A 55,968-nucleotide genomic window follows, 5' to 3' on the forward strand; every position below is an offset into this window, starting at 1 on the left:
GCCTGGCGGGGGCGGCCCCCAGCAGGGTAGCTTGGCTCAGGGCACTTTTGCCACGCCACATCACATCTTCCAGTCTCCGACTTTCCCGTTCCGGGTTGCTGACCAGCTTGAGGAAGGTTGTATCCAGTGCTTCTGCCAACCGGTCCAAACTACCCAGACTGATATTGGCGTGCCCCGATTCCAGATTAACGATCATGCGGCGGCTGATGCCAGACGCAGCAGCCAGAGCCTCCTGACTAAGGCCTGCTTCCTTGCGTAAATGGCGCAAATTTGTACCGACATGCGCCAGAACATCAGAACGAGGGACTTGATTGTGCATTATAGTGCTCATATACGCTAAAACCTATGACCCATACCACATCATCTCACACTCGGCCTCGTAGCGGTCTCTCGCGGCAAGAGCTGATTCTCATCGGCATTACCGTGCTGTGGGGTGGAACATTCCTCATTATTCATAACAGTATGCAGCATACTGGGCCGCTGTTTTTTGTGGGCGTGCGGTTTATTACGGCAGGGCTTATGTCTGCCGTGCTTTTTCGCAAGGCTCTGGCAGGGCTGACTAGGCATGAGCTGAAGGCCGGATTGTGTATCGGGGTATCCGTGTTCATGGGGTACAGCCTCCAAACATTGGGCCTGAAGACCATTCCCAGCACGCAGTCCGCCTTTATTACGGCACTCTATGTGCCCATTGTCCCGCTGTTACAATGGGGCGTGCTCAAACGTCGGCCGCACGCCATGAGTTGGGTTGGTATTGCTCTGGCCTTTATTGGGCTGATCTTATTAACCGACCCCAAGGCAGTTGCAACAATTGGGTTTAGTGTCGGGGAAATTGCAACCTTGCTGGGTGCGTTGTCCATTGCGGCAGAAGTTATTTTGATCAGCCGTTTCGCCATCAGTGTAGATAGCCGCCGCATTACCGTGGTGCAGTTGATGGTGGCAGGCGTTCTGGCTCTGCTTGCCATGCCGGTTGCGGGCGAACATGTACCGGCCTTTTCATGGGACTGGGCAGGGCCAGCCATAGGGCTTGGTGCCATGAGCGCTATTATCCAGTTTGCTATGAACTGGGCGCAAAAAACCATTTCTGCCACACGGGCTACCGTTATTTATGCGGGTGAGCCAGTGTGGGCGGGTGTGTTCGGGCGTATGGCGGGGGAATATTTGCCATTGCAGGCCTTGGTAGGAGCAGGCCTGATTTTGGTAGGGGTGCTAGCCAGTGAACTGCGCTTGCCTGCCCGGCGAAAGCCGGAAGGTGCGGCAAGCGCCAAAAGCTAAGTCTTTCTTTAAGTGTGTTTGCCAGACCTTACGGCTGGCGGAGTGCAGGCCTGCTTATCCGCGCAGCACGTTGCGGGTATAGCGGCGCGCCATGTCCGCAGCACTTTCCTCGCTCGGCAGTAGGCCAATGAGCTGTAGTTCATCATAGTATTGGGCAATCTGTTCGCGTAGAGGGTGGCCTGTTACCGGGTGGATAGGCGGTTCACTGCTCAGCATGTCCTGCACACTTGTTGAGTTCATGCCCGCTGTAGCCTCCGCTATCAGGGTGGCGGCCTCGGTGCGGTGAGCATTGGCCCACCGGGCAGCATCCCGCAACGCCAGTGTCATGGCTGTGGCGGCATCAGGGTCTGCGGCCAGTGTGCTGCTGGATACCCCTAAAATCATGTTGGTGCGGTCTGCATAATGGCCGGTGTTGCTGCTGACCAGTTCGGTAAACAATCCGTTTGATGTGCCAAGCAGTTGCCAGGCAAAGGGGTCGTGCGTGGCTATTGCGTCAATGGTTTTGGCAGCGGCTGCTGTTATCATATCTTCGGCGGGCATGGGGCGCCATGTAATGCCCTCCATGGCGTTAATGCCCTTGCGCCGCATCATGATGGCAAAAAACAGTTTGTCGGCAATGTTCTGGTCCGGAATGGCAATGGTGCGGCCAAGCAACTGGTCCAGCCGGGTAATGCCTGCACCCCGCCGTACCAGTAGCCGGAACACACCCGGCTGAATGCCCAAAATCAGGTTGGCTGCCAGACCGTCATGCAGTTTTGGCAGCCATGACAACGCAGGCGCTACGGCAAAATCTGCCACGCCACCAGCAAGGGCTGCCAGTGCGCCGGACCCGTTGAGCGGGGCAGAGGTAATGTCAACGTCCAGACTATATTGTGTGAAAAAATCTTTCTGGTAGGCCACCGCCAGCACGGGCGCGCTGGAGGCATCAGGCCATGCCAGTTTGATCTGCCTGTATTGGCCATCCGGCTGCCTGCGTGGCGGGCGCGGGTGCCGCAGGACCTGATACGCGCCAAGTCCGCCCGCTACGGCCAGACCAGCGAGACTGCTGAGAAGAACCGTGCGGCGTGATGTGGGGCTGGTAGAGGGTCCGTGCGTGCTCATGGGTCTGTTCTACACGCTGTTGCGCCGGGTGTCGCCCGCCGGGAAAAGACATGCCGCAAAAAAATGAAAAAAAAGGAAAAAAGGGGGTTTACGAGTGCCGGGGAGTGCGGCTATACGATGCCTCGCTGGTCCCGAATAGCTCAGTTGGTAGAGCAAGCGACTGTTAATCGCTGGGTCGTAGGTTCGAGTCCTACTTCGGGAGCCAGCCTTATATTTCCTCAAAATTTTCAAATTATCTTGCTTCTGGTTACAGGCTTCTGTGCCCAGTTTTTTGGTGTGCCGTTTACGCTTTGGGTAAATGCAGGCCGCGCTGTGGCAGGCCTGCATGTCGAATACCGCTTCGTTAGCGCAATGCTGCAATGCCGGTCAGTTCAACCTTCCATGCAGGATTAGCCAGCTTGGCTTCCACCGTAGCGCGGGCCGGTTTGTTAGCGCGGTCAAGCCACGCATCCCAGGCCCGGTTCATGCCGGCCATGTCGCTCATGTCAGCCAGAAAAATCTGAACAGACAGCATGCGGCTTTTGTCGGTGCCAGCTTTAGCCAGCAGGGCATCAACCTGCCGCAGAATATCGGCCATCTGCCCTTCTGCATCCAATGAGGAATCGTCAGCAATCTGGCCGGCAAGATGGATCAGGCCGTTGTAAATCACAGCGCCGGTCAGGCGTTCTTCCGGGTCAAGGCGGGTAATATCACTCATTTTACAGGGTCCTTTTTGAAACAGGGGCTGAGGTGTCAGGCCAGCGGCATATTATCAATCAGCCGAATATCGCCAAGGCTTGCGGCCACAAACAGGCGGGCGGTCGGGTCAGAGGCTTGGGTGGGCTGGAGCGTGCTGCCAGACCGCAGGTCCAGATAATGCACCACAAAACCGGCTTGTTTCAGGGCATTTGAGCACACGCCAAGCGTGGCTTCTACCGTGCCGCCTTGTTTCATGGCGGTAATGCAGGCTTTCAGTGCTGTGGGGAGTGCTACAGCCTGTTGCCGCTGCTCTGGGCTTAAACGCTTGTTGCGGGAAGAAAGGGCAAGGCCATCGGCTTCGCGCACGGTGGGTACGGGCAGGACGCTGACTGGTAGGTCAAGGTCCTGTATCATGCGGCGAATAAGACAGAGCTGCTGGAAATCTTTTTCTCCAAAAGCTGCGATATTTGCGCGTGTTTGCAAAAGCAGCTTGGTCACAACAGTTGCGACACCATCAAAATGGCCGGGCCGGTCAGCACCGCACAGCATACTGTCCAGACCGGACACCATAACGCGTGTGGCAAAGCCGGGGGCATACATCTGGCTGGCGTCTGGCGCATACAGCACATCGACGTTGCCTGTTTTTTCCAGAAGTGCTGCATCTGCCTCCAGCCCCCGTGGGTAAAGGCGGAAATCATCGGCATTGTTGAATTGTATGGGGTTTACAAACACCGTCACAATACGGCGCGTCACTTTGCCATCCAGCGCTTTTACCAGTGTCAGATGGCCGGTATGTAACGAGCCCATGGTGGGCACAACACCTATTGTGTCTCCGTTGCGGTGCCAACCTGTGACACAGTCGGTCAAATCCTGCCGGGTTGTAATGAGTTTCATAAGACTGTCCGATTGTAGAAAATAAGGAAGCAGGGCCACTGCTGTCGATGTGGCATGAGCAGGCACTCTGTTTAAGAGGTTTTGGCCTACACGGCCAGTTGGCACCCTTGTTGCCCGGAAACCGTCCCTCACGCAGTATGAGCGTTAAACTAGGGAAAACTTGCCCTTCCATCATGGTCAGGTGTTTTGACAGTGGGCAGGTAGCCTGCTTTACAGGCCGGGTTTGTAGCCCGCAGGATAAAGAAAGGTGAGACAATGAACACCCTTTCTGAAGCGCCCGTTGTTAAAGGCTGGTGCCCCGGTCTTTATGCCCCCATGCAGGCGGCAGACGGCTGGCTTGTGCGTGTGCGGCCGGAGTTTGGGCGGCTGACGGCGGCTCAGGCCCTGTGTCTTGCGCAGGAGGCCGAGCAGCACGGCAAAGGGCACATTACCCTGACAAACCGGGCGAACCTACAGTTACGAGGGTTTTCGCATGAGCAGGCATTGGCTTTTCCCGCACGGATGCAGGCTGCGGGACTAGGTTTGCCAGACCCGGCGCAGGAAAAACGGCTGGCTTTGCAAATAACGCCCCTTGCCGGATTAGACCCCATATGTGCTGATGACACACTGCTATGCGCCCGCCTGCTCAAAGCTGGGCTGCTTGAGCGGGACAGTCTGTCCGGGTTGCCGGATAAATTTGGGTTTGCTGTAGAGGGGGGCGGTATATGCCCTGTTGGAGCCTTGAAGGCAGACATTCTCCTGCAAACGGACAGGGGCGCATGGCGTGTCGCGTGCGGGGCGGCGCGTAGCTTGCCACTCACTGGTCCTCAGGCTGTGCAGCTTGCATTGCAGTTGGCGGAAGCGTTTGTGATGCAGAATGAAGCCCAGCGCCCAATGCGGAACCCGCACTGTGGTGCAAGGTTGTTTGCTGCGTGTGGTCAGGGCTTTGCTGAGTCGGCAGATCATCCTTCGGCTGTAACCCCGCCTGTGCTGGTGGGGCAGATCCTGCCGACGCTCTATGGGATGGGTGTGCCTTTGGGAAGCCTTACGGTGGCCATGTTGAGGGCCTGCGCCCACAGTGCCGCCAGTGGTGATGGCTGGCTTTATCTGACCCCATGGCACAGCATCGTGCTCGCAGGTCAAAAAACGCAGCCGCTTCTGCATAGGTTTGTGACAGACTTGGCGGACCCGCGCTTGCGGGTATTTGCCTGTGAGGGTGTGAAGGGCTGTGCACAGGCGAGTGTTGATGTGCCAGCGCTGGCCTTGCAACTGGCGGCGGATATTCCTGTAACGACTGCGGTTCATGTTGCAGGGTGCAGCAAAGGCTGTGCCCATCCTGCTGCTGCGGATGTGAGCATTGTGGCCGGGTTACAGAGCTATGCCCTTGTCAGAAACGGCACGGCGGGCGATGAACCCACCTGTCATGAGTCCAGTTTTGACGCCGTGCGCGCCCGTGTGCGGGCTTGGGCAGCAGAGAAGACGCCAAAGGAAGGGTAGAGTATGAAAGCCGCGATGGAAGAATATGAGTATATTCGTGATGGCGCGGCCATTTACCGGCAGTCTTTTGCGACCATTCGTGCAGAAGCTGACCTGAGCGGCTTTACCCCGGAGCAGGCCAAGGTTGTTGTCCGCATCATTCACGCCTGCGGTATGGTGGATGTTGCCCGGCATGTCCGTATGTCACCCGGTTTTGTGCAGGCTGCAACGCAGGCTTTGAAAAACGGAAAACCAATTTTATGCGATGCCCAGATGGTAGCGCATGGCGTGACACGCACACGCCTTCCTGCGGAGAACGAGGTTGTGTGCACTTTGCGTGACCCGCGCACACCAGCGCAGGCTCAGCAGATTGGCAACACACGTTCAGCCGCAGCGCTGGACTTCTGGGGGGATAAGTTGGATGGCGCTGTGGTGGCCATAGGCAATGCCCCAACCGCCTTGTTTTATTTATTGGAACTTTTGAATGCGGGAGCCCCAAAGCCTGCCGCCATTATTGGTTTACCCGTTGGGTTTGTGGGGGCCGCAGAGTCAAAAACTGCTCTGTCCCACCGCACGGATGTGCCGTGGTTGATAGTGGAGGGGCGCTTGGGCGGCAGCGCCATGGCCGCCGCTGCGGTGAACGCGCTTGCCTGTGAGGCCGAGTAACATGGCACAGGGCACGTTACATATTGTGGGTGTAGGGCCGGGTGACCCGGAATTGTTGACAGTGCGCGCTGTTAAAATACTTCAGGCGGCCAAAGTGGTGGCGCATTTTTGCAGGCATGACAAAAAAGGCCACGCCCGCACCATTGCAGACCCCTATATAACACCCGGCACGCAGGATGTGCGGCTTGCCTACCCGTTCACCATTGAGGTGTCGGTTGAGGACCCTGCCTATCAACGTGATATACAGGGTTTTTACGATGCCTGTGCTGAGCAGTTGGCCGAGAGTCTCGCGCAGGGGCAGGATGTTGTGTTGCTGTGTGAGGGCGAGCCTTTTCTGTATGGGTCCGCCATGTATCTGTTCGACCGGCTCAAGGGGCGTTTCGATACAGATGTTGTGCCCGGTATTGCGGCCATGAATGGCTGCTGGTCACAGGCACAAGTCCCCATGACACATGGGGATGATGTGTTATGCGTGCTGCCAGCAACATTGCCGGAAGCGGAACTGGCACACTGGCTTGGCCAGACGGATGCCGCAGTTGTCATGAAGATTGGCCGTAACATGCCTAAGGTGCGCCGCGCGCTGGAGCAGTCTGGCCGCCTGCCAGATGCTCACTATGTTGAACGTGGAACACAGGCAGGCAGCTTTACTCAGCCATTTGAGAAATGTGGTGACACAGCACCTTATTTTTCTCTTGTTCTGGTACCAGGCCGGAAGGGCGTGCGATGACAGGGCGTGTCAGCATTATTGGGCTGGGGCCGGGCAATAAGGCGCAGCGGACACCGCAGGCCACGCAGGTTCTGGCACGGGTGACGGACCTTGTGGGCTACGGCCCCTATGTGCAACGGGTTGAAGCGCCAGCGCATGTGGTGCGCCATAGTTCCGACAACCGGGAAGAACTGGACCGCGCGCGCCATGCGTTGGAGATGGCGCAGGCCGGGCGGCATGTGGGGGTTGTGTCCGGAGGGGATGCCGGTGTGTTTGGCATGGCGAGTGCCATTTTTGAAGCGATACAGAACGGCCCCGCAGCGTGGCGCAGTCTGGATATTGAGGTCATACCCGGTGTCAGCGCGGTTCTGGCAGCGGCAGCCAGACTGGGTGCCCCATTGGGTGGAGATTTTTGTGTCATCTCTCTTTCCGATAACCTGAAGCCCTGGTCTGTTGTTTTGCAACGCTTGCAACTGGCCGCGCAGGCGGGTTTTGTTATTGCCCTGTATAATCCGCGCTCAAAGGCACGCCCGTGGCAGTTGGGTGAGGCTTTGGCGCATCTGCGGCACTACGCCCCGGCAACAGCACCTGTTGCCTTTGCGCGGGCCATTGGTCGGCCCGATGAAAGTGTTAAAATCAGCACTGTGGCAGAAGCAAATGCGGAGTGGGCGGACATGAGCACGCTTGTGCTTATAGGCTGTGCTGCCAGCCACACCATAGAACGGCCAGATGGTCAGGACCCGTGGATTTACACGGCCCGAACAGTTGCAGCCCCCTGATGCTGCAACCACGTCATGGCCTCCCGTGCTGTTGCTACCGTCTGGCTGGTGGTTACAGCGGGACGATTGATCATGATAACGGGAAGATTACAGGCGCGCGCGGCCTCAATTTTTGCAAAGGTGGAGCTACCACCAGAATTTTTTGTAACAAGATGCGTTATGTCGTAGTGCTGGAACGTAGCAAGTTCAGCGGCCAGATCAAAAGGGCCTTTCGCTGTTATAAGGGTGGTTTTGGGGGGCAGCGCGGCGGGGGCTGGGGCTTCAATGGAGCGCAGAATGTAATGGTGCTGCGGTGCAGCCTGAAACGGCCGCGTTTCCTTGCGGCCTGTTGTCAAAAAAACTGTCAGAGGGCTTTTGCCCAGCCCGGCAGGGTCCGCCAGAGTGTGTGCCGCAGCCTGTATGGAGGGCACATACTGCCAGTTATCACGCGCAGTAGCTTGCCATTCCGGGCGCTCAAGCCGCAGCAGCGGAATGCCCAGTTCTCTAGCGGTCAGGCTGGCAGTGTGGCTCATGGTGGCAGCAAAAGGGTGGGTGGCATCTATAATGGCCTGAACCCTGTTTGCACGCAGCCAGCACAGCAACCCTTCACGGCCGCCAAAACCCCCAACACGGCAGGGCAGAGTAGGCAGAGCCGGATTTTTGGTAACACCCGCCAAAGACAGGGTTGGTGCAAAAGCACTGTTGCCTGCCAGCATTTGGCACAATGCGGTGGCTTCCGTCGTGCCACCCAAAATCAGAATACGCAAAGGGGCGGGCGTAGCAGGCATTGGTACGGCTTTCAGGCTGAGGCACTTGTCCCCAGCCATATCGCTGGAGTGCAGACCAAGGCAAGGCATGCAGCCGTTATGCCGCCCCGCACAGTGAGAGGAAATGTGGCATGACAGATGGCACGGCACAGACACGGTGGCTCACTCTGGTGGGGGTAGGGGAAGATGGGCCTGATGGTCTGTCTCCGGCAGCACGCAGCCTGATTGAAAATGCGCCTTATGTTGTGGGAGGAGAGCGCCATTTGGCGCTGTGCCAGACCCTTATAAAGGGCGAGGCGCATATATGGGACAAACCGTTTTCCAGCGCCCTGAAGGCGGTTTTGGCACGGCGGGGCCAGCCGACGCTGCTTTTAGCATCGGGTGACCCGTTTTTGTACGGTGTTGGGGCATCGCTTGCTGCGCACATCACACCGGAGGAGTTCTGGTGTGTGCCGTCAGTGTCCTCGGTTGCTTTGGCGTGTGCCCGCATGGGGTGGGCACAACAGGCGTGCCGGGTGCTGTCGCTTTGCGGGCGGCCCAAGGAACTGCTGCTTCCTTACTTGCAGCCGGGTGCCCGGTTGTTGATTCTCTGTGCCGATGAGCAAACGCCTGCCATGTTGCTGGCGTGGTTGACGGAGCGCGGGCTGGGGCAAGCCCAGTGGCACTGCCTGCAAGCTCTGGGCGGCCCGCAAGAACGTGTCGTGAGCGGTCTTGTGCAGGGTGGTGTGCCTGTAGCTGTAAACCGTTTGTGCATTCTGGCACTTCAAATTCCTGCAGGGGCGGTGGCCAATACCATACCCCGTGTTGCAGGGCTGCCAGACATCTGCTTTGAGCATGATGGCCAGTTAACCAAGCGTGAAATACGGGCTGTCACGCTCTCTTCCCTCGCACCCAGAGCAGGGGAGTTGCTGTGGGATGTGGGAGGGGGTGCTGGCTCGGTTGGCATTGAATGGATGCTGGCGGACCCTGCCTGCCGGACCATTACAGTTGAGCGGACGCCTGAGCGCGCTGCCCGTATTGCCCGCAACGCGCAGACGTTGGGGGTGCCGGACCTTCAGGTCATTACCGGGCAGGCTCCCACAGTATTTGACGGTTTGCCAGCGCCGGACGCCATTTTTGTAGGTGGTGGTGCAAGCAATCCTGCGTTGCTAGAGGCAGCATGGGCAGCGCTTAAACCGGGGGGGCGTATTGTGGTCAACGGAGTTGTGCTGGAAACAGAGGTCCGGCTGTTTGAGGCCATGCAAAGATGGGGAGGCAACCTGACGCGCTTAAATGTGGCGCGGCTGGATACAGTGGGGACACTGCACGGTTTTCGTCCAGCCATGAGTGTTACGCAGTGGGTAGCATGGAAGCCATGCCAGTCATGATAACGGTGGCAGGGTTGGGGTGGAACCATTCCGCCACGCCGGAGCAGGCGATGCGGGTTTTGCGCATAGCCATGCAAACATATTCCATACAAAAAATTTCCAGATTGGCTGTGCCAGACTTTAAAAAAGCGGAGTGGCTGGCTGAACTGGCCCATGCTTTTCAGGCCGAGTTGGTTGCAGTGCCCAAGCCAGTGCTTATACAGATGCAGCCTTTGTGCCTGACACACTCTGATATTGTGGCAGAGGCAACAAGGGGTGCGTCTTCCATAGCGGAGGCCTGCGCCCTTGCTGTGGCCGGGCATGGGCGGGTTTTATATGGGGCACGGCAGGTTCAAGGTGGTGTTACCTGCGCTTTGGCCAAGGGAGAGGGATTATGACAGTTCATTTTATTGGAGCAGGCCCCGGCGCTGCTGACCTCCTGACCCTACGCGGGCGTGACATACTGGCCAACTGCCCGGTTTGCCTGTACGCAGGCTCCATTATCCCGCCGGATATGCTGGCATTTTGTCCGCCAAATGCACGGTTGGTTGATACGGCCCCCCTTACATTGGACCAGATTGAAGCTGAGTATGTGAAAGCGCACGAGCAAGGGCAGGATGTTGCGCGTCTTCATTCAGGGGACCTGTCCCTTTACAGTGCAGTTGCAGAGCAGACGCGCCGGTTGGACAGGCTGGGTATTGCGTGGCGTATGGTGCCGGGTGTGCCAGCCTTTGCCGCGGCTGCGGCCACGCTAGGGCAGGAACTGACAGTGCCAGGTATTGCCCAAAGCCTGGTGTTAACACGAGTGACTGGCCGTGCATCCGCAATGCCAGAGCGAGAGAACCTGCCTGCTTTTGCCGCTACTGGCGCAACGCTGATTATTCATCTGGCTATTCATGCGTTGGATAAAATTGTTGCGCAGGTCATGCCTTTTTATGGGCAGGACTGCCCGGTGGCCATTGTGGCCCGTGCAACATGGGCGGACGAGGTGGTGCTGCGCGGCACGCTTGGCACCATTGAGGCCGAGTTTGCCAAAAACCCTATTGAACGCACGGCCCTTGTGCTTGTGGGGCCCGCATTGGGGGAAAAGGATTTTCGGGAAAGTGCTTTATATAGCACAGACTATCATCGCCGCTTCAGGGGGCTGGATACGGCCCCGCAGCAGTAACCGCGTCAGTTTGGCCAACGCACTGGCCTTTACGGTCGAAGACCATCACATCGACCCGGCAAGGTGTGGGGCTGAGTGTGTGAAGCGCGGTGCGCAGTGCTGAGTGGGCAATAAGGTTTCCCAACGGCACACCATTTGCGCTGGCACAAAGAAAAGCCTCTGCCACGGTCTGGCTGCTGGCAATGGCACTGCATGTCGGGGTGTCTGCGCCCCCCTCACACGCCAGATCTGCCAAAGCCTGCATGTCTGCCTGCCCGCGCTTGGAGTGCAGGTCCAGTCTGCCTTGGCCAAGTTTGGTCATTTTTGCAATGCCGCCAGCAATGGTCAGGCGGGCTACGGGGTGGCTACGCACGTATTTAAGCAGGCCGCCAACAAAATCCCCCATTTCAATCAAGGCAGTGTCTGGCAGACCGTAATACTGCTGCGCGGCTTTTTCGGAAACATTGCCGGTTGAGCCAGCAATATGCGGCAGGCCTTCAGCACGGGCGACATCAATGCCACGGTGAATACTGTCAATCCATGCGGCGCAGGAGAAGGGCACAACAATGCCTGTGGTGCCTAAAATGGAAAGCCCGCCAACAATGCCCAAACGGCTGTTGAGGGTGCGCTCTGCCAGTTTGGCTCCATTATGGACGGAAATTGTCACTTCCGCGTCGGGCAGACTGGCATGCGCTTCAGTCAGGGCCTGACGGATCATGGCGCGGGGGACAGGGTTAATGGCGGCTTCACCGGGGGGCACGGGTAGGCCGGGGCGTGTGACAGTGCCCACCCCTGTTCCGGCCCTAAAAACAACACCGCTGCCCGCAGGCAGCACGCGGACCGTGGCCCGAATAACAGCGCCATGCGTCACGTCCGGGTCATCTCCCGCATCTTTAATCACCTCGGCGTAGGCGGTGTCACCCTCCTTGCCGTGGTGGCAGAGGGCAAAGAGCACAACCCTGCCGTTTGGTAGTGTTATGGGTACGGTGGCTGGGGCAGGGTGCCCCTGTAGCATCAGCCATGCGGCCTTGGTTGCGGCAGTGGCGCAACTGCCGGTTGTCCAGCCCCGGCGCAGTGGTGATGTGTTCTGGGTCATGCTGCGGACAGTAGAGCAGGTGAGGCGCTTTGAGCAAAGCCAATGGACAGAGACGTCATGGGTAAAAGATTAAATTTTGCAAGAGGTGAGATTACCTCCCCCCTGTGGTAGAAGGCGGGTATGTCCTACGCAGATTTTGTTCACCTTCGGGTTCATTCCGCTTACTCCTTGAGCCAGGGTGCCATTCGTGTGCCAGAACTGGCCAAAATGGCGCAGGATATGCGTATGCCTGCCGTGGCCATTGCGGATTCCGGCAATCTGTTCGGGGCGCTGGAATTCTCCCAATATTGTGCCAAGGCCGGGGTGCAGCCCATTATTGGCTGTCAGTTGGGCTTGCCCTCACGCAATGACAAACCGGGTTCCCCGGCGGAGCCGGTTGTGCTGCTGGCCCAGAACGAGACTGGGCTGACCAACCTGCAATTTTTGTCGTCCAACGGGTTTCAGGAATCTGACCCGTCTGACCCTGTGGTAAGCCTGACAACATTGCGCGAAAGGTCTGAGGGGTTGCTGCTGCTGACCGGCGGCACCCGTGGGCCACTGTTTCAAATGTTGGCGGAAGGCCAGAAGGATGAGGCTGAACGCTGGCTGGCCCAGATGCATGAGGCTTTTGGTGACAGGCTGATTGTTGAATTGCACCGCCATAACCTTGCCGTGGAAAAAGCGGTAGAGCCGGGCGTGATAGCGTTGGCAGACCGGTTTGGCCTGCCACTGGTGGCGACCAATGAATGCTTCTTCCCCAAGCGGGAAATGTATGAAGCCCATGATGCACTGATCTGCATTGCCCAAGGCCGCACTATGGCGGAGCGGGACCGGTGGCGCGTGACGCCGGAACACTGGTTCAAGCCACCCGCAGTTATGCGTGCTCTGTTTGCTGACCTGCCAGATGCCTGTGACAACACGCTGGAAATTGCCAAGCGCTGCGCCATCAAGGTGGAGACACGCAAACCCCTGCTGCCCGTCTGCCCCAAGGTGCGAGAAGGCGCAACGGAGGATGAAACCCTGCGCGCCATGGCATGGGAAGGGCTGGAAAAACGCTTGTCCGGCGTGACCATGGATGAGGAAACGCGCAAGACCTACAATGAGCGTCTGGCCTTTGAGCTGGATATTATCTCCAAAATGGGGTTCCCTGGTTATTTCATGATCGTGGCGGACTTCATCCAATGGGGGAAGCAGCATAATATTCCGGTGGGTCCGGGCCGTGGGTCTGGTGCAGGGTCATTGGCTGCCTGGGCGCTGACCATTACCGATATTGACCCCATCCCCTTCAACCTGCTGTTCGAACGGTTTCTGAACCCCGAACGTGTGTCCATGCCTGACTTTGATATCGACTTCTGTCAGGACAGGCGGGACGAGGTGATTGCCTATGTGCGGCGCGAATACGGGCCAGACCGTGTGGCGCAGATTATTACCTTCGGTAAGTTGCAGGCCCGCGCGGCTGTACGAGACGTTGGGCGTGTGCTGGGGCTGCCTTACGGCATGGTCAACCGTGTTGCGGAGCTTATTCCCAACAACCCCGCTAAACCAACCACCCTGAAAGACGCCATTGCAGGCGAACCCAAACTTCAGGAAATGCGTGATAATGACGAGGCTTTGCGCAGGCTTCTGGAAATTGGTCAGCAGATTGAAGGTCTGTTCCGCCATGCCAGTACGCACGCCGCAGGGGTGGTGATTGGGGACCGGCCTTTAGTTGAACTGGTGCCGCTGTACCGAGACCCGAAAAGTGACACGCTGGTTACCCAGTATAACATGAAGTTTGTTGAGCAGGCCGGTCTGGTCAAGTTTGACTTTCTGGGTCTGACAACGCTGACCATTTTGCAAAGGGGCGTTGGTTTCCTGCGTAAAATGGGGATCGAGGTTGATCTGAGCCGTATTCCGCTGGATGACGCCGCAACCTATGAGATGCTGAGCCGGGGGGATACGGCAGGCGTGTTCCAGTTCGAAGGCGCGGGGATGCAGGACGTCTTGAAACAGATGCGTCCTACACGGCTGGAAGACCTGATTGCTGCCGTGGCCCTGTATCGCCCCGGACCCATGGCCAATATTCCCGATTATTGCAGGCGTAAACATGGGGAGGCCTGGGAGCCACCGCATGAGGAAATTCGGGATATTCTTGAAGAGACCTACGGTATCATGGTCTATCAGGAACAGGTTATGCAGATTGCCCAGAAAATGGCAGGCTATAGCCTTGGTGGCGCTGACCTTCTGCGCCGCGCCATGGGTAAGAAAATTCGCTCAGAAATGGATACACAGCGCGAGTTGTTTACGGAAGGTGCTGTTAAACGCGGCATTGACCGTGACAAGGCCGTTGAAGTGTTCGACATCATGGCCAAGTTTGCTGACTACGGCTTTAACAAATCGCACGCGGCAGCGTACGCTCTTGTTTCGTATCAAACGGCATGGATGAAGGCGAACCACCCGGTTGCGTTTCTGGCTGGTTGTATGTCCCTGGCACGGGAGCGTACTGAAAAACTGGCGGCACTACGGCAGGAAGCCGAGCGCATGGGTATTAAGGTTCTGCCGCCAGATATTAACAAATCCGAAGCCGATTTCTGCGTTGAAACCCTGCCGGATGGTAGCAAGGGTATCCGGTATGCGCTGGCTGCGGTCAAAAAAGTTGGGTTCAGCGCCATGGAGGCCTTGGTAGCCACCCGTGGCAGCAAGCCATTTAAGGACCTGTCCGATTTTGCAGCACGGATTGACCCTAAACAGATCAACCGGATGCAAATGGAAAATTTGGCCAAGGCCGGTGCTTTTGAATGTATTGATAAAAACCGTGCGCGTGCCTACCGCTCTGCGGATACTATTTTGCGCCGCGCACAAAGTCAGGCGCAGGAAGCAGCATCAGGCCAGATAGGTCTGTTTGGGGGTGCGGGACATGTTGAAACGCTGCGCCTTGTAGAAGGGGCCGACTGGCCGGAATTTGAGCGCCTTGCCATGGAGGCCGAGGCCATCGGCTTTCATATGACGGCACATCCGCTGGATGCGTATGGTCCGGTCTTGCGGCGTATGGGGGTCACTAAATCCTCAGCGCTCCTGTCTGCGGCGGAAGCCGGGGTAGGGCGTGTGAGCATTGCCGGGTGTGTGGTGGATAAAAAGGAACGCCCAACACGCACAGGGAATAAAATGGCATGGGTTCGTCTGTCTGACGCCACTGGCGGGTGCGAAGTCACTGTGTTCTCCGAAGTACTCAGCCGCGTGCGGGAAAGTCTTACCGCAGGTACCGCCGTTCTGGTGAAAGCAGACCTGAAGCTGGAAGGCGAGGCCTTGCGTATTACGGCCAGTGACATCATGGAACTGGAGCAGGCTGCGGCACAGAACCAGAGTGAGTTGCGTGTCTGGGTTGAGAAGGAAGACGCGCTTGCTCAGCTTTGCGATATTCTGAACAGCCAGCGCGGCGGCCCCGGCCGTATCACACTCCTGCCGGGTGTTGCCGATACCTGTGACGTGGAGGTCAGGTTGAAAGGCGGCTATAAAGTGACGCCGCTACTGGGCCAGCGCCTGAAGACGCTGCCCGGTATCTCCCGTGTGGAGCAGGTGTAAAAGGGGCCGGAATCATGTGGCACCTGTGGGCGCTGGAACTTCCGTGGCTGGAGCCGGAGGCAGCGCTGACTGCATGGGGGAACGCGCCATGGTGTGCTTTCCTGGATAGCGGCGGCCCTGTTGACGCACGAAGCCGGTGGAAAATTCTGGGCGTGCACCCAAAGCATACGGTGTTTGTAGTGAACGGTCTTCTGCACAAAGATGGTGCTGTGCAGGCAGAAAGTTCACCGCAGGCCGTGTTTTCTGCTCTGCGGCACGCTCTACCAGCCCAGCCGCAGGGCGCACGCCATCGCCCTTATGACCTACCGTTCTATGGTGGGTATATCGGGTTTTTTGACTATCATTTTGGAATGCAGTGTGAGGCGGTGCCCTCTCGGCATGTAAAACATGACCAACCAGACTGTGCTTTTGGCTTTTATGAGCAGGTATTTGTTTGGGATAGGCTGGAAAAAAGAGCTTTTCTTGCCGGTTTTTCAGATAATGCAGAATCTAAGTTAGAAACCCTAAGATTATATCAGGAATTATGGAATACGGTTGGGTGTGCCGATACGCCTGCACGCGTGCCCCGCCTTGTCTTTACACCGGACCAGACAAGAGTAGCCTATTGTGCGGCTGTTAAACGGGCAAAACAGTATATTGCGGCGGGAGATATTTTTCAGGTTAACATAACCGGACGATATGCCGCCGAGAGCGAGGAGCCGCTTGACGATTTAACGCTCTACAGGGCCTTGCGTCATGCTGCGCCTGCGCCTTTTGCTGCGTATCTCCGGTGTGGTGAGGCGTATGCTTTGCACTCCACATCCCCAGAGCGTTTTCTGCAACTTGATGCGCAGCGTTACACCTGTTCCCGCCCGATAAAAGGCACGGCCCCGCGCGGTAAAACCGATGAGGAAGACAGAGTTTTTGCGCAGTCTCTGGCTGTAGACGAAAAAGAGTGTTCCGAAAACCTGATGATTGTTGACCTGATGCGCAATGATATAGGGCGCGTTGCAGAAATTGGCAGTGTAACGGTGCCGGAGTTCTTAAAGGTGGAGCGCTTTGCCCATGTGCACCATCTGGTGTCAGAGGTGCGCGGCAAGCTTGCGGAGGGGCAGGATGTTTTTGACCTTTTGCAGGCAACCCTCCCACCGGGCTCTGTGACCGGTGCACCCAAACACCGCGCCATGCAGATTATTGATGAACTGGAAGCCTCTGCCCGTGGCGCTTACTGTGGCAGCATTGTTTGCATAGGCGTGGAAGGGCAGATGGAAAGTTCAGTGATTATCCGCACCGTTGTCCGGCACGGCAACAGCCTGCATATCGCTGCGGGAGGGGGCATAACAGCACTTTCTGACCCCGATAAGGAGTATGCGGAAATGTGCCTAAAAATAGCGCCGCTTCTGGCGGTATTTGGGCAAGAGCTATGACATCGGTTGTCTGGTTTAATGGGCGAATTTGTCCGGCAGAACAGGCCCGGATTGACGTGGCGGACCGTGGTCTGACGTTGGGGGATGGCCTGTTTGAAACACTCCGCGTGCATGAGGGCAGGGTGCTCCGGCTGCCCCTTCATGCTGCACGGCTGCAAAATGGTGGTGCAGTGCTGCAATTGCCTGTGCCGACATTTGCGGAAATGGCGCAGGCTACGCAAGAGCTTCTGGCCGCAACAGGGTTACAGAGCGGTTCCATGCGCCTTACCGTAACGCGCGGTGTGGGTGTGCGTGGCTTGTTGCCACCCACGCATGCTGAACCAACTGTTGTTGTGACCGCAACGGAAGGGGCCCCTACGGTCGCAACTGTTAGCCTGATGACCAGTCGGCTTATCCGGCAGGATGAGCAGTCTCCCTTATGCCGCATGAAAAGCCTTAATTATCTGCCGCATATTCTGGCCCGGCAGGAAGCCGCGCGTGCCGGGGCGGATGAAGCCTTGCTGCTCAACACGCAAGGGCGTGTTGCAGAAACGACCATCAGTACGGTTGTTGTGCAGCAGAGCGGCAACTTTATGACACCACCAGTAAGCGAGGGAGCGTTGCCGGGTGTCGCCCGAGCCGTGCTTTTTCAGGCGGGTTTGATAGAGGAGCAGCCTCTTGCTCCGGCCGCGTTGTCGGTGGCAGAAGCAGTCTATTTAATCAATAGTCTTGGGGTAAGGTGTGTAACCTCTCTGGACGGGCACCCTCTCCCTCTCAATAAAACCGGAGCTAGGTGTTTGTGTCAGGCGCTGGCAGTGCCGCTGGAAAAATAAGGAACTTCCTTGAGGTTCTGTCGTTGGGGTTATGACAGTTCTGATTTTTGTTAAGGAAGCAGATAGCATGGCTTTACGTGTTCAAACTCTCGTTCTTGGTACGGCACTGCTGCTTGCACCGGGCTTTGCTCTGGCGCAGGAACAGCAGACCCCAACAGCAGATTCAGCCGCCGCACAGGTTGGTAAGTCCCCCAAGGCGGCTCTGGATGAAAACGGCAAGCGCATAGAGCCGTCTGAAAAACTCTGGAACAATCCTCGCACAAAAGCAGAGCAGCCCGGTACGCAGCCGCCGTCCAACGCAGTGCCAGCAAACACGACGCCGACCTCTGGCGAAGCGCTGAAGGCTCCTCATGCGTATCAGCCCGGCAAACACAAAACAGGCCACCACAAGAAGCAGAGCGTCACCTCCCCGCATGAAGGCGCGAAAAGCGACTGAGTAAGTCCGGCCCTCTGCCCTCAGAGAGCCTGCTGAAAAGCCGCTCCGTTTATCCTGTCACGACGCAGTTTTGTGTCCTGGCAGGGAACGGGCGGCTTTTTTTTGTGCGCGTGTGCCTGCTTGTCCCTGCGATCGTGAATCTGACATGCAGCGTCATGGCTTGCCCCATGCGGTATTAAGGCTCAATCGTAACGTGACAAGTTGAAGGGCGGCTGCGCTCCCCTGTGTGCGCCAACGCTCATGCACACTAAGGAGTTAAGCACGTTATGCTGGTGAAAGCCCCCGCTAACCAAGCAACCCCCACGCAACAGGCCGGAGAGTACGACCTACGGCAAATCGATTGCGACCCCAATTTCTGGTACCCCGTTGCATGGTCTCATAAGGTCAGGCCGGGTAAGGCGTTTGCAGCCCGTTATGCAGGGCACCCTATAGCGCTTATTCGCCCTGAAAACGGGCCGGTTTATGCGCTGGAAGATCGGTGTGCACACCGGCAGGTGCCCCTAAGCAAAGGCCTTGTGGAAGGTGACTGCATAAAGTGCTGCTATCACGGTTGGGCGTTTGACCGTGCAGGCAAATGCGTGACGGTGCCTTACCTGAACCGGGAGGATGTTGGCCGACCAGTCCGGGCTTATCCCTGCCGTGAAAAATCAGGTCTTATCTTCATTTTCCCCGGTGATCCTGCGTTGGCGGAGAGTGTGCCCGTTCCCAAAATCGCGCAGGTCGGGAATCCAGACTACAAAACACGGCATTTCAGCCCACGGTTGAAGTGCCATTACACTTTCATGCACGAAAACCTGATGGATATGAATCATCAGTTCCTGCATCGCCGCCAGATGGGGTCCATCACCGCGCGTTTTCTGGGGCAGAGTAAGGGCGAAAATTTTCTGGAAGCCCGGTACAGCTTTGCCCGTAAAGGCGGCAATCAGCCACTGGCTGAGGCGCTGATTTTCGGCAAGCACCATGATGACGGGCGGGAGCAGCCTGTGGAGGAAGTGGTGTCCGTCCGTACCACCTATCCGTACCAGACCTTAAAAATTCACGACAAGGATGGTGATCTGATCATGGACCTGTGGGTGGCCTATGTGCCGCTGGGGGCGGACCAGTTGGGCACCCAGACCTTCGGGCTTCTGTCAGTTAAAAAGCCAAAATGGGGCTTTTTGCTGGATCTGGCATGGCCTGCGCTGGGGCTGTTCACCCACCGCATTTTTGAAGAAGACCGTGAAATTGTGGAGCTTGAGCAAAAAGCATGGCGTGAGCTTGGGGGCGACCGCAACATAGAAGTCTTTCCCATTATGAAGTCCCTGCGTGCACTTCTGGCGCGAGAGGGTGTGCCTAACAAGGCCGCCAAGCCTGTGCATAAAAGCTGAAACCATAGTTTCACTTGCATAAAGCCGTAAAAACGGCCATACGGGCCTCGCTTGGCCCAGGCCGGGACGACGCACGCGAAGCCTTTACACCTCTGGTGTCCTGCAAAACAGGGCAGCGCTTCGCGGAGGATTAACCAGAATGGTAGGATTTACGCCCGATGGCGATGCCCGATTTCACACTGCGCCAGCTGCTTGAAGCTGGTGTTCACTTTGGTCACCACACACGCCGCTGGAACCCGCGCATGGCGCCGTACCTGTTCGGTGTGCGTAACCAGGTTCACATTATCGACCTGCAGCAGACCGTTGGTATGCTGGACCGCGCCCTTCAGGCTATCCGTAACACGGTAGCTGGCGGTGGCCGCGTTCTGTTCGTTGGCACCAAGCGCGCTGCTGCTGACCCGATTGCTGAAGCTGCAAAACGCTGCGGCCAGTATTATGTGAACCACCGTTGGCTGGGCGGCATGCTCACCAACTGGAAAACCATTACGGGTTCCATCAAGCGTCTGCGCCAGATTGAAGAAATGCTGGACGGCGGCACGTCTGGTCTGACCAAGAAAGAAATTCTTGAGCTGACCCGCGACCGTGACAAACTGGAACGCTCACTCGGTGGGATCAAGGAAATGGGCGGTCTGCCCGACATCCTGTTCATCATCGACACCAACAAAGAAAAGCTGGCCGTTGAAGAAGCCAACAAACTGGGTATCCCGGTTGTGGCCATTCTCGACAGCAACTCTGACCCCAAGGGTGTAACCTTCCCAGTTCCGGGTAACGATGACGCCATCCGCGCTATCTCCCTGTACTGTGACCTGGTTTCTTCCTCTGTTCTCGACGGTATTTCCGCAGAACTGGGTGCATCCGGTCAGGACTTTGGTGCGTCTGAAGAACTGCCTGTTGACCCGGCTCTGGAAATTGCAGCTTCTGCTCCTGCAGAAGAAGCTCCGGCCGCAGGCTGATACTGACTGGGGCAGGTGGGTATCATGCTCGCCTGCTTTCAGCTGAGATATGTGCCTGCGCGCAGGCATGATTACGGTGCGCGCCCCCTCAGGGCGCGTTCTGGTTTTTAAGGAGTGACAGACATGGCGGCCATTACCGCTGCATTGGTTAAGGAACTGCGCGAAAAAACTGGCGCAGGCATGATGGACTGCAAAAAAGCCCTCAACGAAGCCAACGGCGAAATTGAAGGTGCCATTGACTGGCTGCGCACCAAGGGTCTGGCTGCTGCTGCCAAAAAATCCGGCCGTACGGCTGCTGAAGGTCTGGTAGGCGTTGCGTCTGAAGACAAAAAAGCAGCTATGGTTGAAGTCAACGCTGAAACCGACTTCGTTGCCCGTAACGAAGCGTTCCAGAACTTCGTTGAAGCCGTTGCTCAGGTTGCGCTCAAGGTTGGTGAAGACCTTGAAGCCATTAAAGCTGCAACACTGGCCAGCGGCCGCACGGTTGCTGACGAACTGACACACCTGATTGCTACCATCGGTGAAAACATGTCCCTGCGTCGCGCACGGGTGTTCACTGTACCGTCTGGCGTTGTGGCAACTTACGTGCACGGCGCACTGCGTCCGGGCCTTGGTAAAATTGGCGTTCTGGCTGCTATTGAAGCACCGTCTGCCAATGAAGCTATCGAGCAGCTGGGCCGTCAGGTTGGTATGCATGTTGCTGCAACCCGTCCGTCCTCTCTCGATGTTTCCAGCCTGAATCAGGAAGAAGTTGAGCGTGAACGCGCTGTTCTGATTGAACAGGCTCGTGACTCCGGCAAGCCTGAAGCGATCATTGAAAAAATGATCGAAGGCCGTATCCGCAAGTTCTATGAAGAAGTTGTTCTTCTGGAGCAGGTCTGGGTGCATGACGGTGAAAACCGTGTTAAAACCGTTCTGGAAAAAGCTGGCGTCAAGCTGGTTGGTTTCGACCGCTTCCAGCTTGGTGAAGGCATTGAAAAAGAAGCTGACGACTTTGCTGCTGAAGTTGCAAAAGTGTCCGGCGTCTGATTTTTCAGGCTGATCGCTGACTAATGGACAAGGGCGGGACATCCCAAGACTGGGAGGCTCCCGCCCTTGTGCTTTCTACCTTCCCGTTAGGGGAGACAAATGCCCGCGTGCATGTGCTGACAGAAGAGCACGGACTGTTGCACGGGGTTGCATACGGTGCCCGTTCCCGCGCAGGGAGTGCCCTGTGGCAACCGGGCAATGTCGTTAAAGTCCGTTTCCAAATTCGGTCTGCCGGAGCCATGCCGCGCCTGTCTGGTGAGCTGCTCTACGGGTCCAGCTTTCGCTTGCTTGACACTCCCCTTGCTCTTTCCATGTTGCAATCCGTTTGCGTGCTGGCGGATACGGCTTTGCCGGAAGGTGAGCCATGCCCGGCACTATTTGCCAAAACGCTCAAGCTTCTGACTTTTCTGGGTATTGATCCGCCATTATCCGAACGTGAAGGTCTGCCACAGGTCGTCCGATGGGAGATGGCGCTTCTGGCAGACCTCGGCTTCGGGCTGAACATGTCTTGTTGCGCCGTAACGGGGGCCACAACCGGGCTACGCTATATCTCTCCGCGTACAGGTCGCGCGGTTACAGATGAAGGTGCCGGGGAGTGGAAAGACCGCCTTCTCCCGCTGCCCGCTTTTCTGCTGAGTGATCAGGATGTCGGCACCATGGCGGACTGGCTGGCGGGCTTACAGCTTACCAGATATTTTCTGGTGCGGGATGCCTACGGGCAGCGCCATGCCCCACTTCCTGCTGCGCGGGAGCGGCTGGAGGCCCGGGTTATGCGGGTAATAGAGGGGGGAGCAGCAGACCGACCCGGCTCCCGTGAGTGCCTCGCCTGAAAGCTGAGTTCTAGACCGGGACAAGATGCTGTTTATGTAGCCATTTTTCGGCCAAAAGCGACCATGCCGTGCCTTTGTAAGGCTCGTTCAGGCTAAAGCCGTGCCCGCCTGTTTCCAGAAGATAGCGCGTAACAGGCACATGGTGCTGCACACAGGCCTGCTGTAAAATTTCGGTCTGGGGGGCTTTGGCAATGCGGTCGTCTGCCGCATGGACCAGGAAAAACGGTGGGCTTTTGTCTGTAACATAGGTTTGCACGGACCATGCTTCCGCCTCAGCTTCCGTAGGGTGAGCGCCCACCATGCTGCGCCGTGTCTGGGTTGTGTCATACGGGGGGCAAAGTGTTACCACAGGGTAGGCCAGCATGGCGTAGCGGACCGTAAGTGGCAGGTGGTCAACCTCATCAACCGGTGTGTAGGTTTGCCATGTAGGGCGTGTGGCGCACATGCCCATCAGGTGTCCCCCGGCAGAAAACCCCAGTAAGCCAAGTTGGTCAGGGTTTATGCCGTACTGGTGAGCGTTGGATTTTATCAGCCTGATAGCGCGTTGTGCATCCTGAAAAGGGGCAAGCCGTCCAGCATGCCACCCCTCGTCTGGCAAGCGATAGGTCAGCACAAACACGGTGATACCGAGCGCGGTAAGCCACGCTGTGGCGGGCACGGCCTCATGCCGCATGACAATCTGCCGGTAGCCGCCCCCTGCCGCAAGCAGAATGGCGCTGCCATTGGGCTTCTCGGGCCGATACACTTGCAGCACGGGTGTTGAGATATGGGAGATGGACCCGTGAGATGTCACATACAATGCCTGGTCCGCCGGGCCACCTCCGCCGGGCGGCACGTTTGGCCAAAGCTTGAGTGTTAAGGGGGCGTCCGCCACATCTGGTTGAGGAAGAGAGGACGCGTAACCCGTAGAAGCAAGCACTGCGGAGCAGGATGCTGTAGCCAGAAAAGTACGGCGGGTGCACAGAGGCATGGCTATTCCTGAAACGAGAAACAACATCCAGCCTAGCAGGCTTTGAAGCGTGAAACAGGAGTTATCATCACGCTGCAAGTCCCCCCATTATCACGTTGTCGAGGTGAGGTTATGGGGTGTGACCGAAAGGGGGCGTTAAGACGGGTTGTTGAAAGCTGGTATAAGCTCAGTTGCCGGTTTCAACTTGCGTCCAGCCGTTACGGTACATGCAGTCCTTGACCAGAATACGGCGCTGGCTTGCGTTCGTATCACTGGAGGAATAGCTTGTATTCTTCGTGTTATATTTCTTGCTGAACGATGTGTATTTCCCGGTAATTTCGGTATTGGGCGGCAAATCTCTCAGCGCCTGCGCCTTGCATTGGGTCTCGGCTATATCTTCCTGGTGTAAGTCAGCGCCAGGTTTGACCCACTGATAGCTGGTGCAGCCCGTCAGACTGAGGGATGCCAATAGTAATACAAAAATATGTTTCATGGTGCTCAATCTACAATCGGGTAACGGTTTACTGCCCATATTCCGGTAATTCGGGCGGACGCAAGAGCATAGCAGACGTCGTGTCAAAAATGCAGAGCTTGGCAAGCTTGAAAGAGCACATGGTCTTGCATGTGCCAGATGTTTGTTCAGGCGCGGGCGTTGGGGCTAGAACAAAACGACATCAAACGCTATGTGTGACCGTTGGGCATTAAGAGACACACGGTCCGGGAGCAGGAAATGAGCGACACCCTTGAAGGCCACGTAGAAGAGACCAAGCTGGCGGATGCGCTCAGCGAGCGGTATCTGGCTTATGCGTTATCTACCATCATGTCTCGCTCCCTGCCGGACGTGCGGGACGGGCTTAAGCCCGTGCACCGCAGGCTTGTTTATGCCATGCACCAACTCAAGCTGGACCCGACCTCAGGTTTCAAAAAATGCGCCCGTGTGGTGGGTGACGTTATTGGTAAGTTCCATCCCCACGGTGATGCCTCGGTTTATGAAGCGCTGGTGCGTCTGGCGCAGGACTTTGCAGCCCGTTATCCGCTTGTGGAAGGGCAGGGTAACTTTGGCTCTATTGATGGCGATAACGCCGCCGCAATGCGTTATACCGAAGCCCGCCTGACCGAAGTTGCCCGCGCCCTGCTGGACGGCATTGAAGATGATGCTGTTGACTTCCGCCCCACTTACGATGGGGAGGAGCAGGAACCTGTTGTTTTGCCTGCCGCGTTCCCCAATCTGCTAGCCAATGGTGCAGCGGGTATTGCCGTGGGTATGGCCACCAGCATCCCGCCTCATAACGCGGCTGAGGTGTGTGCAGCCGCAGCTTTGCTGGTGCGTAAGCCCCAGAGCACAACGGCAGACCTGCTAGCACTTATGCCGGGGCCGGATTTCCCGACCGGTGGCCTGATTGTTGAGGATGAAGACGCCATTCTGCGGGCTTATGAAACAGGCCGCGGTGGTTTTCGGATGCGTGCCCGCTGGCAGGTTGAGCAGGGCCGGTTTGGAACCTGGCAGATTGTGGTTACGGAAATTCCGTACCAGGTGCAGAAGTCCCGCCTGATTGAACAAGTGGCAGATCTGCTTGAACTGAAAAAACTTCCCCTGCTTGGTGATATCCGTGATGAAAGTACGGACGAAATTCGTCTGGTGCTTGAACCCAAGACCCGCGGTATTGAACCAGAAGTGTTGATGGAAACACTCTACCGCGCCACCCAGCTTGAAAGCCGTTTTGGCTTGAATATGAACGTGCTTGGGCCAAACCGGACACCCGGCGTCATGGGCTTGAAAGCCGTGTTGCAGGCGTGGCTGGACCATAGGCACGAAGTGCTGGAACGCCGTAGCCGCCACAGGCTGGATGCGGTGGAACGCCGCCTTGAAATTCTGGCAGGCTTTCTGGCGGTCTATCTTAATCTGGATGAAGTCATCCGCATCATCCGGGAAGAGGATGATGCCAAAGCCAGCCTGATGCAGACCTTTACCCTCTCCGACCTTCAGGCTGAGTCCGTACTGAACATGCGCCTGCGGAGCCTGCGCCGGTTGGAAGAGCTGGAAATTCGGAAAGAGCACGACAAACTCTCCGCTGAGCGTGACGAGCTTTTGAAATTGCTGGCAGACCCTAAACTGCGCTGGAACCGCATCGGCCGGGAACTGGATGGCATGGTCAAACAGTTTGGAGCAGGCAAGCTGGGGCAGCGCCGCAGCACCTTACAGTCTGCGCCCGAACCGGTTGATATTTCCGTTATTGAAACAGTTGAGCGTGAACCCATTACCGTTATCCTCTCCCAGAATGGTTGGGTCAGGGCGGTCAAGGGCCATAGCGTTGACCTTGAAAACCAGAAGTTCAAGGAAGGGGATGGCCTGAAACTGGCGATCCCGTGCCAGACAACCGACAAACTCTGCTTTTTTGGCACAGATGGCCGCGCCTTTACCCTGAAAGCCGGAGACCTGCCGCGTGGGCGGGGTGATGGCCAGCCGGTTCGGCTGCTGTTTGATTTGTCGAACGATGAAGATCTGGTCGCCGTTTTTGCCATCAAGGAAGGGGCCAAGCGCCTTATTGCATCCAGCGCTGGACGCGGCATGTTGGTAGAAGAAGAGGCCATGGTGGCGGAAAAGCGGTCAGGCCGTCAGGTGCTGAACCTCAAGGAAGGTGAGTTCGCCCGCGTCTGTAGTCCTGCGGAGGGCGATCAGGTGGCCGTGGTGGGCGATAACCGTCGTTTCCTGATTTTCCCTCTGGACCAGTTGCCGGTTATGACCCGCGGTCTGGGCGTGGCCTTGCAAAAATATGTAGGGGGAGACGGCCTGCGTATGGCCGTTGTGTTCTCGGCGCAGGAAGGATTGTTGTGGCCGGGGGCGGTACGCGTGCGCCAGTTTGCAGACCTGCAGGACTGGGTCGGGCGGCGGGCCTCCATGGGGCGTTCGGCTCCACCGTGGGCAACCAAGAAAGCCTGATTTTTATCAAGAGGCATTGGGCGGCAGCGCCCGTGCCTCTTGTGGTATTCGGGAAAAGTCACCCGTCACGGTGTATTTTTAGAGCCGGCACTGCTTACAGAGCTTGGCTTGCCCTGTAAGAGGGGCGTTATGGCAATTTCAATTCTCCCGACCATTTCTCTGGCAGAGTCCGAGCTTGAGGTGACGTATATTCTGGCCTCCGGTCCGGGCGGGCAGAACGTCAATAAAGTGGCAACAGCGGCACAGTTGCGGTTTGACGTTGTGCGCTCACCGTCTCTTCCGGAGCGGGTAAGGGCGCGTTTACTGCAAATTGCGGGCAGCCGTCTGACGCGTGACGGGGTGATTGTCATTACTGCGCGGCGTTTCAGAACCCAGATCCGCAATCGTGAGGACGCGATAGAACGACTGGCGGACCTGATACGGGAGGCAGCCCACAGGCCCGCTTTCCGTGTGGCAACCAGACCGGGCCGGGCGGCCAAACAACGCCGGTTGGATGGCAAAGCCCACCGGGCCGGTATAAAGCGGAACCGCTCCGTGCGTCACGATGACTGAGGGGCTGGCGGGTTAAAGGCGTTAAGGTGCCTTGTTGCTATCTGCCTGTGCCGGAGGGGGCTGAGGCACGAGTTGGCGTGATGTCGCCTCCTGCTCCTTAGCGTGCCGGGCGTCTGCTATTTTTTTAAGAACATGGCTTTTCGCCTTGAAAAGAGCGGCTATCAAAATGCGGTCTGCGCCGGTTTTGCGCACAACCAGCCTAATATGCGGTGGGAGCAGATCCACCACCTTGTCTGCCAGTTTGCCAATAATGAGTTCGTCGGTCAGCAAGCCTAACAAAGGTGAGGTTGCAATGGCTGTGATGGCCTTTTCAATATATGGCCAGTATTTCTCAAGAATTTTGGCTTCTTTTACTGAGAGGGCTTTATTTTTTAGAAACTGATAGGCCTGTTTATAATCTGTGTTGGTATAATAGGTCTTGACCACATCCTTTGTTGTGCGGGCTTTATCCGACACAAAAGAAGCGCCCTTTACAATCAGGTTTTTGGCTTTGTCTTTTTTTGAGGGCAGAAACAACTGTTTATCAGGCATGGACTAAAGACTTTCAAAACACGCAGGTTGGTTTGAGAGGCATCCTGCGTTGCAGACTACTCTGCCTCCAGAGGGGGGTGCTCAGGGTCTAACGTATGCCAGGTGCCATGGTTGAGAATTTCAGCAGGCCGATAACGGGATTTATAGGTCATTTTCGCGCTGCCACGGACCCAGTACCCAAGATACAGATAGGGCAGGCCCAGCAGTTTTGTTTTTTCAATAAGGGCCAAAATGGCAAAGCTCCCCAGTGAGCGCTCGGGCGCGTCTGGTTCGTAAAAGCTGTAAACGGCTGACAGGCCATCTTCCAACCGGTCAACCAGACTTACGGCCATCAGGCGATTATCGGGCGTGTGGAATGTGACCAGCATGGTCTGCACGGGGGTGTCTTCCACCATGGCGCGATAGTCTTCGGCCGTCATGGCTGCCATTTCGCCTTCTGCATGGCGGGCGGCCTGATAACGGGCAAACAGTGCATAGTGCTCAGGCGTAGCATGGGCGGGAACAAGCGTTGCGCGCAGGTCTATATTCCGGCGCACGGTGCGTTTTTGGGTGCGGTCCGGGGTAAAATGGTTGACGGGCAACCGGATGGGAATGCAGGCCATACAGCTTTCGCACATGGGGGCATAAGCCAGAGTATGGCTACGGCGGAAGCCTACACGGGACAGACGGCTATGCAGGGCATCGGCCTCTGGCACGGCAAGGTCTGCAATAACCTTGCGCTCTACCCGGTCAGGGAGATACGGGCAGGGTTGCGGCGCTGTTGTGTAAAAAAACTGCGAATGGCGCAGTGAGGAAACCATGCATCCTGTCCAGCAAGAAAAAGGCAAACTCTGGTGCGGTTGATCTGTGCCCTAAAAGCGAAAGGCTGAAAAACCGGCCTGCCCAGTTTGCACCATAGGGCAAGGTTAGGCCCTATGGTGCAAATGCGCAGGCGCTACGGGCCAGTATAACGTATTTCAGGACAGCAGGGTTATACGCCGTAAGTTTCTTTGATCTTTTCTGCGGCTTCAATGGCAAAATAGGTCAGAACACCGTGTGCTCCGGCGCGGCGGAAGGCGAGCAGGCTTTCCATAATAGCGCGGTCACGGTCCAGCCAGCCGTTCTGAATGGCGGCCATGAGCATGGCGTACTCACCAGACACCTGATAGGCGAAGGTCGGGACGGCAAATGTGTCCCGCACCCGGCGAATAATATCAAGGTAAGGCATGCCGGGTTTGACCATGACCATGTCAGCCCCTTCGGCAATATCCATCTCAACTTCGCGCAGGGCTTCGTCGCTGTTGGCGGGGTCCATCTGGTAGGTTTTCTTGTCCCCCTTCAGCATGGAGCCTGAGCCCAGAGCATCACGGAACGGGCCGTAGAACGCGCTGGCATATTTGGCCGCGTAGGACATGATGCGCGTGTTGACCAGGTCATTATCATCCAGCGCCATGCGCATGGTGCCAATCCGGCCATCCATCATGTCTGACGGAGCAATAATGTCTACCCCGGCAGCGGCCTGATTAACGGCCTGCTGGGTCAGGATCACCACGGACTCATCGTTCTGCACGTAGTCATCACGGACAATGCCGTCATGGCCGTGGCTGGTGTAGGGGTCCAGCGCCACATCGCCAATCAGCCCGACATTGGGGAATTCTTTTTTCAGAAGGCGGGCGGCCCGGCACATCAGGTTGTCCGGGTTCAGGGCTTCCGTGCCCTCCGCGTCCCGCACCTCGGTCGGGGTGACGGGAAAGAGCGCTACCGCCGGAATACCCAGTTTGGCGGCAGGTTCAACATGGGCGGCCAGCCGGTCCAGCGTAACCCGCAATGCGCCGGGCATGGAGGCAACTTCAGTTACGGTGTTTGTGCCTTCCGTAAAGAAAATTGGCCAGATGAGGTTGTTGATGCCCAAACTGTTTTCAGCAACCAGACGGCGCGTAAAGTCGTCAAACCGGTTGCGGCGGGGGCGGGTCAATGGGAAACGACCAGCCTTCATGGGCGCGATCTCCTTGCGTGTCAGCTGCCTGATGTGCCGCGCAAGGAAAAGCGGCGTGCATCAGGGCGGGAGCTGACGGGGTGAATACTAAGCCGAGTATGCGCCCCTTGCCGTGTTATGCAACCCCGCCCGCAAGATGGCAGATCAGCCCTCTGGCTGCTGGGCCAGTTTGCTGTGGTAACGGCCATACGCCATGTAAATAACCATGCCGATGGCAAGCCAAATGACAAGCCGAACCCATGTCAGTGTGTCCAGAGCCACCATGACCGAACCACAGGAGAGAATACCCAGTATCGGGATGATGTTGCCGCCCGGCACCCGGAAGGCGCGTTTGGCGTCTGGCGCTTTGCGGCGCAGCACCATCACGCCAGCACACACCAGCACAAAGGCCAGCAAGGTCCCGATGGAGGTCATGTGCCCAAGGTCGGAAATGGGCAGGAACGCGCTGAGCAAGCAAGTAATGAGCATAAAGAACAGGTTGGACAGCCACGGGGTCTGGTAGCGTGGGTGGGTCTTGCTGAACATGGGGGGCAGGAGGCCATCCCGTGACATGGCAAAAAACACGCGGCTTTGGCCGAGCAGCAGCCCCATGAGTACGGATGTAAACCCGCAAATAATGCCGATTTTGATGGCCAGTTGCAGCCAGGGGAAAGGAGTGTGGTTAATGGCGGTTGCTACAGGTGCGGCATCCCCCACCATGTCCTTGTAATTGACCAGACCAGTCATGACGTAGGAGAAGCCGACATAGGCCAGCGTACACACCACAAGGCTCCCCAGAATGCCAATAGGCATGTCGCGCGCCGGGTTTTTGGTCTCCTGCGCCGTGGTGGACACAGCATCAAACCCGACATAGGCAAAAAAGATTGTGCCAGCAGCCCGCATGATGCCCGACCAGCCAAAATGGCCAAATGTGCCATCGTTGGGGGGGATAAAGGGATGGTAGTTGCTGGGGTTGATGTAGGAAAAACCAAACCCGATAAATGCCGCAATAATCAGCAGCTTGATGGTGACAATCACGCTGTTGACAATGGCAGACTGCGTAATGCCGCGAATAAGGATCATGGAGACAAAGCAGATGACCACCGCGGCTGGCAGGTTGACCAGACCGGAGGCCATGCTGCCATCGGGCATCATCACTGTCTCAAACGGTGAGGCCGTGAAGCGTGGGGGCAGCACCAAGCCCCAGGAGTCGAGTAGGGATACCACATAGCGGGACCAGCTTACCGCTACCGTGGCGGCCCCCACCGCATATTCCAGCACCAGATCCCAGCCTATAATCCAGGCCACCAGTTCACCCAGCGTTACATAGGCGTAGGTGTACGCGCTGCCTGCAATGGGGATCATGCTGGCAAGTTCACTGTAGCACAGGCCTGCGAATCCGCAGGCAATGGCGGCTACCAGAAAAGACAGGACAACGGCAGGACCGGCATTTTCTGATGCGGCAATGCCGGTTAATGAAAACAGACCTGCCCCGATAGTTGTGCCTACACCCAAAGCTATGAGACTGCCCGGACCCAACACGCGCTTGAGGCCAAGCTTGGTTTCCAGCTTATCCAACGGCATACAGCGCGTGAACGGTGAGGCTGCGGAGGAGGCAGGCCTTTGCGACATTAAATTTTTCTCCTGTCAGAACCACGACGAAAACGGTAAAGGAGCGTCGTGGTGGTCTTGCTCTTATAGAGAGGGTAGAGTGCCCTTCGACGCAAGATGTGTTTTTAACGTAATGAAATCTGGCCGGGTGTCCATCAGGGCGGCACCATGGGCTGGTGAGTTGTAAAACCAAGGGAGCTCCTGATGAGCCAGACGGATCTGGATCGTTTTTTTCACGCACCGGTTACAGACGTTGATCCGGATGTTGCGGCCGCTCTGGCCAGCGAGCTGAAGCGCCAGCAGGACGGAATTGAACTGATTGCCAGTGAAAACATGGTGTCAGAAGCCGTGTTGCAGGCACAGGGCAGCGTACTGACCAACAAATATGCCGAAGGCTATGCAGGCCGCCGTTACTACGGTGGGTGCTCTGAGGTGGACAAGGTTGAAGTGCTCGCCATTGAGCGTGTCAAAACCCTGTTTGGCGCAGCGTTTGCCAACGTGCAGCCGCACTCTGGCGCAAATGCCAACCAGGCTGCCTTCATGGCGTTGGCAAAGCCGGGCGATACCATTCTGGGCATGAGCCTTGCTGCGGGTGGCCACCTGACACACGGTGCGGCTCCCAACTATTCCGGCAAGTGGTTTAATGCAGTTCAGTACGGTGTGCGCCGTGAAGATGGGCTGCTTGACTACGAAGAAATGGAACAGCTTGCCCGCGACAATAAACCGACCCTGATTGTGGCCGGTGGGTCTGCTTACCCGCGCGTTATCGACTTTGCCCGCTTCCGCCGCATTGCCGATGAAGTTGGGGCGGCCCTTATGGTGGACATGGCGCATTTTGCTGGTCTGGTTGCAGCTGGCCTGTACCCCAACCCGCTTGAGTATGCGGACATTGTGACCTCCACCACGCACAAAACTCTGCGTGGCCCCCGTGGCGGTCTGATCCTGACCAACAATGAAGCGTTGGCCAAGAAGATCAATTCTGCCGTGTTCCCCGGCCTTCAGGGTGGCCCGCTGATGCATGTTATTGCCGGTAAGGCCGTAGCCTTCGGTGAAGCTCTGCGTCCGGAGTTCAAAGAGTATCAAAAAGCCGTTAAGACCAACGCCAATGTGCTGGCAGAAGTTCTGGTTGAACGCGGGTTTGATATCGTGACCGGCGGTACGGATTCTCACCTGCTTCTGGTTGACCTGCGCCCTAAAAAGGTGACTGGTAAAGCGGCTGAACAGGCGCTGGAACGCGCTGGCATTACCGCCAATAAAAACGCCATTCCGTTTGACCCGGAAAAGCCTGCCATTACCTCTGGTATTCGGCTGGGTAGCCCGGCAGCAACGGCACGGGGTTTCCGTGAGGCAGAATTCCGCGCCATTGGTGAAATGATTGACGAAGTGCTGACCGCTCTTGCTGCCTCCGGCGGTGAAGGGGATGCCAAGGTTGAAAATGAAGTGCATGAACGCGTGAAAGCGCTGTGCGCCCGTTTCCCAATCTACACAAAATAACACCAGCCCAGTGTGCTGGTGGGAAGGAAGGGGAAGGCTTAGGCCTTCCCCTTTTTTTGTGCCAAAGCGGCAGGCATGGAACCGTAGGGGAGAGGCGCAGACATAAAAAATTGCCAGAGACTATAAAATCATAAGAAACACGCCACGCTCCCGCCGGAATTGCTGACTACTTCGTTTGGCATCGTAACAAAGTTATCAGAGAGAGCAGGTGGTGAGTGGAAAACAGGATATCGGCAGCTTTGCCTGCCTTTGCAGGCCGTAATCCCGGCATAGACCTGCTGCGCGGCGTGGCTATTATTCTGGTGGTCATACACCATCTGGCCTTGCGTATTCCGCTCTCTAAAACAGGTTTGGCAGAGTATGTGCCGCTCCTGCTGTTAAAAGCCCTCAGTTGGGATGGTGGCAAAGCGGTAAAGCTGTTTTTTGTTATTTCCGGCTTTCTGATTACGGACCATACCCTCCGCCGCTGGGGGAGTTTAGGCAGCATGCAGGCGCGTCCTTTTATGGCGCGGCGTTTCTGCCGTCTTATGCCATGCCTGTTAGTGCTTTTGGCCGTGCTCTCTGTTTTTAAACTGGCAGGCCTGCCGGATTTTCAGTTCCATCATCCGGAACAATCCTTATCACGAGCGGTTTTTTCAGTCTTTTTCATGCATCTGAACCTGTATGAAACTTTGACCGGCTATTTGCCTCCTAATTGGGATGTCTTGTGGTCGCTCTCGGTCGAGGAAGTGTTTTACACGGCTTTCCCGCTGGTTTGTCTGGTGTTGGCCCGCTGGCCCTCTGTTCTGGGTATCGTGTTTGCCTGTTTGGCATTGGCACTGCCATATGCCGAATGGCTGATCCGGGATGCCAAGGATATCTGGCAGGATGAAGCTTATGGTCCGGGTTTATGCAGTATTGCCATGGGTGTTTGCGCTGCTTTGGTAGCGCATAAGTTTCCTCTCTCTGCCCAGAGCCGCACCGCGCAGTGCATGGGTGTGCTGGGCAGTATAGGCGTTGGGCTATATCTGCTCGGTGGTCCTAGTGTGTCGAGTGTTTTGGGGTACTACTGCGCCCCGCTATTTTATACGCTGAGTTGTGCCGCCCTCCTGCTGGCGTTTCAGGCTGGCTGGGGATGTGCGGCGGTTATGCGGCTTCCGGCATGGCCCCGGCGCTGGGGACAGATGAGTTACGAAATTTATCTCAGCCATATGTTTATTGTCATGCCTGCGGTGCATGGTTTCAAGGCAACCGGGCAGAACTGGCAACTGGGTTGGGTCTGGTTTTTTCCAGTTTTGCTCTGCGCGTATTATCTTGGGCTTGCTGTTGAGCGCTTTCTCTCCCGCCCTGCGGATAGAGCACTGCAACGCCTGTTCAGGCTTCGGCAGGTCGCCCCAGTCTGACGGCCGTATGCCCGCGCATGGGGCGGAGGTTAGGCATAACTAGCAGGCAGTTATCGTAAGGGGTGCGGATCTCCTCCGCGCCATCAATGGCCAGCACAGTCCCTTTTTTGGGAATAATGTCGCCGCTGCAAAACGGCTTTATAAAGGTAAACCGTGCGGTATGCGCCTGCACACAATGGGTGACCGTGGCCGTGCGTGGCAGTCTTGGGCTGGGCAGCACGGTAAGGTCGGGTTGCGGTGTAATGACGCCTGCCTGCTGTAAAAACAGGCAGGCGGTTGTGTAAGCAACCAAACGGCTGTTGGGTAGCCAATGCTGCCCGGCTTCCAGAAGGCAGGCGGTGGCGCGGGTGCGGTTAGAGGCAAAATGCACATGGTCTATTAAACGTGGGCCGGTCTCATGGCCCGCATCCTGCACAACCCACGGCGTGCCCGGTTGAAACGCTGAAAGCGCTTTGGCGTGCGCCAGACTTTTTGTGGTCAGACCACTCAGCAGCACCGGCGGGGCGGGCCAGAGCATTGAATGAATATCCAGCAGCATGTCCGCTGTTTCTATAATCGGGCTGATGGCCCGCACACGCTCCATTTCCAGAGATGTATGACCCGAGCGCACTAACTCCGGGCACCACAGGCGGTTCATATCCTCCTCTACAAAGCGGGAGAGGGTGGGGCGCTCCGGGTCAAAGCGGGCGAAGGCTTGCAGGTTGAGGAAAATAAGGCTCAGGCGGCCGCGTACGGGGCGAACTGAGCGGCTCAAAAGGGTGTCGAGCACCCAAGCACCGGCATATTCGTTACCATGCATCAGGGCCGTGATAACGGCGTGCGGGCCGGGCTGAGAGGCCTCAAAATGATGCACACCCGCTATACCGCAATTGCCATCTGCCCAGCGGGTAATGTCGGGTGGTGGCAGGGTAATGTCAAAATGCGGCAGTGGCTGCCGTGGTGGCGGAAGAACTTCGGAAAGGGTGCGCACCCGCACGCTGCCTCGTTCGGCTTCAGGGCGGCGGAATGCGCAACTCATGTGCCCGCAAGCCTGAGTGTCGTATTTGAAATGCTGGCAGAGCAGGAGAGAAACACACCCATCAGGCCATCACTATGATCTGGCTTTTCAGGGTGTGCAATCCCTTGGTGCAGGCCCGTGAGGGATTGTGATAACATCCAAAGACCGGCTGCTACCTTCAAACGTGGCGGGTGCGCGCAGCTCCGATGGCACGGCTATTTTCTGGATTTGGCTTTCTTGTCATCAAGAAGTGTTGGCAAAGCCTGTTCTTCCGTCAGAATACGAAGTTTGACCTCTGCTCCCACCTCAATCTGCCTGATTTTTTTACGGTCCGTCATGCTGCACAGTGTCAGTGCGGTACCGCTTTTGCCCCCGCGCCCGGTGCGGCCAATGCGGTGCAGGTAAATATCAGGCTGTTCGGGTGGCTCAAGGTTAATAACCGTGCGAACATCCGGCACGTCCAGCCCGCGTGCAGCAATATCGGTCGCGACCAGAATAGGGGTGCGACCTGCGGTAAAACTTGCCACCGTTGCGTTGCGCTGCGCCTGTGTCAGGTCTCCATGCAAGGGGGCTGCGGCCATACGAATTCTGCGCAGGCTGTTGGCAAGCTGGTCAGCATCCGCTTTGGTTTTCGTAAAAATAATGGTGCGGCTGGTACGGTCACGGTTAAAAAAGGCTTTCAGGAAGTCAAACCGCTGGGTGGGTTCAATAAAGAACACGCCTTGCCGGATAGGGCCGCGTTTTTCAGGGGCCTTTTCAACCCGAATTTCCACTGGTTTATGCAGGAGTTTTTGCAACAGCGGCGTAAGAGCCTTTGGCAGCGTTGCAGAGAAAAGCAGCGTTTGCCGTTCTTCTGGCAGGCTTTCAATCAGCGTAGCGCTTTCTTCAAAAAATTCCGGTGCAAACAGGCGGTCGCCTTCATCCAGCACCACGCGGGTGCAGGTCGCGGGGTCAAGTTCGCCCAGATGCACAAAATCCAGCAGGCGGCCGGGGGTGGCAATCAGCACGCGGGGGCCGTTGTGGTTCAGGCTGGCCGCCTGCTGCTCACGGTCTCCGCCGCCATACAGCGTGATAATGCCCGGCGTGCCAGATTTGTGGCGGGTATTTTTAGGGTCCAGCCCCAGACAGGTACGGAAAACCCCGGCAACCTGCAAAACCAGTTCACGCGTGGGCACCATAATCAGCACATCATGCGCGCGGCGTACGCTCATAAGATGGTGCAGAAGGGGTAGGGCATAGGCGGCAGTTTTCCCCGTGCCGGTAGGCGCTATGGCCAGAACATCCTTCCCTTCCAGTACGGCGGGAATGGCCTGTTCCTGAATGGGGGTGGGGGTGGCCATACCTGCCTGTGCTGCATGAGCACATAAGGACGGCAGAAGGCCCATTGCCTCGAAGCTGTTGGACATGCTGATTTTATCCGCCTTGACCGGGGTGAAAAACTGGCTTTGCATAGCGGCATAATGGCACGCTGCCCAGAGGGCATTGTGCCGCACACACGCATGAAAAGCGGGGAATTGCGCCATATGGCTGACCTTTTATATGCGGGAATGTCACAGGTTTCAAATTCTGTAGCATCCGGTGGCCAGCCTGTTCCTGCCCTTGTGGTGGGGGAAGACTTTGCCGGTATGCGCTCTCAGGCGCTTGGGCTGGCGGAGCGGGCCGGGTGGCAGGGGGGCTTTCATTCTGTCAGGCCATCCCGTCTGGCCCGCTTGGCACTTCGGGGGCCAAAGCTGCTGCACCCCCCGTTTTTGCAGGATCTGACTGGCCAGTCTTTGCAGAGTGCTGCGGACCAGGCGCGGGTTGTTATGAGTATTGGGGGCAAGGGCGGTGCTGTAGGCGCTGCCCTGCGCACGGCGTCCCGCCCTGTGGTGCAGATACAAAACCCCCGGCAACCATTATCCCGGTTTGATCTGATTATTGCCTGTGTGCATGACGAGATAGCGGGTGGGAATGTGCTGCTTGGGCGCACGGCCCTGCACGGCCTGACCCCTGACGTTTTGGCGCAGGCCAGAGCGGAGTGGGCACCACGTTTTGCACATTTGCCCAGACCCTTGATTGCTGGCCTTGTTGGCGGGGCGAACGGACGCTTTGAACTGGGTGAGAAGGAAGCTGCCAGATTAGGTGTTATTCTGGCAGATGCCACCAGACGGCAGGGCGGCAGCCTGATTGTAACGCCCTCTCGCCGCACAGCCCTCGCTGCGCAGGAAATTCTGAAAGACGTTGTAGATGCCGTTGGCGGCACGGTGTGGGATGGGACGGGGGATAACCCCTACAAGGGGCTGATTGCCTGCGCTGACCATCTTGTGGTGACCATTGACAGTGTGTCCATGGTGTCAGAGGCCGTGGCTGGACATGCTCCGGTTTCCGTGTTTCCGCTTCCCGGTAAGTCCCGCCGTATTACCCGCTTTATTCAGGAACTGGAGCAGGCCGGGCGTGTGCGGGTGCTCACAGAGCATTCGAAGTTTGAAAAACTGGAGCCGTGGCCTGTTGAGCCGCTGGACGATACGCCGGACCTTGTGGCGGAAATGCATAGGCGGCTGGGGTTTTAGCCCTCCGGCCGGAGGGGCGGCGTCACACCCAGATTGTGCCGAGTAAAATAACAGTGCCCACAATCAGGGCGGCCACGTGGCGCATGACGTGTTCAGGGGAATCCGGCGGCAGTGTCAGGTAATATTGAAAGCAGTAAAACAGCAGCCCGCACCCGATAAGCGCCAGCACAATCCGTGTAACAGGAATGGAGGACAGACCTCTGGGGTCGAGCTGCATGGTATTCCCTTTACTCGCCTACAAAGTGAGATGCGGCATAGCCCTGTGCAAATAACGCCGTGCGCAGGGATGTATGGTTGATCTGGGCCGTAATAGCCTGCCGGACAATGGGTTTTGCAAAAAAGGCTAGGCCTAGACCAGCAGCCTTCAGCATAGGCAGGTCGTTTGCACCATCACCAATAGCCAGCGTTTGTTCCGGGGCAAGGCGATGCTGCTGGGCAAGAGTGGTGAGCAGTTCCAGTTTGGTGTCTGGTCCCAAAATGGGGTGGCCGGTCCGACCAGTCAGGAAACCCTGTTCTGCCAACAGAGTATTGGCGTGGTTTGTCTGAAAACCGCACAGTTCCGCCACGCGGCTGGTGAAAAAAGTGAAGCCTCCAGAAACAAGCGCTGTGTAGGCCCCATTGGCCCGCATGGTTTGCACCAGAGTTCTTGCCCCTTCATTCAGCGTCACATCCTGCCATGCTTTTTCAAGCAGGGAGTCTGGAAGGCCTTTCAGTAGAGCGACACGTTCTTTGAGAGCCGTTGCAAAATCAAGCTCGCCATTCATGGAGCGCGCCGTGATGGCGGCAATTTTCTCACCAATGCCCGCATGAGTTGCCAGATCGTCCAGCGTCTCGTTGTCGACAATCGTGCTGTCCATGTCCGACACCAACAGCAGTTTGCGTCGGGCTGCCTGATGTGTCAGGACCGCATCAACCGCTTTTCCTGCCAGTGCATCCAGCAAGGCCGGCAGGCGGCTGGCTGCATCAGCGTTGCAAGGCAGGTCCACCGCTTCTTCTGGGGATAGAACGGTGTGGGGGTGAGTGCTTTCCATGCACTCGCGTGCCAAAGCAATCGTGGCGGCATCAAGGGTGGTGGTGTCGCGTTGCGCGACAAGGGTCAGAACGAGGCTCATCATTTTTAAAGGATGTGACAGGAATACTGGCATGAGGCAAGCAGCAGAGCAGGGTGTCAGCACTGAAAAACACGCGCAGCCCGCAGCCCTTATTGTGGCTGGGCCAACCTGTTCGGGTAAATCCGCCCTTGCCCTTATGCTGGCGCAAAAGCTTGCGGGCACGGTTATCAATGCAGATTCCATGCAGGTCTATGCTGACCTGCCCGTGATAACGGCGCGCCCCACGCCGCAGGATGAGGCATTGGTGCCGCACCGGCTATACGGTGTGCTGCCTGCGGCCCAGAAAGGGAGTGTTGCCTGGTGGCGGGAACAGGCTCTGGCCGCCATGCAGGAAGCGTGGGATGCCGGCCGCCTGCCTATTTTGTGTGGCGGGACAGGCATGTATATGCGCGCTCTGACGCACGGTTTGGCGGAAATACCGGAATGCGGTGCAGAGGCACGGCAGGAAGCCCGAGAGTTTGTGGCGCAGCATGGGCCGGAAGCCCTGCATGTGCGTCTGGCCGAGGTAGACCCGGAGATGGCTGCCCGCCTGAAACCCGCCGACTCCCAGCGTATCAGCCGTGCGTGGGAGGTTTGGCGCGGCACGGGGCGTAGTCTGGCCTGGTGGCAGCAGCAGCCGGGCCTGCCGCCTGCTCCCTGCCGGTTTGTCGCGGTGCGTCTGCTGCCGCCCCGGCCGGAGTTGCGGGCGCGCATAGCCCTGCGTTTTGACCATATGATGCAAAATGGTGCGGTGGCGGAGGCGGAAAAACTGCTGGCCCAGAACCTTGACCCAGCCTTACCAGCCATGCGTGCACATGGCGTACCCGAACTGGCCGCCTTTCTGCGTGGTGAAATGACCGAGGCAGACGCGGTAGAGCGTGCGGTGCTGGCCACAGGGCGTTACACCCGCAGGCAGGCCACATGGTTTGCTCACCATGATGTGTCTGAGCCGGGGCTTACATATGATCTTGATATGTGTACGCCGCCAATTGAGCAATTTTCGGAAAGAAAACAACACGAAATTATTTCTTTTATTCTTTCCGGGATTGACGCTGAGCGTTTGCTTCCTTAAAGATGCCGACCAACCCAATTTTGGGAGATAGGACGATATGACACCGAAAACAGCCTCCGCCCCACAGGCCGCACAGACCCTCGCACCTCTTTCTGGTGCAGAAGTCCTTATGCGCGCTCTTGTCGAGCAGGGCGTAGAGGTTATTTTCGGCTATCCAGGCGGGGCTGTGCTGCCTATTTATGATGCCCTGTTCCGCCAGAAGGAAATTCGGCACATTCTGGTACGGCACGAGCAGGCAGCCGTTCATGCAGCGGAAGCCTATGCCCGCTCTACCGGTAAGGTTGGTGTTGTTCTGGTGACCAGCGGCCCCGGCGCGACCAACGCCGTTACTGGATTGCTGGATGCCCTGATGGATTCCATTCCGCTGGTCTGCTTGTCCGGTCAGGTGCCAACGGCGCTTATCGGGAATGATGCCTTTCAGGAAGCGGATACAACAGGCATCACCCGGCCTGTCACCAAATATAACTATCTGGTTCGCCGCCCGGAAGATCTGGCCAAAACAGTGCATGAGGCGTTTGCCATTGCGCGCTCTGGCCGCCCAGGCCCTGTTCTGGTTGACCTGCCAAAAAATATTACCGTGGGGAATGCGCCTTATAAAACGGCGGATCAGGATAAGCCCCGCACCAGCAAAGTACGGACCGAGCCCGACCGTGATGCCGTGGCAAAAGCCGTTGCCGCCCTGAAGCAGGCGCGCCGTCCGCTGTTTTATACGGGGGGTGGGGTTATCAACTCCGGCCCGCAGGCCTGTGAAGGGCTGCGTAAGTTTGCACGCCTGACCAACTTCCCGGTGACATCTACCCTGATGGGCCTGGGTGCTTTCCCCGGAACTGACAAACAGTTTCTTGGCATGTTGGGGATGCACGGAACCTATGAGGCCAATCTGGCCACCCATGGGTGTGATGTGCTGGTTGCCCTCGGTAGCCGGTTTGATGACCGGGTAACGGGCCGTCTGGATGCGTTCTCGCCCGACTCTTTCAAGATCCATGTTGATATTGACCCCTCCCAGATCAACAAGATCATTCATGTTAATCTGCCGATTGTGGGCGATGTTGGCCGCACGATTGAGCTGATGATTGAAGAGTGGGACAAGCAACCCGCGTACGAACACGGTGCAGAGCTGGAGGCCTGGTGGCAGCAGATTGAAGCCTGGCGTGCGCTGGACTGCCTGCGCTTCAAGCAGGATCAGGCGGCTGATGCGGTTATTAAGCCACAGCAGGCCATCCAGCGCATTTACGAGTTGGCGCTTGAAACCGGGCGTGACACCTACGTCTCGACCGAGGTGGGACAGCACCAGATGTGGGCTGCGCAGTATTTCAAGTTTGATGCGCCCAACCGTTGGCTGACCTCTGGTGGTCTTGGCACCATGGGTTATGGCTTGCCCGCAGCCGTTGGGGCTCAGGTTGCGCATCCGGATGCTCTGGTGCTGGATGTTGCCGGTGAGGCCTCAACCCTGATGAACATTCAGGAACTGGGCACCATTGCGCAATACCGGCTGCCGGTAAAACTGTTCATCATCAACAACCATTATATGGGCATGGTACGCCAGTGGCAGGAACTGCTGCATGGCTCACGCTATTCCGAAAGTTATAGTGATGCCCTGCCAGATTTCATCAAGCTGGCAGAAAGCTTTCATGCCAAAGGTCTGCGTGCCACGCGTCTGGATGAACTGGATGGCGTTATTCGTGAGGCACTGGCACATGATGGCCCGGTGGTAGTTGACCTGTGCGTGGCCGAAGGCGAAAACTGCTTTCCCATGATCCCGTCCGGGGCAGCCCACAATGAGATGATTTTGGGGCCAGAGCAGGAAGAGCGCGGCGCGGAAGTAACGCGTGAAGGGATGATGCTGGTTTAAGCAGCATCTCTCAACAAGTCCGTGGCGTGGCAACACGCTGTTTTTAAAGCGTGAGTTCAGGAAGTTTTACAATGCAGCAGGAAGCTCCCGGTTCTGCGGTTATCTCCCTTCTGGTCGATAACGAAAGTGGTGCGCTGGCCCGCATTATTGGCCTGTTTTCTGGCCGCGGATACAATATCCGCAGTCTGACCGTGGCCCCGGTGGATGAGCATGGCCTCGTCTCCCGCGTGAATATCGTGACCACCGGCACACTGGCGGATATCCGCCAGATCAAGGCGCAGATTGAACGGCTTACCCCGGTCTCCCGCGCGGTGGACCTGTCCTCCGCCGGGCCGCATGTTGCGCGTGAAATGGCGCTCATCAAGGTTGTGTCCTCCGGTGAACCCCGGACAGAGGCGCTGCGTATTGCAGATGCCTTCCGGGCGCGGGCAGTGGACACCACAGCCACTTCTTTTGTGTTTGAACTGACCGGTTCAAGCGACAAGCTAGACAGTTTCATCGAGCTGATGCGTCCGCTCGGGTTGGCCGAAGTCTCCCGCACGGGGATAGCCGCCATATGCCGTGGACCGCAGACGATTCAGACCCCCTGACGGTGAAGTAAGGCGACCGCAAAGGTCGCCACAATAATGGAGAAAAGACCAATGCGCGTTTATTATGACCGCGATGCAGACGTTAACCTGATCAAGTCCAAAAAAGTTGCGGTTATCGGGTACGGCAGCCAGGGCCATGCCCACGCCAACAACCTGAAAGATAGCGGCGTTAAAGACCTTGTTATTGGTCTGCGTGAAGGCTCTTCCGCTGTACAGAAAGCAGAGGGCGCTGGCTTTACGGTCATGACCCCGGACAAAGCTGCTGCCTGGGCCGATGTTGTGATGGTGCTGACACCTGATGAAGGTCAGGGCGCACTGTACAAGGACTCTCTGGAAAAGAACCTGAAGCAGGGTGCTGCTCTGGTGTTCGCGCATGGTCTGTCCATCCACTTCCGTATCATTGAAGCACGCCCTGATCTGGACGTGTTCCTGATCGCACCAAAAGGCCCTGGCCACACCGTGCGTTCTGAATATCAGCGTGGCGGCGGCGTGCCTTGCCTTGTTGCTATTGCACAGGACAAGTCCGGCTCTGCTCTGGAAATTGCTCTGTCTTACGCATCCGCCATTGGCGGTGGCCGTGCAGGCACCATTGAAACCAGCTTCAAGGAAGAAGTTGAAACCGACCTGTTTGGTGAGCAGGCAGTGCTCTGCGGCGGTCTGGTTGAACTGATCCGCGCTGGTTTTGAAACGCTGGTTGAAGGCGGTTATGCGCCGGAAATGGCATATTTCGAATGTCTGCACGAAATGAAGCTGATCGTGGATCTGATCTACGAAGGCGGCATTGCCAACATGAACTACTCCATCTCCAACACGGCTGAGTATGGTGAGTATGTGTCTGGCCCACGTGTCATTACGCCTGACACCAAAAAAGCCATGAAAGAAATTCTGACGGACATCCAGAACGGTACGTTCGTGCGGAACTTCATTCTGGAAAACCAGTCCGGCAATGTTGGCTTCAAAGCCACCCGCGCCATTAACGATGCCCACCAGATTGAAGCCGTTGGCGAAAAACTGCGTGGCATGATGCCATGGATTGCAAAATCCCGCATGGTTGACAAAACCAAGAACTAATCTGGTTTGCCAGACTGGTCTGCAAAGCCCTGCCGTGTAACGCGGCAGGGCTTTTTTTGTTTTTGCCTTGCTACAAAAGCGTGCAGGCTCTCTGATAGGCAAAGGCAGCAATAAAAAGGGGCGAGCGTCTGGCATGAGTGGTTTTGTTGTGACCTACGAGGATGTTGAGCGTGCAGCCAAGCAGATAGAGGGTGTGGCGGTGCGCACTCCGTTGCTGGAGTTTGCAGCGTTAAATGCCCGTGTAGGGCAAAGAGTGCTCGTAAAGTTTGAAGGGGCTCAGCGCACCGGGTCCTTCAAGTTCCGGGGGGCCTATAACAGGTTATCCCGTTTAACAGAGCAGGAGAGGAAGGCCGGTGTTGTTGCATGGTCTTCCGGTAATCATGCACAAGGTGTTGCAGCGGCGACCCAATTGCTTGCTATGCCCGCAGCCATTGTTATGCCTGCCGATGCACCGACTATTAAAATAGCCAATACGCGCGCCTACGGGGCGGAGGTTGTGCTTTATGATCGGTACACCCAGTCACGGGAAGAGATAGCCACAAAGCTTGCACAGCAGCGTGGTGCTGTTCTGGTACCATCGTTTGATGACCCGCATATCATAGCCGGGCAGGGCACTGTCGGGCTTGAGATACTGCAACAAAGTGCAGCACTTGGCGCTGAGGTTGACCGGGTTCTGGTGTGTTGTGGGGGAGGTGGTCTGCTGGCTGGTACAGCTACGGCCATTAAGGCAAGTCGCCCGGAAATCAAACTCTATAGCGCGGAGCCAGCAGACTTTGATGATACGGCCCGGTCCCTGCAAACGGGTCAACGCGAGCACGTAAAGGCAGGCGCGCAGTCCATCTGTGATGCCTTGCAAGCCCCGTCTCCGGGTAAGTTGACGTTCCCCATTAATCAGGCGCTTGTCAGTGGTGGCCTGACTGTTACGGATGATGAGGTAAGGTCCGCAATCCGCTTTGCTTTTGCGAACATGAAGCTTGTGGTTGAACCCGGCGGTGCGGTGGCTCTGGCAGCCGTGCTGGCGGCTAAACTGCCAGTTTCCGAGAAAGTGTGCGCTATCGTTGTTTCTGGTGCCAATGTTGATCCCAGCTTTTATGCCGCGCTCTTGATGGACTAGGTATACGCGTGCCTTCAACAGGTGCTGTGGCGGAAGAGCGTAATAAGATCACATTTTGGTGTAATGCATCTTGTGAGCATCATGCGCGTTGGGGAATGTGTGTCACAGCGATAGAGTGCAATTCATACTCATTCTCTCTAGACTTAAGCTTTCTATGAAAAGGACAGAAAACAATGCGAGCACGCTTCACGCAGGTAGCAGCACTGGCAGTCGGTGCACTGCTTCTTCCCACTCTGGCATGTGCGGCAACAGCAGGCGGAGACCTGCTGGGGCAGGATGGTGCGTCTCATGGTCATGTTGAGGTTACGGCAGCGCCCAAAGGCGTTATTGTGCGCGTAGAAGCCAAAGGTCTGACGCCGGGCTGGCACGGTGTGCATTTTCATGAAAAAGGCAGCTGTGAAGCCCCAAAATTCACAAGTGCAGGCGGCCATGTTCATACGGTTAAACCTGTAACGCATGGCTTTCTGAACGAAAAAGCCAATGACTCAGGTGACCTGCCAAATATTTACGTGGCGGCAGATGGAACGGCTACTGTGGAACTCTATTCCACGCTCGTTGGCCTCAACGCAGAATCCACTGTAAAGCCTGCTCTGCTGGATGCGGACGGTGCCAGCCTGGTGATTCACGCTAACCCGGATGATTACAAATCTCAGCCCATTGGTGGCGCGGGTGATCGCGTGGCCTGCGCTGTTCTGAAGTAAGTTTTTCCGAGCATAGCGGGAGAGGGGGAGTGCCACAGATCGTGGCACTCCCTTTTTTTATGGAAGTGACGGTATTGTTTTGCCCAGCAGAATACTTGCCTCGCTCGGGCGCCATTCTCCGGTATTCTCATCGCGGCCCTGTAACACAAGGCGGGGTGCCTCAAGTGTTTGCATTTCTGCTGCCTCCTTTAAAAAAGGCATCATGGCATCGGACTGTTTGCGGTTTACTAGGCAGCATAAAGGGGTTTCGGGAAACGCTTTAATAAGGTCTGCCGTACTGTCTTCGCCCGCAAAAATCATCAGTGGTGGCCCCTCGCGCTTCGTGACCATATAGCGTTTGATAATTGCTGTTTTGCCGCGCTCATACGGGAATGGATGGTCAACGGCTTCTATTGGCTGAAGCACCTTTTTATGTGTTTCAAGGCGTGCGCCAAAAATATGCTCACGCGGAATATTGTAGCCGTATTCGGATGATGTCGCAAAAATTGCTGTGCATTCTTCTAAGGATGACGTGCAGATAACCGGGTCTATGCCGTGCTCCTGCATAATCTGGAACAGGTCGGCTATTTCAGGGGTCAAGCGCAGGCTCTGGGTCACTGTTACGGCTACAGCGCCACCTTTGCCAGCGCGTTCAGTGGGGCAACGCCATGTTATGGTGTCAATGGACTGGCCGAGATAGAATTCGTTGGCAGCCCGTGCCATGGCGACAATATCGGTCAGGGTTTGCCCCGCAGCCAGACTTACCAGCCAGCGTTGTGCAACCTCTCCCCCATGGGTGGCGCGTAGCATGTGGTGGTAGAATGCCATGCGCGCCCGGAAGGCCAGCAGCGTGGGGTCCTGCAACAATTCTTCACGCGGCAGCGGGTGAGGGCGGTGGCCGTAGCGCGCGAGCAGCGCCCTGTAATCTTCCAGAATATCCTGCACCAGCGCGTGCAGGCTCAAGGGTTTGCCCTCTATTGTTGTAAACGGAGCAGGCAGCGTCTGGTTGGGGCTATGAGCGTGCAGCAGGGCCTGAAATTCATGGGCTGGCAGCAAAAATGCAAAATGCTCCAGCATGTAATGGAAAAGCGTAAACTGAACATTGCCGACTATGGCTGTTTCATCCCAGTCAAACACCACGTAGGGGCGCTGGGTGGAGGAATAGGAGCGGGAATACTGGCCGTGGGCCGTTAAAAGAGCCTGAATAGCCGCCCGTGTTTTTGGTGCCCACTTCAGGGTTTCCAGTGTTGGAGGCGGTAGGTCTGAGGGGTCATAGTTATGAGCATAGGCACGCACTGCGGGTGTGGTAACCAGAGCAGCAAGCCCGAGGCTGAAGGAACGGCGTGTCAGAAACAAGGGCATGATCGGCCTATGGCTGATGGTGAAGCGAAGAACGATGCCTGATTGATCTACTGAAGAAGCGACCGCAGTGTGTGAAATTTTTCTGATAATTTAAAGAGAAAGCGGCAGAAATAAAAAACCTGAAAAACGCTGCTTGGGCGCTTTTCAGGTTTTGAAGATGTCAGGCTGCGGAACCCGGCACAAGGCGGGAGAGCACCCGAGTTCTGCCCATAAGGGGCAACAGGTCACGCAGTTCCGGCCCATGCTCCTCGCCAGTCAGGGCAAGGCGTAGGGGGAGGAAAAGAGCCTTGCCAGACTTGCCTGTTTTCTCTTTCAGGGCAGCCGTCCATGTTTTCCAGGTTGTTGTGTCCCACGGTTCTGCTGGCAGCAGGGCGGCGGCTTCTTTCAGGAACGTGTCAGTCCCTTCTTCTTCTGCCGGGGGCACAATGTCACCATACACAACCGTAAACCAGAGTTTGGCTTCAGACAGCATATCAATATTGGTGCGGATGGCGTGCCAGAAGTCTTCTGTCGCACCTTCAGGCAGGCGGTCAGCAACCGCAGTAAAGGGCTGTTGGCCTAGCAGTTTGTGGTTCAGTCCCAGCAACTGGCGCGTATCAAACCGTGCGGCAGATTTTGAAATATGGGAGATGTCGTACAGTTTTGCCTGCTCATCAAACGGGACCAGCACGGGGTCATCAGAGCTGCCAAGGCGGGCCAGATAGGCCACCAGTGCTTCGGCTTCAACCCCGTCCTGCCGCAGGGTGCGCAGGGACATGGCATCAAACCGCTTGGACAGCTTGCCACCATTTTCGTCCAGCAGGAGCGGCAGATGCGCAAACCGGAAATGGTCCGGATGCGCGCCAAGGGCTTCGGCAATGTCAATTTGCACGCCGGTGTTTGTAACGTGGTCTTCCCCACGGATAATGTGGGTGATGCCTGTTTCCAGATCATCCACAACGGAGGCAAGGGTGTAGAGCACTGTGCCATCGGTCCGTACCAGTACCGGGTCCGACACGGATGGCAGTTTGACCTGACAGTTGCCCATCACCAGATCACGCCACTGGATAATGCGGTCTGAAAGGCGGAAGCGCCAGTAAGGTACCTTGCCGTTGGCTTCTGCCTGCCTACGCTGCTCCGGGGTCATTTTCAGCATGGCGCGGTCATAAACCGGGGCACGGCGCTGGCGGATTTGTGTTTCACGTTTGGCAGCAAGCTCATGCTCGCTTTCAAAACAGGGGTACAGGCGGCCTGTGGCCTTCAGTTTTTCAATGGCTGCGGCGTAGCGGTCCAGCCGTTCTGTCTGGCGGAACGTTTCCCCCCAGCTAATGCCAAGCCAGTTCAGATCTGTCCGGATGGCCTCAACGTGGCTTTCCTTCGAGCGGCCCGTGTCCGTGTCATCAATGCGCAGTTGGAAGGTGCCGCCGTTACGGGCTGCAAAAAGAGCATTGGCAATAGCAAGGCGGGCATTACCGACATGCAGCATACCGGTGGGGCTGGGCGCGAACCGAAGTTTCATGAAATCTCTATATTAGTCAGAAGGGTCATAGTCTCAGGAGAGCATTAGCGCATTTTGGCACTAAAAAGAACGCCCCGCATTTGGCGGGGCGGCACTTTATTCAGTGGTGCGTAGAGCCGTCTTCGTCCTCTTCCGCCATGGCGGAGAAGGCCAGCTCCTCTTCCTCGTCAATCAGGCGGCGGGGGTCGAGGGCACGCCAGTCACGCTCCATGGGTGTTGCGCGGGTTGAGGTAAAGTCATCCAGCTCATTGGCGGAATGCCAGCCATCGTCTCCGGCGTCGGCAACCTCAGCGTTTTCGCCAAAAGCTGCCCAGGCTTGGAGCACATCCTTGGCAGAGGCACCGGGTACGCGGCACCGCTCAACACTATCCCGCACATACGCACGCGCAAAGGCGTTGGCATGGGCCAGATCATGAAAGCCGCGTACTTCTTCCACAGTGTCTTCTTCTGCGCCACCGGAGAGGTCAAGAATGCGTACGCACCATGTCTTGTCTTCTGTGGTGGGGTTTTCTGTCATTCAGAAGGGCCTTTCTGTTCGGCACGTGCGGAGGGCAGCAGGAATTCACGCCCAATCTTCACACGTTCAATACCATTATAGGAAACGATGTCAGCGGTGGCATAGGTTTCGTTCCACAGATCGGGAATGAAAGAGCCTGTGCCAACCACATCAATTGGGGCGTGGGCATCCGCCATGCAAGCGCATTTGGTCACGCCAAAGCCGGAGGAGGCAATAATTTTCACCTGCGGGAATCCTGCCTCATCCAATGCATCACGCATGCGCCAGATTGCAGCGGCGGATACACCGGTGCCGATCAGATAGCGTAGTTCGCTGTCCGAGCGGTAACGCCGCAGGGCTTTAGGGGCATGGCGGTCAACCACAGCGTAAGATTCCTGCGGGTTGAGACCTTCCAGAAAACGGCCACCGTGCGTATCAAGCCGCATGGCCAGTCGGCCTTTGGCTGCAAGTTCGGGAAAGCGGCGGCAGACAGCCAGTGCATCCGTTATCTCTTTGCCAAAATAATCCACTAGAACCACCAGATCCGTCTCCGGGTACATCTCGTGGAACATTTCCGCAGCACGGACGGTAGAGCCAGCATACCCGATCAGCGCATGGGGCATGGTGCCGTAGCCTTTTTCCGTCTCGAAAAACGGAGCAACAGCGTCATTGGCGGTGCCGACAAACCCTATGGCCCCATCACGCTGTGCGGCGCGACCACCGACAGAGGCTGCATAGGCCATAAGTTCCTGCATTTCGTACCCAGCGCAATGGCGGGCATCCATGGCCAGAAAACGGGTTTGCGGAAGGGAGAGAGCAATCTGGTAGGCACGATGGGCCGCCACGCAGGGGCTACCCAGCTTTTGCAGGAGCAGCGTTTCCAGATCCGCCAGATGCGTGAAGGAGCCGGTGATATACACAAGCGGTTCACCCGCACCCACCCATTCGCCTTCAGGATGCACAACCTCGACCGAATAAGGCGCATTACGCTGGGCCATGACGTTTTTCAGCCATTCCAGCATCAGGCCGGGGGCGGAGATAACCGGGCGACGTATGAAAAACGCGTACGTTACCTCGCAGTCGCCAAAGTGGGAGACAATCTGCTTGGTGCGGTTGAAGTAGGAATCTGTACGGGCCGTGATAACGGCATCAGGAAGCGGAGACGCTGAATACGCACCGGCTACACCGGGCGTTTTTGAGCCATGAGAAGGCTGCACCATCCTTGTATCATCTCCATTCCAGTTCGGACTGACTGGATGATGGGGGTTCCGGGCGGCGCGGTAAAGCCACCCCCCGGTTCTGTGATGTCAAAAAAACCTGACAGGCTTAGCGCTTGCCTGTCAGTTCTTCCGCCATCAGGAACGCTAGTTCCAGAGACTGCTCCGCATTCAGGCGCGGGTCACAGAAGGTTTCATAGCGGTCAGCCAGATCAGATTCCGTCAGGCAATGGGCACCACCCACACATTCGGTCACATTCTGGCCAGTCATTTCAATATGAACACCGCCAGCATGGACGCCTTCAGCCGCACAGGCATCAAAGAAGCCTTTGACCTCTTTCATGATGGCATCAAAGGAGCGCGTCTTGATCTTCTGATCAGTGGAGATGGTGTTGCCGTGCATGGGGTCTGTCAGCCATGTGACCGTGCGGCCCGTGTTTTTAACGGCCCGCATCAGGGGGGGCAGGCAGTCTGCAATTTTATCCGCACCCATGCGGGAGATAAGGGTAATGCGACCTGCCTCGTCGCTGGGGTTCAGGATTTCCAGCAGCTTTTCAAGGTCTTCCACCTTGGTGGTTGGCCCAACTTTAATACCCAGCGGGTTGCGCACGCCGCGCAGGAATTCAACATGCGCCCCATCCGGCTGACGAGTCCGGTCACCAATCCAGATAAAGTGGGCGGAGCAGTCGTACCACTCACCGGATGTGGAATCGACTCGTGTCAGTGCCTGTTCATAAGGCAGTAGCAGAGCCTCGTGAGAGGTATAGAACTCGGTTTCGTCAATCTGGGGGGCGGAGGCAGCATCAATACCGCAGGCCTGCATGAAGGACAGGGTCTCGCCAATTTTTTCGGCCATGACACTGTAGCGGTGAGCAAGCGGAGAGCGCTCTACAAAGCCCAGATTCCAGCGGTGAACCTGATGCAGGTTGGCGTACCCGCCGCGGGAGAAGGCACGTAGCAGGTTCTGGATACCGGCAGACTGAAAGTAACCCGTTTCCATCCGCACAGGATCAGGAATACGGGCTTCCGCCGTGAATTCCGGTCCGTTGATAATGTCACCGCGGTAAGATGGTAGGGTAACGCCGCCCTGTGTTTCTGTATCAGAGGAGCGGGGTTTGGCGAACTGCCCAGCCATACGGCCCAGTTTGATAACCGGAACCTTGGCACCGAAGGTCAATACAACAGCCATTTGCAGCAGAACACGGAAGGTGTCCCGCACCACATCCGCTTTGAATTCACTGAAGCTTTCTGCACAGGCACCGCCCTGCAGAACGAACGCCTGCCCTTTGGCCGCTTGGGCAAGCTGAGCCCGCAGGCGGCGCACTTCACCGGCAAAAACCAGCGGCGGATAGCTGCTCAGGCGGGATTCAACCGCGTTAAGGCTGGCGGCGTCCGGATAAGTCGGTAACTGTTTGACTGGAAACGAACGCCAGCTATCCGGCATCCAGGTCGTAGACGTCGGGCGAGGCTGAGCGGGCGAGGCAGTCATGGACTTGATCCTGTCAGTTTGGTGCTGGTCTTGAAAAATAAGATGGCAGAGTTGAAGAAAACATGACCCCTGCACGTATAACAGCGCAGGGGGATGTCTTTATGTCCAAAATAAGAGTGATACGCAAATTTTGTTCCTGCAATCGCGCTCTGCGCGCAACGGATGGATACGGAATGCGTTGCGGTTCTATGCGGTCTGTTTGCTAAACATGGCAGGGTTTGTTGTTTTATTTTGGAAATAAAATGCTTTGAATCAACGCGTTAAATCCTGCCGCAGTCTAATTGATGCAGGGCGGTAACGGTCATTGGATTTTTTCGTGAGTTGGTGCGATAGTAACACTCTGAAGTATTCATGCTGTCTGACAGTGTGAATTGGGTTCCTTTTTCTCGCGGGGTAACGCGCAATGGCGCAACTGCGTAAACCAGCATTTCTGCTTCTGGTCGGGTTAAGTTTTGGTACGGCACTTGCGTCCAGCGCGCCGGGGCAAGCTGTGGCTGATCCCGCCCTGACGCCAAGCGGCAACATCTCCTTTGGGGAAGGGTCAGCCAATTATGACCCGGATGGCGCCAACAGCAAAACAGCGGAAAAAAAGACCGTGCACGGGCATCGCAGCCTGCCGCCAGGTTATCAGGATGCACCGTCCATGGAGTTCAACCACGGGGATGACCCGGATCATCTGGCAAAAGTGCATCGAGATAAAATGACCGGCACAGACCTGTCCCGTTATGGCACCGCCTATCAGGAAAACGGCCCAATGGGCTCAGGCCAGATGGGTGACGCAACCGGCAACGGCTGGGTAACGCCCCGCTAAACTCCAACTGTTGTGTGTTAAGTCTGTAAAGGGAAGAGGCTAGGGAGCTGCATCAGGCTTCTGCTTCTTCCACAACGCGGACAACGGTTTGGCCGCTGGTCAGGTCCATGAGCCTGTGGCTCACATCCTGTTGCTGTTCCAGCGGAATGGTCAGGATGAACTGGGCGCCCGTGGCTGTAAAATCCGGCTGTGCTGCCTCTATTCCCCATTCCTGCAAACGCGCCTGAATGAGGGATAAGAGGGAGAAGGGCGCATGGAATGTCAGTTTGACCCGTTCGATAATCGGTTCTTTCGGCGCTTCCCGCAAACATTCTGCGGCAGCACCGCTATAGGCCCTAATAAGGCCGCCAGCCCCTAGCTTGATGCCTCCAAACCATCGGGTCACCACAACTGCTATCAGGTCCAACTTCTGTGCCGTGATAACCTGCAAAATAGGGCGACCTGCGGTGCCGGACGGCTCGCCCGCGTCATGGCAACGGCAATGCGGGCCAAACTGCCATGCCCAGCAATGGTGTGTTGCCTCAGGTTCAGCCTGAGCAATGGCGTGGATAAAGGCTTCGGCTTCTTCAATAGATTTGATAGGCGTTGCACGGGCCAGAAACCGACTTTTGCGGATTTCTAACTCTCGTTCAAACGGGCCGATGAGTGTTTCTGTCATGATCGCCGCAGAGTACCAATTTGCAGCGTGTTGCGCAAAGTGGCGGTAGCTTTCCGGTATTGAGACAGGGGACGGAACGGGGACGCCTCGGGCGCGTTGACGTCGTGCAAACATCTTTAATGCACGGAGACACCCTATGACCGAAGTGACAATGCGCACAATCAACGATATGGGCTCCAAGGAGTTTATTGAGTGCTTTGGCGGTATTTATAAAAACGCCGAGTGGGCGGCGCAGGAGGCATATGAATGTCGGCCCTTCGCCAGCCTGAAGTCTCTGAGCACAACGCTGAGCGCTATGGTGCGTGCAGCACCTTATGATGCCCAACGCCGTGTGTTACGGTCTTACCCCGGTTTGGGTGGCCTGATTGCTGTAGCGTCCCCTGCGCCTCAGGCCGGTGGGAAGGCCGTTCCGGCTGGGTTGGATCGCCTCTCCCCGGAGGAATTTGCGCAGTTCCGTTCCATGAATAAATCTTACGAAGAACGGTTCGATATTCCTTTCATCATAGATTTCTCTGGTCTTACCAAAAACCAGATCATGGCTGATCTGGAGCGGCGGTTGCGGCATGAACCGGAAGTAGAGCTTGGAGTAGCACTTCTGGAGGTCGGAAAAATGGCGGATCGTGCGCTGCTGGAACTCTACGCAGACCTCAAGCTCTGACACGGTAATCCGGCAGTTCTGCCATAACAGGCCCGACCCTTTAGGCAACGGTTGCCGGATTGCTTCCCAGCTCAAAAGAGGGCAAAAGTGAAGGGCATTTAGTTTTTACAAAAGCTGGGAAGGTTTACGCAGCATGGCGCACCGGGTCCGTACAGGATACCTTCTTCTGGCAGGGCTGTCCGTAGCGTCCCTGTCTTCTTTCCTCACCATTCACCCCGCTATGGCACAGGATGCAGATGCGGGCGGCGGCGGCGGTGATGACGATGAAGAAGGCCATAAGGGGCCGGACATGCACAAATTGGCCAAGAAGCCCCCCTTGCCACGCGCACACAAGGATTTCAGCAAGTTTCGCTATATCCCGGCTGGCGATAAGGTTGTTGAAGAGGCAGATAAAAACCGCCTTTTCTTCTGGACCAAAGACGGTCAGCCAGACGGTTACGCGCAACGGCGCGGTGACAGCATTATTTATTATAATGCTCAAGGTCAGGCGATGCGGGTCCAGCGCCTGGAACCTAATGAGCTTGTCGACTGAAAAGTCTGTGTTCAAAAAACCTCCTGCCATATGGTCAGGAGGTTTTTTGTGGCCTAAGGCGTGTCGATCAGGTCCAGAATGGAGGCTGACGTCTCTTCAATGGAGCGCCGGGTTACATCAATAACCGGCCAGTTATGGTGCCGGCACAGGCGGCGTGCCCAGCGCAATTCTTCCTGTACTTTTTCCAGGTCAATATACGCATAATCGGTTGTGTGCTCAGCGTGCCGACCAGTCGGCATCATCTGTGTCAGCCGTGTCCGCCGGATTTCTATGAGCGTTTCGGGGTCTATGGTCAGGCCGATAACCGGGCGTTTGATCTCAAACAGCGCGCGTGGTGGTTCAATACCCATTACAAGCGGCACGTTAGCTGCACGAATGCCCCTGTTGGCCAGATAAAAACAGGTTGGTGTTTTGGAAACGCGAGAAACCCCAACCAGCACAACATCAGCCTCATCAAGGCCGTTTGTTTCCTGCCCGTCATCATGGGCCAGAACGTAATGCATGGCCTCAATACGCTGGTAGTAGTTTTCATCCATAATGTACTGACCGCCGGGGTGACGTGTGGCTTCCTCCCCCGTTTCTTCAGAAAGAAACACCATGGCGTTATGCAGCACGTCCAGCAGCCGGACCTGAAGGCTGGTACACCCTGCTTCCATATCCGCTTGCAGCGCCGGGTCTGTCAGGGAGGACATGACAGGCCCTCTATCCAGAGCAATATGGCGTAGCACGCGCCGTAATTGCAGCCGGGAACGAATAAGGTTCCAGTGGCGCAGGCGCACTTCCGTATTAGGGAACTGCGCAATGCAGGCACGGGCAACGGAGTCCAGTGTCTGGCCTGTGGCTTCAGACACAAGATGCAGGGTCAGGATTTTCTGGTTCATGATCGCTTGATTTAAAAAAGGCCGCCCCCGAGGGAGCGGCCTCTTAATTTTAGGCTTCTACCGCTTTGCTGCGGCGTGCTGCGAGGGCTGCCTGAGCGCTTGCAAGCCGGGCAACCGGCACACGGAAGGGCGAGCAGGATACATAATCCAGCCCGACTTCTTCAAAGAATGTGATGGAGAGCGGGTCACCCCCATGCTCACCACAGATGCCAAGCTTCAGTTTAGGCTTGGTGGCACGGCCTTTTTCAACGCCCATGCGCACCAGTGCGCCTACGCCCTCACGGTCGATAGAGATGAAGGGGTCCTGAGGCAGAAGCCCTTTATCAACATAAGCAGGCAGGAAGGAGCCTGCATCATCGCGTGACAGACCAAGCGCGGTCTGCGTCAGGTCGTTCGTACCGAAAGAGAAGAAGTCTGCGCTTTCAGCAATCTTATCAGCCGTAATGGCAGCGCGTGGCAATTCAATCATGGTTCCGATCAGGTAGGACAGCTCTGCACCCTGTTCTTCCAGCACGCTTTTAATCACGGCTTCACAGGATTTCCGTACCAGATCCAGCTCGGCTTTTGTGCCAACCAGCGGGATCATGATTTCAGGAATCACGCTTTTGCCGGTTTCTTTGGAAATGGCCAGAGCGGCTTCCGCAATGGCGCGTACCTGCATGGCATAGATTTCCGGATGGCTGATGCCCAGACGGCAGCCACGATGACCAAGCATCGGGTTGGCTTCAGACAGGGCAGAGCGGCGAGCACGCAGAGCTTCAACATCCTGCCCCAAGGCGGCCGCAACATCTTTCAGCTCGGCTTCCCCATGCGGTAGGAATTCATGGAGCGGTGGGTCGAGCAGACGGATGGTGACTGGCAGTCCGGCCATGATGCGGAACAGGGCCGTAAAGTCATCCCGCTGGAACGGCAGCAGCGCATCAATAGCGCGAGTGCGCACCTTCGGGTCTTCAGCCATGATCATCTGACGGACATGACCAATGCGGTCTGGCCCAAAGAACATGTGCTCGGTCCGGCACAGGCCAATGCCTTCCGCACCGAAGCGGCGTGCGGTTTCTGCATCTTCAGGGGTTTCCGCGTTGGCACGGACACCAAGGCGGCGGACAGAGTCGGCCCAGCCCATAAGAGTTGAGAAGTCCCCAGACAGAGAAGGCGGAATGGTTGGAACGCGGCCCAGATAAATAGCGCCGGTGCCACCATCAAGCGTCAGCCAGTCACCTGCTTTCAAGGTGTGACCGTTTACGCTCATGGTCTGGGCTTTGTAGTCGACCGTAATGCTGCCAGCACCGGCCACGCAAACACGGCCCATACCACGGGCCACCACGGCAGCGTGAGAGGTCATGCCGCCACGGGTTGTCAGCACACCACGGGCTGCGTGCATACCATGCACGTCTTCTGGAGATGTCTCGATACGCACCAGAATGACGTCTTCACCCTTTGCGGCCAGATCTTCAACATCCTCAGCAGAGAACGCGATGATCCCGGTTGCCGCACCGGGGGAGGCCGGAAGGCCGCGTGCAAGCTGTGTACGCTCGGCTTTGGGGTCCAGCACAGGGTGCAAAAGCTGGTCAAGGGAAGAGGGAGGCACACGCGTGATGGCTTCTTCCTGCGTGATCAGGCCTTCCTGCGCCATATCAATGGCAATACGCAGGGCTGCTGCCGCTGTGCGTTTACCGT

54 protein-coding genes and 1 tRNA gene (1 of these 55 only partly in view) are annotated in these 55,968 nt (G+C 56.8%); 31 read left to right on the forward strand and 24 right to left on the reverse strand.

Going from position 1 to position 55,968, the window contains the following annotated elements; all coding sequences use genetic code 11:
* On the reverse strand, positions 1 to 331 hold a 331-nt coding region (locus tag Abci_RS04450; RefSeq protein WP_048838150.1), incomplete at its 3' end, for a helix-turn-helix domain-containing protein.
* Between the two features lie 14 nt (positions 332 to 345).
* On the opposite strand from Abci_RS04450, the gene Abci_RS04455 reads away from it, so the two are divergent.
* Positions 346 to 1,272 carry a DMT family transporter gene (locus tag Abci_RS04455; RefSeq protein WP_048837960.1) on the forward strand — a complete coding sequence of 309 codons (927 nt, stop codon included), beginning with the start codon at positions 346 to 348 and terminating at the stop codon, positions 1,270 to 1,272.
* Between the two features lie 54 nt (positions 1,273 to 1,326).
* Here Abci_RS04455 and Abci_RS04460 read toward each other — a convergent pair whose 3' ends face one another.
* The gene (locus Abci_RS04460; RefSeq protein WP_048837961.1) at positions 1,327 to 2,373 is read right to left on the reverse strand and encodes an ABC transporter substrate-binding protein; all 1,047 of its coding nucleotides are present in this window, start codon (positions 2,371 to 2,373) and stop codon (positions 1,327 to 1,329) included.
* 129 nt (positions 2,374 to 2,502) lie between these two features.
* Between Abci_RS04460 and Abci_RS04465 the strand changes: the two genes are divergently transcribed.
* Positions 2,503 to 2,578, forward strand: a tRNA-Asn gene (locus tag Abci_RS04465).
* A 138-nt stretch (positions 2,579 to 2,716) separates the two neighbouring features.
* On the opposite strand, the gene Abci_RS04470 is transcribed toward Abci_RS04465, so the two are convergent.
* Entirely contained in the window at positions 2,717 to 3,070 is a 354-nt protein-coding gene (locus tag Abci_RS04470) for a RidA family protein (protein ID WP_048837962.1), read from the reverse strand.
* Between the two features lie 35 nt (positions 3,071 to 3,105).
* Positions 3,106 to 3,945 (reverse strand): pantoate--beta-alanine ligase, encoded by an 840-nt coding sequence (gene panC, locus Abci_RS04475; protein WP_048837963.1) that lies wholly within the window; start codon positions 3,943 to 3,945, stop codon positions 3,106 to 3,108.
* A 255-nt stretch (positions 3,946 to 4,200) separates the two neighbouring features.
* Here panC and cobG point away from each other — a divergent pair, with 255 nt between their 5' ends.
* The 4 genes from cobG to cobJ are packed head-to-tail and all read left to right on the forward strand — an operon-like array spanning position 4,201 to position 7,551.
* A complete protein-coding gene (gene cobG / locus Abci_RS04480) occupies positions 4,201 to 5,421 on the forward strand; it encodes a precorrin-3B synthase (protein ID WP_052944768.1) in 1,221 nt (406 codons plus the stop codon).
* Between the two features lie 15 nt (positions 5,422 to 5,436).
* On the forward strand, positions 5,437 to 6,066 hold the full coding sequence (locus Abci_RS04485) for a precorrin-8X methylmutase (protein ID WP_146806750.1): 630 nt from the start codon (positions 5,437 to 5,439) through the stop codon (positions 6,064 to 6,066).
* Between the two features lies 1 nt (position 6,067).
* On the forward strand, positions 6,068 to 6,793 hold the full coding sequence (locus Abci_RS04490; RefSeq protein WP_048837965.1) for a precorrin-2 C(20)-methyltransferase: 726 nt from the start codon (positions 6,068 to 6,070) through the stop codon (positions 6,791 to 6,793).
* Positions 6,790 to 7,551, forward strand: coding sequence for a precorrin-3B C(17)-methyltransferase (gene cobJ, locus Abci_RS04495; protein WP_048837966.1), 762 nt, complete (start codon positions 6,790 to 6,792; stop codon positions 7,549 to 7,551). The genes Abci_RS04490 and cobJ overlap by 4 nt, the downstream gene beginning before the upstream one ends.
* Here cobJ and Abci_RS04500 read toward each other — a convergent pair.
* Positions 7,521 to 8,387 (reverse strand): cobalt-precorrin-6A reductase, encoded by an 867-nt coding sequence (locus tag Abci_RS04500; RefSeq protein ID WP_244877584.1) that lies wholly within the window; start codon positions 8,385 to 8,387, stop codon positions 7,521 to 7,523. The two genes, cobJ and Abci_RS04500, sit on opposite strands and share 31 nt — an antisense overlap.
* A gap of 41 nt (positions 8,388 to 8,428) precedes the next feature.
* On the opposite strand from Abci_RS04500, the gene cbiE reads away from it, so the two are divergent.
* From cbiE to cobM, 3 genes are read left to right on the forward strand one after another with little or no spacing between them, the layout of a single operon-like run.
* Positions 8,429 to 9,664, forward strand: coding sequence for a precorrin-6y C5,15-methyltransferase (decarboxylating) subunit CbiE (gene cbiE, locus Abci_RS04505; RefSeq protein WP_048837967.1), 1,236 nt, complete (start codon positions 8,429 to 8,431; stop codon positions 9,662 to 9,664).
* Entirely contained in the window at positions 9,661 to 10,041 is a 381-nt protein-coding gene (locus Abci_RS04510) for a cobalamin biosynthesis protein (RefSeq protein WP_048837968.1), read from the forward strand. Before cbiE ends, Abci_RS04510 begins: the two co-directional genes overlap by 4 nt.
* Positions 10,038 to 10,811 (forward strand): precorrin-4 C(11)-methyltransferase, encoded by a 774-nt coding sequence (cobM, locus tag Abci_RS04515; protein ID WP_048837969.1) that lies wholly within the window; start codon positions 10,038 to 10,040, stop codon positions 10,809 to 10,811. The genes Abci_RS04510 and cobM overlap by 4 nt, the downstream gene beginning before the upstream one ends.
* Here the strand turns inward: cobM and Abci_RS04520 are convergent.
* Entirely contained in the window at positions 10,780 to 11,886 is a 1,107-nt protein-coding gene (locus Abci_RS04520; protein ID WP_048837970.1) for a cobalt-precorrin-5B (C(1))-methyltransferase, read from the reverse strand. The genes cobM and Abci_RS04520 overlap by 32 nt on opposite strands.
* 120 nt (positions 11,887 to 12,006) lie before the next feature.
* Between Abci_RS04520 and dnaE the strand changes: the two genes are divergently transcribed.
* The 8 genes from dnaE (at position 12,007) to recO (ending at position 22,259) form a co-directional block, all read left to right on the forward strand.
* Complete coding sequence (gene dnaE, locus Abci_RS04525; RefSeq protein ID WP_048837971.1) at positions 12,007 to 15,426, forward strand: DNA polymerase III subunit alpha; 3,420 nt, start codon at positions 12,007 to 12,009, stop codon at positions 15,424 to 15,426.
* Positions 15,427 to 15,440: 14 nt separating this feature from the next.
* Entirely contained in the window at positions 15,441 to 16,832 is a 1,392-nt protein-coding gene (gene pabB / locus Abci_RS04530; RefSeq protein WP_048837972.1) for an aminodeoxychorismate synthase component I, read from the forward strand.
* Positions 16,829 to 17,644, forward strand: a complete 816-nt coding sequence (locus tag Abci_RS04535; RefSeq protein WP_048837973.1) for an aminotransferase class IV — start codon at positions 16,829 to 16,831, stop codon at positions 17,642 to 17,644. The genes pabB and Abci_RS04535 overlap by 4 nt, the downstream gene beginning before the upstream one ends.
* Before the next feature lie 67 nt (positions 17,645 to 17,711).
* The gene (locus Abci_RS04540) at positions 17,712 to 18,080 is read left to right on the forward strand and encodes a hypothetical protein (protein WP_146806726.1); all 369 of its coding nucleotides are present in this window, start codon (positions 17,712 to 17,714) and stop codon (positions 18,078 to 18,080) included.
* Between the two features lie 266 nt (positions 18,081 to 18,346).
* A complete protein-coding gene (locus Abci_RS04545; RefSeq protein WP_048837974.1) occupies positions 18,347 to 19,447 on the forward strand; it encodes a Rieske 2Fe-2S domain-containing protein in 1,101 nt (366 codons plus the stop codon).
* A 158-nt stretch (positions 19,448 to 19,605) separates the two neighbouring features.
* The gene (gene rpsB, locus Abci_RS04550; RefSeq protein ID WP_048837975.1) at positions 19,606 to 20,400 is read left to right on the forward strand and encodes a 30S ribosomal protein S2; all 795 of its coding nucleotides are present in this window, start codon (positions 19,606 to 19,608) and stop codon (positions 20,398 to 20,400) included.
* Between the two features lie 123 nt (positions 20,401 to 20,523).
* Positions 20,524 to 21,429 (forward strand): translation elongation factor Ts, encoded by a 906-nt coding sequence (gene tsf, locus Abci_RS04555; RefSeq protein WP_048837976.1) that lies wholly within the window; start codon positions 20,524 to 20,526, stop codon positions 21,427 to 21,429.
* A gap of 23 nt (positions 21,430 to 21,452) precedes the next feature.
* Positions 21,453 to 22,259, forward strand: a complete 807-nt coding sequence (recO, locus tag Abci_RS04560; protein ID WP_048837977.1) for a DNA repair protein RecO — start codon at positions 21,453 to 21,455, stop codon at positions 22,257 to 22,259.
* Positions 22,260 to 22,269: 10 nt separating this feature from the next.
* Here the strand turns inward: recO and Abci_RS04565 are convergent, their stop codons facing one another.
* Positions 22,270 to 23,229: an alpha/beta hydrolase gene (locus Abci_RS04565; protein WP_048837978.1), complete on the reverse strand. Its 960-nt coding sequence runs from the start codon at positions 23,227 to 23,229 to the stop codon at positions 22,270 to 22,272.
* A 166-nt stretch (positions 23,230 to 23,395) separates the two neighbouring features.
* Positions 23,396 to 23,701 (reverse strand): lipoprotein, encoded by a 306-nt coding sequence (locus Abci_RS04570; RefSeq protein WP_048837979.1) that lies wholly within the window; start codon positions 23,699 to 23,701, stop codon positions 23,396 to 23,398.
* A gap of 237 nt (positions 23,702 to 23,938) precedes the next feature.
* On the opposite strand from Abci_RS04570, the gene parC reads away from it, so the two are divergent.
* Together parC and arfB are read left to right on the forward strand one after the other, a co-directional pair.
* Positions 23,939 to 26,149, forward strand: a complete 2,211-nt coding sequence (gene parC, locus Abci_RS04575) for a DNA topoisomerase IV subunit A (protein ID WP_048837980.1) — start codon at positions 23,939 to 23,941, stop codon at positions 26,147 to 26,149.
* A gap of 129 nt (positions 26,150 to 26,278) precedes the next feature.
* Positions 26,279 to 26,701: an alternative ribosome rescue aminoacyl-tRNA hydrolase ArfB gene (gene arfB, locus Abci_RS04580; protein ID WP_048837981.1), complete on the forward strand. Its 423-nt coding sequence runs from the start codon at positions 26,279 to 26,281 to the stop codon at positions 26,699 to 26,701.
* Between the two features lie 21 nt (positions 26,702 to 26,722).
* On the opposite strand, the gene Abci_RS04585 is transcribed toward arfB, so the two are convergent.
* The 4 genes from Abci_RS04585 to Abci_RS04600 form a co-directional block, all read right to left on the reverse strand.
* Complete coding sequence (locus tag Abci_RS04585) at positions 26,723 to 27,232, reverse strand: hypothetical protein (protein WP_052944770.1); 510 nt, start codon at positions 27,230 to 27,232, stop codon at positions 26,723 to 26,725.
* A gap of 56 nt (positions 27,233 to 27,288) precedes the next feature.
* Positions 27,289 to 28,032, reverse strand: a complete 744-nt coding sequence (locus tag Abci_RS04590; protein ID WP_048837982.1) for an arginyltransferase — start codon at positions 28,030 to 28,032, stop codon at positions 27,289 to 27,291.
* Positions 28,033 to 28,202: 170 nt separating this feature from the next.
* Positions 28,203 to 29,207, reverse strand: coding sequence for a porphobilinogen synthase (hemB, locus tag Abci_RS04595; RefSeq protein WP_048837983.1), 1,005 nt, complete (start codon positions 29,205 to 29,207; stop codon positions 28,203 to 28,205).
* A gap of 144 nt (positions 29,208 to 29,351) precedes the next feature.
* Positions 29,352 to 30,818 carry an amino acid permease gene (locus Abci_RS04600; RefSeq protein WP_048837984.1) on the reverse strand — a complete coding sequence of 489 codons (1,467 nt, stop codon included), beginning with the start codon at positions 30,816 to 30,818 and terminating at the stop codon, positions 29,352 to 29,354.
* A gap of 183 nt (positions 30,819 to 31,001) precedes the next feature.
* On the opposite strand from Abci_RS04600, the gene glyA reads away from it, so the two are divergent.
* Together glyA and Abci_RS04610 are read left to right on the forward strand one after the other, a co-directional pair.
* Positions 31,002 to 32,291 carry a serine hydroxymethyltransferase gene (gene glyA, locus Abci_RS04605; RefSeq protein ID WP_048837985.1) on the forward strand — a complete coding sequence of 430 codons (1,290 nt, stop codon included), beginning with the start codon at positions 31,002 to 31,004 and terminating at the stop codon, positions 32,289 to 32,291.
* Between the two features lie 239 nt (positions 32,292 to 32,530).
* Positions 32,531 to 33,673: an acyltransferase family protein gene (locus Abci_RS04610; RefSeq protein WP_048837986.1), complete on the forward strand. Its 1,143-nt coding sequence runs from the start codon at positions 32,531 to 32,533 to the stop codon at positions 33,671 to 33,673.
* Here the strand turns inward: Abci_RS04610 and Abci_RS04615 are convergent.
* Entirely contained in the window at positions 33,645 to 34,691 is a 1,047-nt protein-coding gene (locus tag Abci_RS04615; RefSeq protein ID WP_052944771.1) for a M14 family metallopeptidase, read from the reverse strand. The genes Abci_RS04610 and Abci_RS04615 overlap by 29 nt on opposite strands.
* Before the next feature lie 194 nt (positions 34,692 to 34,885).
* Positions 34,886 to 36,193 carry a DEAD/DEAH box helicase gene (locus Abci_RS04620; RefSeq protein WP_244877585.1) on the reverse strand — a complete coding sequence of 436 codons (1,308 nt, stop codon included), beginning with the start codon at positions 36,191 to 36,193 and terminating at the stop codon, positions 34,886 to 34,888.
* Between Abci_RS04620 and Abci_RS04625 the strand changes: the two genes are divergently transcribed.
* Entirely contained in the window at positions 36,194 to 37,219 is a 1,026-nt protein-coding gene (locus Abci_RS04625) for a mitochondrial fission ELM1 family protein (RefSeq protein ID WP_084597539.1), read from the forward strand.
* Between the two features lie 22 nt (positions 37,220 to 37,241).
* Here the strand turns inward: Abci_RS04625 and Abci_RS04630 are convergent, their stop codons facing one another.
* Positions 37,242 to 37,436: a hypothetical protein gene (locus Abci_RS04630; RefSeq protein ID WP_048837987.1), complete on the reverse strand. Its 195-nt coding sequence runs from the start codon at positions 37,434 to 37,436 to the stop codon at positions 37,242 to 37,244.
* A gap of 10 nt (positions 37,437 to 37,446) precedes the next feature.
* The gene (serB, locus tag Abci_RS04635) at positions 37,447 to 38,334 is read right to left on the reverse strand and encodes a phosphoserine phosphatase SerB (RefSeq protein WP_048837988.1); all 888 of its coding nucleotides are present in this window, start codon (positions 38,332 to 38,334) and stop codon (positions 37,447 to 37,449) included.
* Between the two features lie 28 nt (positions 38,335 to 38,362).
* On the opposite strand from serB, the gene miaA reads away from it, so the two are divergent.
* From miaA to sodC, 6 genes are all read left to right on the forward strand, one after another.
* Positions 38,363 to 39,382 carry a tRNA (adenosine(37)-N6)-dimethylallyltransferase MiaA gene (gene miaA, locus Abci_RS04640; protein ID WP_048837989.1) on the forward strand — a complete coding sequence of 340 codons (1,020 nt, stop codon included), beginning with the start codon at positions 38,363 to 38,365 and terminating at the stop codon, positions 39,380 to 39,382.
* 37 nt (positions 39,383 to 39,419) lie between these two features.
* Positions 39,420 to 41,234: a biosynthetic-type acetolactate synthase large subunit gene (ilvB, locus tag Abci_RS04645; protein ID WP_048837990.1), complete on the forward strand. Its 1,815-nt coding sequence runs from the start codon at positions 39,420 to 39,422 to the stop codon at positions 41,232 to 41,234.
* A 71-nt stretch (positions 41,235 to 41,305) separates the two neighbouring features.
* Positions 41,306 to 41,824 carry an acetolactate synthase small subunit gene (ilvN, locus tag Abci_RS04650; RefSeq protein WP_048837991.1) on the forward strand — a complete coding sequence of 173 codons (519 nt, stop codon included), beginning with the start codon at positions 41,306 to 41,308 and terminating at the stop codon, positions 41,822 to 41,824.
* A gap of 51 nt (positions 41,825 to 41,875) precedes the next feature.
* The gene (gene ilvC, locus Abci_RS04655) at positions 41,876 to 42,895 is read left to right on the forward strand and encodes a ketol-acid reductoisomerase (RefSeq protein WP_048837992.1); all 1,020 of its coding nucleotides are present in this window, start codon (positions 41,876 to 41,878) and stop codon (positions 42,893 to 42,895) included.
* A 133-nt stretch (positions 42,896 to 43,028) separates the two neighbouring features.
* Entirely contained in the window at positions 43,029 to 44,009 is a 981-nt protein-coding gene (locus Abci_RS04660) for a threonine ammonia-lyase (RefSeq protein ID WP_048838158.1), read from the forward strand.
* A 173-nt stretch (positions 44,010 to 44,182) separates the two neighbouring features.
* The gene (gene sodC, locus Abci_RS04665; RefSeq protein WP_048837993.1) at positions 44,183 to 44,710 is read left to right on the forward strand and encodes a superoxide dismutase[Cu-Zn]; all 528 of its coding nucleotides are present in this window, start codon (positions 44,183 to 44,185) and stop codon (positions 44,708 to 44,710) included.
* Positions 44,711 to 44,767: 57 nt separating this feature from the next.
* Here the strand turns inward: sodC and Abci_RS04670 are convergent, their stop codons facing one another.
* The 5 genes from Abci_RS04670 to Abci_RS04690 all read right to left on the reverse strand — a co-directional run bounded on the left by Abci_RS04670 (position 44,768) and on the right by Abci_RS04690 (position 50,751).
* Positions 44,768 to 46,051, reverse strand: coding sequence for an HAD family hydrolase (locus Abci_RS04670; RefSeq protein ID WP_048837994.1), 1,284 nt, complete (start codon positions 46,049 to 46,051; stop codon positions 44,768 to 44,770).
* 160 nt (positions 46,052 to 46,211) lie between these two features.
* Entirely contained in the window at positions 46,212 to 47,549 is a 1,338-nt protein-coding gene (gene gltX, locus Abci_RS04675) for a glutamate--tRNA ligase (RefSeq protein ID WP_048837995.1), read from the reverse strand.
* Positions 47,550 to 47,649: 100 nt separating this feature from the next.
* Positions 47,650 to 48,066 carry a hypothetical protein gene (locus Abci_RS04680; protein WP_048837996.1) on the reverse strand — a complete coding sequence of 139 codons (417 nt, stop codon included), beginning with the start codon at positions 48,064 to 48,066 and terminating at the stop codon, positions 47,650 to 47,652.
* Complete coding sequence (locus tag Abci_RS04685; RefSeq protein WP_084597526.1) at positions 48,063 to 49,265, reverse strand: nicotinate phosphoribosyltransferase; 1,203 nt, start codon at positions 49,263 to 49,265, stop codon at positions 48,063 to 48,065. Before Abci_RS04685 ends, Abci_RS04680 begins: the two co-directional genes overlap by 4 nt.
* A 106-nt stretch (positions 49,266 to 49,371) precedes the next feature.
* Positions 49,372 to 50,751 (reverse strand): class II 3-deoxy-7-phosphoheptulonate synthase, encoded by a 1,380-nt coding sequence (locus Abci_RS04690; RefSeq protein ID WP_048837997.1) that lies wholly within the window; start codon positions 50,749 to 50,751, stop codon positions 49,372 to 49,374.
* A 403-nt stretch (positions 50,752 to 51,154) separates the two neighbouring features.
* On the opposite strand from Abci_RS04690, the gene Abci_RS04695 reads away from it, so the two are divergent.
* Entirely contained in the window at positions 51,155 to 51,562 is a 408-nt protein-coding gene (locus tag Abci_RS04695) for a hypothetical protein (protein WP_048837998.1), read from the forward strand.
* Positions 51,563 to 51,614: 52 nt separating this feature from the next.
* Here Abci_RS04695 and Abci_RS04700 read toward each other — a convergent pair whose 3' ends face one another.
* Entirely contained in the window at positions 51,615 to 52,220 is a 606-nt protein-coding gene (locus Abci_RS04700; RefSeq protein ID WP_048837999.1) for an IMPACT family protein, read from the reverse strand.
* A 136-nt stretch (positions 52,221 to 52,356) separates the two neighbouring features.
* Between Abci_RS04700 and uraD the strand changes: the two genes are divergently transcribed.
* Both uraD and Abci_RS04710 read left to right on the forward strand, forming a co-directional pair.
* Positions 52,357 to 52,878, forward strand: coding sequence for a 2-oxo-4-hydroxy-4-carboxy-5-ureidoimidazoline decarboxylase (uraD, locus tag Abci_RS04705; RefSeq protein ID WP_048838000.1), 522 nt, complete (start codon positions 52,357 to 52,359; stop codon positions 52,876 to 52,878).
* A 133-nt stretch (positions 52,879 to 53,011) separates the two neighbouring features.
* Positions 53,012 to 53,410, forward strand: coding sequence for a hypothetical protein (locus tag Abci_RS04710; protein WP_048838001.1), 399 nt, complete (start codon positions 53,012 to 53,014; stop codon positions 53,408 to 53,410).
* A 53-nt stretch (positions 53,411 to 53,463) separates the two neighbouring features.
* Here the strand turns inward: Abci_RS04710 and Abci_RS04715 are convergent, their stop codons facing one another.
* A complete protein-coding gene (locus Abci_RS04715; protein WP_048838002.1) occupies positions 53,464 to 54,291 on the reverse strand; it encodes a pyruvate, water dikinase regulatory protein in 828 nt (275 codons plus the stop codon).
* 49 nt (positions 54,292 to 54,340) lie between these two features.
* A protein-coding gene (ppdK, locus tag Abci_RS04720; protein ID WP_048838003.1) for a pyruvate, phosphate dikinase crosses the window boundary here: on the reverse strand, positions 54,341 to 55,968 show its 3' portion. The gene runs 1,048 nt beyond the window's last position; only the last 1,628 of its 2,676 coding nucleotides appear in the window; the start codon falls outside the window, past its right edge; it ends in the stop codon at positions 54,341 to 54,343.

The organism is Acetobacter cibinongensis, assembly GCF_000963925.1.
Taxonomy (GTDB): domain Bacteria; phylum Pseudomonadota; class Alphaproteobacteria; order Acetobacterales; family Acetobacteraceae; genus Acetobacter; species Acetobacter cibinongensis.

Coding starts and splice junctions, on each gene's coding strand:
- Abci_RS04455 (WP_048837960.1), top strand. CDS start 346: ATGACCCATACCACATCATCTCACACTCGGCCTCGTAGCGGTCTCTCG.
- Abci_RS04460 (WP_048837961.1), bottom strand. CDS start 2,373: ATGAGCACGCACGGACCCTCTACCAGCCCCACATCACGCCGCACGGTT.
- Abci_RS04470 (WP_048837962.1), bottom strand. CDS start 3,070: ATGAGTGATATTACCCGCCTTGACCCGGAAGAACGCCTGACCGGCGCT.
- panC (WP_048837963.1), bottom strand. CDS start 3,945: ATGAAACTCATTACAACCCGGCAGGATTTGACCGACTGTGTCACAGGT.
- cobG (WP_052944768.1), top strand. CDS start 4,201: ATGAACACCCTTTCTGAAGCGCCCGTTGTTAAAGGCTGGTGCCCCGGT.
- Abci_RS04485 (WP_146806750.1), top strand. CDS start 5,437: ATGGAAGAATATGAGTATATTCGTGATGGCGCGGCCATTTACCGGCAG.
- Abci_RS04490 (WP_048837965.1), top strand. CDS start 6,068: ATGGCACAGGGCACGTTACATATTGTGGGTGTAGGGCCGGGTGACCCG.
- cobJ (WP_048837966.1), top strand. CDS start 6,790: ATGACAGGGCGTGTCAGCATTATTGGGCTGGGGCCGGGCAATAAGGCG.
- Abci_RS04500 (WP_244877584.1), bottom strand. CDS start 8,387: ATGCCTTGCCTTGGTCTGCACTCCAGCGATATGGCTGGGGACAAGTGC.
- cbiE (WP_048837967.1), top strand. CDS start 8,429: ATGACAGATGGCACGGCACAGACACGGTGGCTCACTCTGGTGGGGGTA.
- Abci_RS04510 (WP_048837968.1), top strand. CDS start 9,661: ATGATAACGGTGGCAGGGTTGGGGTGGAACCATTCCGCCACGCCGGAG.
- cobM (WP_048837969.1), top strand. CDS start 10,038: ATGACAGTTCATTTTATTGGAGCAGGCCCCGGCGCTGCTGACCTCCTG.
- Abci_RS04520 (WP_048837970.1), bottom strand. CDS start 11,886: ATGACCCAGAACACATCACCACTGCGCCGGGGCTGGACAACCGGCAGT.
- dnaE (WP_048837971.1), top strand. CDS start 12,007: ATGTCCTACGCAGATTTTGTTCACCTTCGGGTTCATTCCGCTTACTCC.
- pabB (WP_048837972.1), top strand. CDS start 15,441: ATGTGGCACCTGTGGGCGCTGGAACTTCCGTGGCTGGAGCCGGAGGCA.
- Abci_RS04535 (WP_048837973.1), top strand. CDS start 16,829: ATGACATCGGTTGTCTGGTTTAATGGGCGAATTTGTCCGGCAGAACAG.
- Abci_RS04540 (WP_146806726.1), top strand. CDS start 17,712: ATGGCTTTACGTGTTCAAACTCTCGTTCTTGGTACGGCACTGCTGCTT.
- Abci_RS04545 (WP_048837974.1), top strand. CDS start 18,347: ATGCTGGTGAAAGCCCCCGCTAACCAAGCAACCCCCACGCAACAGGCC.
- rpsB (WP_048837975.1), top strand. CDS start 19,606: ATGGCGATGCCCGATTTCACACTGCGCCAGCTGCTTGAAGCTGGTGTT.
- tsf (WP_048837976.1), top strand. CDS start 20,524: ATGGCGGCCATTACCGCTGCATTGGTTAAGGAACTGCGCGAAAAAACT.
- recO (WP_048837977.1), top strand. CDS start 21,453: ATGGACAAGGGCGGGACATCCCAAGACTGGGAGGCTCCCGCCCTTGTG.
- Abci_RS04565 (WP_048837978.1), bottom strand. CDS start 23,229: ATGCCTCTGTGCACCCGCCGTACTTTTCTGGCTACAGCATCCTGCTCC.
- Abci_RS04570 (WP_048837979.1), bottom strand. CDS start 23,701: ATGAAACATATTTTTGTATTACTATTGGCATCCCTCAGTCTGACGGGC.
- parC (WP_048837980.1), top strand. CDS start 23,939: ATGAGCGACACCCTTGAAGGCCACGTAGAAGAGACCAAGCTGGCGGAT.
- arfB (WP_048837981.1), top strand. CDS start 26,279: ATGGCAATTTCAATTCTCCCGACCATTTCTCTGGCAGAGTCCGAGCTT.
- Abci_RS04585 (WP_052944770.1), bottom strand. CDS start 27,232: ATGCCTGATAAACAGTTGTTTCTGCCCTCAAAAAAAGACAAAGCCAAA.
- Abci_RS04590 (WP_048837982.1), bottom strand. CDS start 28,032: ATGGTTTCCTCACTGCGCCATTCGCAGTTTTTTTACACAACAGCGCCG.
- hemB (WP_048837983.1), bottom strand. CDS start 29,207: ATGAAGGCTGGTCGTTTCCCATTGACCCGCCCCCGCCGCAACCGGTTT.
- Abci_RS04600 (WP_048837984.1), bottom strand. CDS start 30,818: ATGTCGCAAAGGCCTGCCTCCTCCGCAGCCTCACCGTTCACGCGCTGT.
- glyA (WP_048837985.1), top strand. CDS start 31,002: ATGAGCCAGACGGATCTGGATCGTTTTTTTCACGCACCGGTTACAGAC.
- Abci_RS04615 (WP_052944771.1), bottom strand. CDS start 34,691: ATGAGTTGCGCATTCCGCCGCCCTGAAGCCGAACGAGGCAGCGTGCGG.
- Abci_RS04620 (WP_244877585.1), bottom strand. CDS start 36,193: ATGGCGCAATTCCCCGCTTTTCATGCGTGTGTGCGGCACAATGCCCTC.
- Abci_RS04625 (WP_084597539.1), top strand. CDS start 36,194: ATGGCTGACCTTTTATATGCGGGAATGTCACAGGTTTCAAATTCTGTA.
- Abci_RS04630 (WP_048837987.1), bottom strand. CDS start 37,436: ATGCAGCTCGACCCCAGAGGTCTGTCCTCCATTCCTGTTACACGGATT.
- serB (WP_048837988.1), bottom strand. CDS start 38,334: ATGATGAGCCTCGTTCTGACCCTTGTCGCGCAACGCGACACCACCACC.
- miaA (WP_048837989.1), top strand. CDS start 38,363: ATGAGGCAAGCAGCAGAGCAGGGTGTCAGCACTGAAAAACACGCGCAG.
- ilvB (WP_048837990.1), top strand. CDS start 39,420: ATGACACCGAAAACAGCCTCCGCCCCACAGGCCGCACAGACCCTCGCA.
- ilvN (WP_048837991.1), top strand. CDS start 41,306: ATGCAGCAGGAAGCTCCCGGTTCTGCGGTTATCTCCCTTCTGGTCGAT.
- ilvC (WP_048837992.1), top strand. CDS start 41,876: ATGCGCGTTTATTATGACCGCGATGCAGACGTTAACCTGATCAAGTCC.
- Abci_RS04660 (WP_048838158.1), top strand. CDS start 43,029: ATGAGTGGTTTTGTTGTGACCTACGAGGATGTTGAGCGTGCAGCCAAG.
- sodC (WP_048837993.1), top strand. CDS start 44,183: ATGCGAGCACGCTTCACGCAGGTAGCAGCACTGGCAGTCGGTGCACTG.
- Abci_RS04670 (WP_048837994.1), bottom strand. CDS start 46,051: ATGCCCTTGTTTCTGACACGCCGTTCCTTCAGCCTCGGGCTTGCTGCT.
- gltX (WP_048837995.1), bottom strand. CDS start 47,549: ATGAAACTTCGGTTCGCGCCCAGCCCCACCGGTATGCTGCATGTCGGT.
- Abci_RS04680 (WP_048837996.1), bottom strand. CDS start 48,066: ATGACAGAAAACCCCACCACAGAAGACAAGACATGGTGCGTACGCATT.
- Abci_RS04685 (WP_084597526.1), bottom strand. CDS start 49,265: ATGGTGCAGCCTTCTCATGGCTCAAAAACGCCCGGTGTAGCCGGTGCG.
- Abci_RS04690 (WP_048837997.1), bottom strand. CDS start 50,751: ATGACTGCCTCGCCCGCTCAGCCTCGCCCGACGTCTACGACCTGGATG.
- Abci_RS04695 (WP_048837998.1), top strand. CDS start 51,155: ATGGCGCAACTGCGTAAACCAGCATTTCTGCTTCTGGTCGGGTTAAGT.
- Abci_RS04700 (WP_048837999.1), bottom strand. CDS start 52,220: ATGACAGAAACACTCATCGGCCCGTTTGAACGAGAGTTAGAAATCCGC.
- uraD (WP_048838000.1), top strand. CDS start 52,357: ATGACCGAAGTGACAATGCGCACAATCAACGATATGGGCTCCAAGGAG.
- Abci_RS04710 (WP_048838001.1), top strand. CDS start 53,012: ATGGCGCACCGGGTCCGTACAGGATACCTTCTTCTGGCAGGGCTGTCC.
- Abci_RS04715 (WP_048838002.1), bottom strand. CDS start 54,291: ATGAACCAGAAAATCCTGACCCTGCATCTTGTGTCTGAAGCCACAGGC.